Below are 57,671 nucleotides of genomic sequence, written 5' to 3'. Positions count from 1 at the left end.
TTGTTGTAATAACCTTGAGCCGCGTTGCTGAAATTCTTGGGCTTGTGTTGTTTGTCCCAGTCCTAACAATGCTTTCACAAGAGATTGGAGAACTTCTAAATGTAACTGAGGAAAACCTGCACTTGTGAGGGTTAATAGGGCTTGATTGTACTCGGTTACAGCTTTGCGCCAATAATTACGGGATGTAGAATATTTTTTACCTTGCTCATAATAAGTATTAGCGATCGCCAAATGTAATCTTCCCCAACCTTCTGGGTGGGTGTCTGGGCGAATATGTTTTAAACCTTCCTGATAACTAGCTAATTTACCTTCATAACCAGCTTGCTTTAAGGCAGAATTAATCGCAGCTATGGTAGTTAATAAATTTAGTGATGTTTCCGTCTCATTTAAATTACCAATAGCTGTCCCACGACCAATCCAAGCTTCCCAATAGTCCAGCTTGATTTGTAAAGCATTGTCATAACAAACGATCGCTTCTAAAAATCGTTCTAAATAAAATAGTGCTACAGCTTGGTTATACCAGGCGAGGTGAAAATCTGGCTTAATTTCTATCGCTTGCTTATAAGATGCGATCGCTTCTTCACGACGGCCTAAATTTTCTAAAGCTACACCCCGGTTATACCAAGCTAAGTAAAAATCTGCCTGAATTGATAAAGCTTGATCCCAAGAGGCGATCGCTGCCGACCATTGTTTTAAATTAAATAGAACTACACCCCGGTCAATCCACACCTCATGGAAGTCTGGTTGAATCTCTAAGGCTTTGTCGTAGGAATCGATTGCCGCTTCGTATTGTTCATCTACACCTAAAGCAATACCTCGGTAATACCAATTTTCTTGGTCTTCTGGTGATAAAAGCAGGGCTTCGTCGTAACTAGCAATAGCTTCCCCAATTTGCCCCAACTTCAATTCTGCCCAACCCTTACTAGACCAAGCCCCCGGCATATCAGGCTGAATACTAATCGCTTGTTTGAGTGAGGCCACTGCTTCTTCATACAGTCCTAACTGACCCAAAGTCCCGCCCCGATTATACCAAGCCTTGTAGTAATCCGGTTTAATTTCAATAGCTTGGTCATAGGAGGCGATCGCTTCCACAAACCGTTCTAAATGGAATAATGTTAAACCGCGATTAAACCAGTATTCATAGGAATTGGGGTTTAATTGGATGGCTTGCTCATAGGTAGCGATCGCCCCTAACAAATCACCAGTCTTAGCTAACTGCAACCCTTGATAAAATAATTCTTGTGCCTTGACAAAAGCATTGGAGTATTCATTGATAATAGCTGACGGTTGGTTGGCCTGTCCTATCAAATTAGCCGCCAATTGCTGGACTAAATTAGTACTTTGATCCAACCGCACCATTAACTCATCCAAAGTGTAAGCAACATTGGGGTCTAAATTGACTAAAGACTGATCCCAATCACTTTGGGTGGATACTATGGCTGCTGAGTTTTGTTCTCGATAATCTAATACCAATTCACTTAAGTTACTGATGACATCTTCTTGTGCCGGCATTAGTAAAGCTGGTGCTGTAAATTCAGCTTGCTGATATTCCCAACTTAGTTCTTGTAAGTTCTCTACTGTGGTGACATCAACTACATCAGTTGGAGCTATTGGCTCTTGCCAGCCAAGTTCTGGTGGATTTTCGATGATGTTGTCATCCATTAATTTAGTGGGAGATATGTGATATTCCCAACTCAGTTCCTGCAAATTTTCGATTGTATCCTCATTAACTGAGCCAGTGGGGACTGCGTTATATTCCCAACTCAGTTCTTGCAAGCTTGTGATTGTATCTTCATCAAGTGTCTGGTGAGTAGCTGTTTCTGGTTCAGTGGACTCCCATAATAAATCTCCGAGATCGCGGATTAATTCCTGTCCCGGCGAATCTGGGAGATGATCGCTAGTTTGGTGAACTGTAGTTGATGATACTTCTGTCTCCTCATTCACTTCATTTATTTCTATAAATTCCCTATCTAGTAAACGGATGCCAATATCATAAGAAAGCTCTCCTACCTTGCCAATCCCCAGTTCACCCAAAGTCACCATTTGTCTACCTAAATGATGATTTGGTGCAGGTGACATCAGTAATTTTTCCCCAAACACCAGCAGCCAATCTATCCAGCGCTCAACACTAATGCGGTCTTCCATCCGGTGCAAATACTTCATTGCCCACTGCTGCCCCCGCCCTTGATTCACACCTTGCAGCAACTGATTAAACAACAGTTCTAAATCCGCATTAGTTAGCTCAGGTGGTTCTTCTGCCACCTGTTCCTTGACACCCTTGAAATAATCAGTTTGTGGATCATCAACAGGGTGCTTGTCAAAAGTTTTAAGCCACTGAAATAGCCGAGTGAGCATTTGCCATACTCTTAAATTTTATTTACCCTAGATTGTAGCGATCGCTGTGTTGAACAACTCATGATAATTCATGATTTACGTGAAATCCACTAAAATTAATAGAGTTTTTCATATTTATGTGTAGTAAACTTGCTGTAAGAACCTATGCCAACGCCTAGCCTCTTTCTACAAAAGGCTTATAGCCTCACATCTGCATCCCCGAAGCGTTGCTGATATTAAAACATCTTGTTACTACTGACAAATAACTTAACTAGATCAATAAAAGTACAGCTATTAAAATAGCACTGAGAACGAAAGCTAATATCAGGGCATATTCCAATCTACGACTGAAAAATCCCACAGCAGCGATAACAATAATTGCTAAACCGAAAATAGCAAAGTACTGTTCTTTTTGTAGACCCCTGGCAATCAGAGGGTCTTTATCTGGTGGCGGCGTTTCCTGAATCGTTTGAGGTGCGAGTTCTGACGCTGGTACTTCCTGTAGCAATAAATTCATAAGATTATTCCTCAGACGATTTATAGCTTTTGACTGTTGATATACTGGAAAGCCTTTCTTTGTAAGGGTTTCATCTTAGCTTGATGTCCTGATCGATCTGGCTACGGCTATACGTCAATAAATATTTTTTAGCCCGCCACCAGTAATAGAGAAGGAAACAACAAACTATAAGTCAATGCGCGCTAAAAAAGCATAACTACTAATAAGGGCTGTTAACTGTTAACTGTTAACTGTTAACTGTCAACAGCCCTCACGATAGATTGTGCAACTTAAAAACAGAATAGCTTGGCTCGGTTATATACAGTAATTATTCTGTAGTCTGTTGACTGGCAGCATAATATTGATTCATTAGTGCTTCTACAATAACCTGGGGATCATCTGTTTCAATCGCTAGCTGTTCTGCAATCTGTTGGCGTAAGTTTTCATCCTCTTGCAGCATCTCAAATAACTGTTCAAGAGTAACCGTTTGATATTCTCCTTCTGGGTTTTCCTCGGTTGCAGAAATGCTTTCCTCTGGGTATAATACATCAGTACTATCACTATCTGGGCCATCATATTCCCAAATCGGTTCGCCTTGATTGCGGCTTAACACCTGCATCCCTATATCGTAGGCGACATCTCCCAGTTCCCCCACGCCCAATTCTCCTAGTTGGACTAATCGAGATGCTAATTCATTATTTGGTGAGGAGGATGCTAGTAATTTTTCGCCAAAACGCCTTAACCACTCTACCCATTGTGCAGTTGTCACACGATGCTCAATATTTTGCAGCCACTTTACAGCCCAAGCCTCTCCCCGCGCCTGATGCACTCCTTCGAGAAGTTCGGTGAACAGAAATTCTAAATCTGTGTCACTGAGGGGTGGAGCCGGTGCTTTTGTTACGTTAGGACTAGTTTTTACCGCAGTCTGTTTCCTACCCCCGCCAAACAAGCCTTGAAAAAAGCTTTTAAGCCATTGGACTAGCCGCCTGAGCATTTGCTGTACCATTTACTATTGTGTCCCCTAAGATTGTAGCCGCCTAAAGCGGGCGCAAAGCGCACTGTTGCCTTAGCCAAGTAAATATATGTAAGTGAATTTCACAGTCTCTTCTAGGGTATGTCACAGCTCACAATATGAGTGGCAAAGTTTAAAATGGTTTAACTTCATTCAAGATTCAAAATGGTCAGACTCTTTAGGGGCAAAAATTCTCATGATTGGGTGTAAGTAAATTTAAAGCACAACAACTTAGCAAATCAACCCTAGAAGGTATTGACTTTTTTCACCCATGTCTTACGTACCCCTGCACCACAAGTATCGTCCAAAGAATTTTGCTGAACTGGTGGGGCAAGAGGCGATCGCTACCACGCTCACAAATGCTATCCGTACGGCTAAAATAGCCCCGGCCTATTTATTTACTGGCCCCAGAGGTACAGGTAAAACTTCCAGCGCCCGGATTCTGGCTAAATCCCTCAACTGTCTCAACAGTGACAAGCCCACAGCCGAACCCTGTGGCGTTTGTGATGTTTGTCAGGGAATCACCAAAGGCTACTCCCTCGACGTAATCGAAATTGATGCCGCCAGTAACACTGGTGTAGATAACATCCGCGAATTAATTGAAAAAGCCCAATTCGCCCCCGTGCAGTGTCGGTATAAAGTTTATGTAATCGATGAATGTCATATGCTCAGTAGTGCGGCATTCAATGCGCTACTGAAAACATTAGAAGAACCACCTAAGCACGTAGTTTTTGTTTTAGCGACAACCGACCCCCAACGAGTGTTACCCACGATTATTTCTCGTTGTCAAAGATTTGATTTTCGGCGCATTCAACTAGAGGCGATGGTGAAGCACTTAAGTGCGATCGCCTCAAAAGAAAATATTAATATTTCCCTAGAAGCAGTTACCTTAGTAGCTCAGTTATCCCAAGGTGGATTACGAGATGCGGAAAGTTTACTCGACCAATTAGCCTTATTACCCAACGAAGTCACACCAGAGCAAGTATGGGATTTAGTCGGCTCAGTCAGCGAACAAGATTTGTTAGCTTTATTGGCAGCGATCGCCCAAGATAACCCAGAATTCGTATTAGACTCTACCAGACAAATCTTAGATCGTGGTCGAGAACCCTTAACCATCCTGCAAAACCTAGCCGCCTTCTACCGCGATTTACTCATAGCCAAAACCGCACCCAATCGTCATAATTTAGTTGCTTGTACTCAGCAGACGTGGAAAGCACTAGTTGAATCCGCCCAATCTTTGCCCATAAGTACCATCTTGCTAGGGCAGAAACATTTACAAGAAGCAGAACTACAAATTAAACACACCACTCAACCACGTTTATGGTTGGAGGTGACATTACTAGGATTATTACCCAGCGCTAATATTCAACCCGCAGCAATAGCCCTCGCATCAACCAACCATCGCCTATCACCAACACCACAGCAAGTTGCCCCAAAAGCACCCCCACAAAACCCATCTCCACAACCCCCTCCTCCACCCCCACCAGCCTCCACCCACCAAGAAACCCCGGACACATCCCCATCTATCCCATCCCCCACCCTGGAGGAAGTTCAAGTTACATCTTCCCCTGCTCCCCAGTCCCCAATCCCCAGTCTCTCAGAAGATAACTTTGCTCAAATTTGGCAGCAGGTACTCAATAATATTCAACAAATCCCCAGACGCGCCTTACTGGGTCAAATGTGTTACCTCATCGATTTTGCAGGTGCTGTGGCTCGTATTGGTGTCAAAGCTGCGTGGTATGACAAAGTTAAGTCAGACTTACCTATGATTACGGTGGCTTTCCAACAGACTTTTAATCGTGAAATTCAGGTAACTTTAGAAAGAGGCAACCCATCAAACGCTACTACAGTCAGGAAAGTAGCACCAGCCAACGGTAATGGTAACAGCAACGGTAACGGTCATAACGGTACTGCCACCGTACAACAGCCACCCTCCCCAACTTACAATAACCAAAAGCCAACTACACCTCCCCCACAACCTACCGCAATCGCCCCAACTCCAAAAACTACACCAATAGCCCCAAGTACGGGAGGAGCAAAAACACCACCCCCAAAAGAGAACCAAGCACCTCTACCTGAGTGGGAAACCGATGAAGTGGCGATCGCTGCCCAACGTCTGGCAAAATTCTTTGATGGGCAAATCATCCGATTTACCGATGATGGCGAAGGATTATCAGAAATGGCTACATCTGAATGGGTAGAGGAATCAGATTTAGACGATGAATAAGGCAGGGGGAATAGTTAATGTACAGACTTTGTATACAACGTCTCTAGGACTTACGTTCCGGTGCATTGGGATTGTTATGCTCGACCTTGATCTGCAACAATTACCCTCTGGGAGCATACATTATGACTAAAACACCTAGTAACACAATTCCACCACCCAACAAGTCAAATTTATCAGGTCTAATACGATCAACTAACCAGCCCCACAGGACAGATAACGCAACAAAAACACCGCCGTATGCTGCATAAGCACGCCCGAAATGAGTAGGTTGTAGAGTTGGAACCGCGCCATATAGACCAAGTATCACAACCCCAATCAAAGCTAACCAGATACTCTTTCCTTCCCGAAGTGTCAGCCAAACTAAATAACCACCCCCAATCTCACAAAGCCCTGCTAAGACGAAAAATAGCATTGACTGAATCACTGTTGTTTCTCTTAATAATCAGCCTTAATATTCTCCCCTGATTGATGTGCTTCTTCATCAAAACAGAGGTGCGATTCGTTCAGCCAGAACTGGGGAACTCCTTGGGAAATGAAAAAAAATGCAAAATCCAAACTAATTTTTGAATTTTGCATTTTGAATTTTGAATTTCTCGTAGGGACTATTCCCCACTTCCTGTATGGACGGTTTTTACCCACTTCAAGCGCTTGGGTCGGAATGACATCCGCGCCGTGGTGCTGCTCATGACTACTAACCAGTGCAGCATATATAAAGTGCCGCGCATTGTTTGTAGTAACAAGACAAAGGGGGTATGAACTTGAAACTTTTGTTCTTGTCGTATGCGCCGTAAACCAGCAAACATTCCGACGACGGACATAGTTACAGACAAGCCTGTTACCGGGCCTAGCATTGGCGGACGATGGCGGACAACAGCCATTAATAAATCGGGAATTGCTGCTGTCGGTAGGATATACATCGTCAGCATGAACATCAACATATCCCAAGTTTTCCGCGTACCCATGCGGTTTTTGAGAATCAAATCCCAATAGTCCAAATAGCGCTGATAGCCGCCTTCCGCCCAGCGATTGCGCTGATGCCAAAGAGCGATCGCCGTTGTTACGCCTTCTTCCTGTACGGCTGGATAGAATAAGCATTCAATATCCCATTTGTCAAGATGCAGGCGGAAAGTCAGATCCAAATCATCAGTGATTGTTTCTTCATTCCAACCGCCACAGCTGTCCAAGGCTTGGCGGCGCACAAATTGACCGTTCCCCCGCAGTTCACCGATTCCTCCCAGGGCTGTACGCTGTTGCTGGAACCAAATATCCAGCGACATTTCCGCCATTTGTCCCTTTGTCCAAAAATTTTCTTTGGCGTTGGCGATCGCTTTTCGCACCTGCACCGCCCCCACCTTTTCCCGTTGAAACAAAGGTACTACATGGAGTAGCATATCTGACGCTACTTGAGCATCAGCATCAAACACGGCGATGATTTCACCCTGAGTTAATGGTAAAACCTGATTTAATGCCCCTGATTTACCACCAGTAGCTTGGGCTGAACGTCTGAGGACTTTTAGTTTGTCGTACTCTTTTGCCAGTTCTGCTAAGATATGGGGCGTTTTATCGCTACTATTATCATCAATTATCCAAACTTCGTATTGCCCGTTGGGATATTCCAGATTACAAAGATTTTTCGCTAATTTAGCAATGACAGCTTCCTCATTTTTCGCCGCTACCAATATAGATACAAAAGGTAAACTACCTTGCATCTCTTTTTGATAGTGGCGGGGTCGAGCAAAAACTACTCCTAAAGCATGAATACCTAAAACGGTAGTCAACCCTAGTATAAAAATAGAACCCCAGGAAACCAAATGTAGAGCGATCGTGCCACTCCAGACGATTGTTAAAACTAGAGCAGCTTTCCCTCTACGTCCTTGAAACCGGGATGGTAGAGACAAATCCCGTGTTTCCACTACTGATTCCTCTGTTGTTGATAGGTCAGACAACAAGGAATTGAGTGGATCAAGCTCTTTGTAGGAATCGTTGTCGGGCCAGGAATTCGCTGGCATAAGTTACTTGATCCAAAAAAAGCTAATGCTGCCCTATTTTAACCGAGATTTTAATATTTCTTAGCAGTAACTTCTGTTATCACTATCATTCTTGGGTTGGTAGTTGGTCAGTATATCCTTATCCCCGGCTTGTGCCTTTTCCATAACCATAAGATAACGATAGACTGGGAAAATCACACACCTTATCTACCTAAGCCGTAATGGTTTCCACCTTTCCCAATCCCGCATCTGTTGACTTATCCCGTGTGCGGCTAGCAATCCGTTCATTGCAACCCCAGTTGGTTGAATGGCGACGACGACTGCATCAAAAACCAGAGCTAGCTTTTCAAGAAAAAATCACGGCTGCGTTTGTCTCAAGTAAGTTACAAGCATGGGGAATTGAGCATCAAACAAGTATTGCTCAAACTGGAATAGTGGCTACCATTAAAGGCGAAAAACCCAGTGCTAAAGTCTTGGCAATTCGGGCAGATATGGATGCTTTGCCAATCCAAGAACTCAACGAAGTACCTTATTGCTCACAGCATAATGGTGTGATGCACGCCTGTGGACATGACGGACATACAGCGATCGCCCTGGGAACAGCTTATTATTTACAACAGCATCGTCAAGATTTTGCTGGGACTGTAAAAGTCATCTTCCAGCCGGCAGAGGAGGGGCCAGGGGGAGCAAAACCCATGATTGAGGCTGGGGTGCTGAAAAACCCCGATGTTGATGCCATTATCGGGTTGCACCTATGGAATAACTTACCTTTGGGAACAGTAGGTGTCCGCAGTGGGGCATTGATGGCGGCGGTAGAATTATTCGACTGCAAGATTTTCGGCAAAGGTGGACATGGTGCAATACCCCATCAAACGGTAGATTCTGTAGTAGTTGCTGCCCAAATTGTCACTGCTTTACAAACCATTGTCTCGCGCAATGTCAACCCCATCGATTCCGCCGTGGTCACAGTAGGCGCACTCCATGCAGGGACAACCCATAACGTCATTGCTGATACAGCCACCATGAAAGGAACTGTCAGGTATTTTAACCCTGCTTTCCAAGGCTTTTTTCCACAAAGAATCGAGCAAGTTATTGCTGGTATCTGTCAAAGTCATGGCGCAAAATATGACTTTAAATATACTGGATTATATCCCCCAGTCATTAATGATCAGGCGATCGCCCAATTAGTGCGTTCTGTAGCAGAAGAAGTGATCGAAACTCCTATTGGTATCGTGCCAGAATGTCAAACTATGGGCGGCGAAGATATGTCTTTTTTCCTACAAGAAGTTCCTGGTTGTTATTTCTTCCTTGGTTCTGCTAACCCAGACAAAGATTTAGCCTATCCCCATCATCACCCCCGCTTCGATTTTGACGAAACCGCCTTAGCAATGGGTGTAGAGATATTTGTCCGGTGTGTGGAGAAATTTTTTAATGAATAAAAATAAGCAACAAGCCGGAGTTTCAACTCGCTTGCTGCTCATCATCAAAAATTATTCTTTTATAGCGGTAGCCAGATAGATTAGGACATCAAGCTAAAAGCTAAGATAAAACCCTCACAACACAAGGTTTTCAAACCTGTCAACCGTCAACCGTCAACCGTCAACAGCTATAACTCTGTCAAACTTATTTGTTTTTGCGCCGGGAACGTACCTTGAACATACCAAATGCGCCCAAAGCCATAATCGCAGTTTTGGCTGAAGGTTCTGGTACTCGTCTTGTTGTGAAATTATCCTTACCAAAATCCACAACAATCATTACATCGTTATAATCTTTGTCCCCACCATTAAATAAATCTTCAAAACCCATCATTAAATAATCATCGACTTTCCAAGCCATTATGTGTTGTAAGCCATCTGGGTTGAGCGATGAATTTGCACCATAAATATGCCCATCGGGGTTATTATACCCATCTCCCTTGAGCAAAAAGTTGAGTTGTGTACCACCTCTGATTGTACCCAAGTCTACAAAGTCACCAATATCTAGAACACCATCGGAATTACCTGAGGCACATCTATTTCGCGTACTTAGACAAGAAACGTCTTCAAAAATCATTCCACTGCTGTACTGATTACCCTTAACAGCTTCATAAGCCAATTGGTTTCTGTAGCCAGCACCTTCGTTGATAAACCAAACTCGCACATTGTGAGTATTTTTTAAATACAACTCTGAAAAGTCTAGTTTTTGGGCTTGAATTTGTTCTGCGGGAATTTCTACGCCTTCTCGTTGTACTAATGCTTGAAACTGGGGAAGCAAAGACTGAAAATTTTGGTCTTGTGATCTATCTTGAAGGGTGTTTCTTTTTAATGTACTCCAATCATTAGCTTTTTTAGCCGCTTCCTGTGCTTGTTGGGAAATCGTAGCAGCATTATCAGCTTCTGACTTAGCCTGATCTCTCAAGGCTTGAGCATCTCTAACCATGTTGTTAGCGTTCTCGATGGTTAATCCAGTTTCTTCTCTGACTTGATTTCTAGTTTGTTCAGCCGTGTTGCGTCTCTCACTCGCGTTGTTGAAATTGGTAGTTGCTGTATTAAAAGTATTATTTGCTGTATTGAAGTTATTAGTAGCTGTATTCAACTCATTTCCAGTTCTACTAAAGTTGCTGTTAGCTGCGTTGAAGTCATTTGTAGCTGTACTGAATCTAGTATTAGCTTGAGTAAGTTCAGTGTTGGCTGTACTCAAGTTGTTGGTTGCGGTGTTAAATGCAGTATTGGCTATATTAAAGCTAGTAGTTGCGTTGTTAAATGCAGTATTAGCTATATTAAAGCTAGTAGTTGCGTTGTTAAATGCAGTATTAGCTGTATTAAAGCTAGCAGTTGCGTTGTTGAATGCAGTATTAGCTGTATTAAAGCTAGTAGTTGCATTGTTAAATGCAGTATTAGCTGTATTAAAGCTAGCAGTTGCGTTGTTGAATGCAGTATTGGCTGCACTTAATCTATTATTAGCTTCATTTAGAGCGTTAATAGCATTTTGAATGGCTGTTTGTGAATTTCCTCTTCGAGCTTGAGTTAGATTTCTAGTAGCAGTATCAACATCTGTTTGAGCATTATTGCGATTAGTAGTTGCGGTATTTAATGCGGTTTGAGCATTATTGCGATTAGTAGTTGCGGTATTTAATGTGATTTGAGCATTATTGCGATTAGTAGTTGCGGTATTTAGTGCGTTTTGAGCATTATTGCGATTATTAGTTGCGGTATTTAGTGCGTTTTGAGCATTATTACGATTATTAGTTGCGGTATTTAGTGCGTTTTGAGCATTATTACGATTATTGGTTGCGGTGTTTAATGCTGTTTGAGCATTATTGCGATTATTGGTTGCGGTATTTAATGCTGTTTGAGCATTATTGCGATTATTGGTTGCGGTATTTAATGCTGTTTGAGCATTATTGCGATTATTGGTTGCGGTATTTAATGCTGTTTGAGCATTATTGCGATTATTGGTTGCGGTATTTAGTGCATTTTGAGCTGTTTGGAAAATTGCGTCTACCTGGTTAAAATCTTGTTCGGCTCTATTAAGGCGACTATTCGCGTCGCTTTTTGCTCTGTTTGTGGATCGTATAATACCACTGAAATCATCCTCTGCTTTTTTGAGTGCATCAGCAGTCTCTTTAGCTTTTATTATAGCTTCAGAAGCCTCTTTAATAGCTATTTGAGTGGGTTTTGCTGCGGCAGAAGTTGTGGTTTGAGTGGTAGCGGTTGCTGGTTGTATCGAGGCAAATGTACCAGTTAACGCAGCAGTGGTAATTAATCCTAGAACAGCCTTTTGAGTTACAAGATTCATGATTTATCAGCCTAAGGTACAGATATTTTTGTTAGGTGAACAAAATAATTAATCTCTGAGGTTAGAAGTATTATTAGGTTCAAAAATGTTTAACTCAATCAAGTTGTAACTTAAGCCCTGTCTGGTTAGCTAGGTTTTGCAGATAGTTTTGTTGACTCTTTAATAATCTAGTCTTTGATTGGCAAAATATCTTTGATTTAGCAGATAGTGGTAATTTTTAGACGCAATAAAAACCAAAAATCTCGTAATAACACACAGTATTATGTGAGATTCATAGAACTATTTATATATTGGTAAGTGTTTCTAAGAGCAAATTAGGCTGGGTAAGAATTAAGCTGTTTAATTGCTGGACGTAGTTCTACTATGAGATTCATACTTAATTGTTGAAATGTACGTAGGGGTTCACTGCGTTTTTACGCTTTTCACAGCAGTTACGCAAGTGGAACTGGGTATTGCCCACCCTACAGATATTTAGATTTTTTCTGATGGTTAAATCTGATTACTATATCAATCCCTAGAGAAGAATATTTATGAGGGATGAATAAATGATATGTTTACTGACGCAGAGTAGGCTATATCTCAGTTTATTCTTTACTAATTCTTGGTATTTATGCCTTGAATGATGATTTTCTATAAAAATTAATATTACTTGTGAGATTTTATTAAAGAATTTTTGGTGGTACGCTATACATATACAGTATCTTCGTATTATATCTAGTTCAATCAATAGTCACTATAGAGAAAATTACTGAATAAATATAATTAAATTGACCCGCAATTTATTATATTTATTCAGCAACTGATTGTAGTTGATTGAATTAGGTGCTAGAAAAAGTCTACTCTTTGTTAAACGGCCTGAATCCACTCTTTCACATCATATTCAGTCCAAATATTATGTTGCCAGTAGGGGTCATTTTCAATTAACTGGCGTACTGTGGCTTCATCTTCCGCCTCGTAAATACCAAAGACTTTTGTCACATCTTTGGTTGGGCCAATAGTAATCAGCACACCAGCTTCTTTTTGTTTTGCGAGTCCGTCCAAGTGTGCTTGACGGTAAGGCGTGCGTTTTTCGAGAACGTCTTCGCAGTAGGTTCCCCAAACAATGTATTTTGGCATAGTGATTCAATTCAAAATTCACAATTAATCATAAGTGATGAGTTGACGCATCACTCATCACTTATGTTTAGTTAACTGCGGAGGTTTACACCGAATTTCTCTACCAAAGCTTCCCGGACTTTGTTGTGTACTGGTTCAACCTCGTTATCTGTGAGGGTACGATCGCTTGCCCGGTAGACTATTCTAAATGCTAAACTCCGTTGACCTTGGGGTACGTTCTCACCGCGATATTCATCAAACAGTTCTACCGACTCCAGTAAACCTTTACCGGCCTTGTTAATGGCTTTTTCGATTTCCGAGACGGAGATTTTTACAGGTGCAAAAAAGGCAATATCGCGATCGCTTGCGGGATATGTGGAGTAAGGTTTGAATGTAGGTACAAGAATTTCATCTTTATCTAAAGCATCCAACAACACATCCAAATCTAGTTGGAACACGTAGACTGATTCTGGTAAGTCTTTGTCACGCCGTAGTTGGGGGTGGAGTTGTCCAAAAATACCTAATCTATTACCACCAATCCATAATGAGGCGGTGCGTCCTGGGTGTAAACGTTCGTCACGACAATCAGGCTGATATTCTACCAGGATGCCGAGTTGCTGAAATACGCTTTCTAGAATGCCCTTGGCTTCAAACCAAGTCAGAGGTTGGTCTTTACTACCTTTTGACCATTTGCCCAGGCTTGTATCTCCTCCTATGATGCCAGCGATCGCATCTTTTTCTTGTAACCCATCTTCTTCTTGCCAGAAAATCCGCCCAATTTCAAAACCGTTCAGGGAACCATTCCCTTGTTCTAGGTTGTATTGGAAAGCGTCAATTAAGCCAGCGAGTAAATCAGTTCGCAAGGCTGAATATTCAACAAATAAGGGATTACTCAAGACTATTTGCCTATCTTCCCCTGGTTTCACTAAGGAGTAATGAATTAATTCTGTTAAACCTTCCGCCCGCAGCGCAGCGCGTAACTTGCGTACCAGTTCTTGATCTACAGGTAAATAACCAGCTTCTGCTTTGTCTGGTAAGGTATCACAGAAATTATCATAACCGTAGAGACGGGCAACTTCCTCAATTAAATCAATCTCCCGTTCTAAATCGCGGTAACGATAGGAGGGGACAGAAACATTCCAAATCCCTTCTCCGGCTGGGGTTAACTGACATCCCAATGCAGTCAAGGTACGTTCTACATCTTTGGCTTCCAGTTCTCCAGTTTCTCCCACGTTGATGGGGCCGAGTACTTCATTCACCCGGTCTAAACGTAGTGCGATCGAACGACTCCAAGTAGTAGGATCGGGACGAGTATCAGCAATTTCCTGATGGATAATCACACCACCAGCCAATTCATTAATCAAAGATAAAGCACGGCGATTAGCTATTTCTAACTCTGCCCGATTTACGCCCCGCTCGTATCTACCAGAAGCTTCGCTGCGTAACCCCACACTACGAGAAGAACGACGAATCGCCACAGAATCAAATAATGCTGCTTCTAAAATTAGGCTTTGTGTACCCTCGTGGACTTCGGTTTCTTCACCACCCATAACTCCCGCTAAAGCCACTGGTTGATCATTAGCTGTAATTAATAAATTTTGTGTTGTCAGATTGCGAGTTTGCCCATCCAGGGTTTTTAGTGTTTCCCCCTGATTGGCAAAGCGCACACCAATAGTTAAGTTATCAGCATTGGCAACAGCCTTTAATCGCTCTTGGTCAAAGGCGTGTAATGGTTGTCCCCATTCCAACAACACATAATTAGTAATATCTACTACATTACTAATCGGTCGTACCCCAGCCGAACGCAAACGCTGTTGTAACCATTCAGGGGATGAAGCAATTTTTACCTGTTCAATGACTGTGCCAATATAAGCGGGACAAGCTTGGGTATCGGCAATCTTTAAACCTAACTTCCCCACACTCTCAGATACAGATACTTCCCCAGGTTTCGGGATGCTCAATTTTGCATCAGTCAACGCAGCCACTTCTCGCGCTATACCCACCATACTTAAGGCATCTGCACGATTAGCCGTAGCGGTGACATCTAAAATCACATCATCCAAACCCAACAATGGACGCACGTCACTACCCAAGGGTAAGTTTTCTTGGGGGAAAATATAAATACCGTCTACCTCACTGGGTAAACCGAGTTCTTTCAAAGAACAAATCATCCCTTGGGAGGGAACACCACGCAATTTTGCGGGTTTAATTTTCAAATCAATGTTAGGTAAATAAGCGCCTACAGTTGCCACAGGCACATAAATATCGGCTCGGACATTAGGTGCGCCACAGACAATATTTAAAGTTTCCGATGCACCGACATCTACTTGGCAAACGCTCAACTTATCAGCGTTGGGGTGGGGTTGACGCTCAAGCACTCTCCCCACAACAACGCCATTTGCCCAAGTGCGGCGGTCTTCAATATCTTCGACTTCAAACCCAGCCATTGTGAGAATATGGGCTAATTCTTCTGGGCTAAGTTTTATCTCTACTAGTTCCCGCAGCCAGTTCAAAGAAATACGCATTGGAGTGTGCTTGTTTGAGGAATCGTCTTTTGCTCTAATTTTAGGTTGCCTAATTGTGAACGAGTCACATCTCTAGGCATACCTGAACAATCCTACTACGTCCCTTAACTTTGGAGAAACAGAGGGGAGTCAGAAGATATAAGGGACAGCTAGCAGATAGCAGGTATGGGTTTGCCAAAAATTACCTCAAGCCAACATCCTTGACAGGCGAACATCCAATTACCTTTTTCTGGAAATTTTACCCAATACAAAATCGGTGCAGTCAAACTACACCGATTGCATATCGTAACTCTATTTGCACCAGACATTTACCTCACGCCAATGCTGAAGCTTGGGGTTTAGCAAAAATCATTCTCCCGGCTGAGGTTTGCAACGCACTAGTAACTACTACCCGCAGTTCACCACCTACATAACCTCTACCTTCTTCCACAACAACCATTGTGCCATCGTCTAAGTAGCCAATTCCTTGAGTCGGTTCTTTACCTTCCTTGAGAATTTTTAGGTCAAGGTTGTCCCCAGGTAAATAGCTAGGACGGACTGCATTTACTAGGTCGTTCACATTTAACACCGGCACTTTCTGCACGCTGGCGACTTTGGATAAGTTGTAATCGTTGGTGAGTAGTGTGCCGTTGATTTCTTGTGCAAACTTAACTAATTTGGCATCAACTGTTGCAATATCTTCGTAATCTGATGGATTAATCAGAATGCGGTCTGGGTAGGCTTCCTTAATACGATTGAGAATTTCGAGTCCGCGTCTTCCTCTCACTCGCTTTTGGTCTTTGCTGGCATCCGCTACTTGTTGTAGTTCCAGCAAGACAAACTGTGGCACGATAATTTGCCCTTCCAGAAATCCGGTTTCTAGCAGTGCCTCAATCCGACCGTCGATAATACAACTAGTGTCTAAAACTTTAGTATTGGCGGGTTTTAATGTCCCTTCCGCCACCATTGTTTCCACTGTGTTGGGGTTAATGAATCTCAATAAGCCGCGTCCGTGGGTATCAGCTAAATTCATCCCCGTGACGGAGAGAATAATACTACCAACCACCGCCACCAGTGGTTTAATAAAACTAAAATCCGTGGGAATAGGTAGCAAAAATAGCGGAGCCAGCATTAAGTTTGCTAGCAATAATCCAATCACTAAGCCAATGGCACGCGTTAAAATTACTTCCAGTGGCAATTCGCGGACTTGGGCTTCTAAGCGACGATAGGTCGTTTGGAAACTCAAACCGACAGCGCCACCGATGATGGCGGCAAAGACGGCAACAGTTAAGCGTAAAGCTTCGAGGTTCGTGACCCGATCTAACGCACCATTAGGCAGTAGTTCGGTGCTGTAGAACCCTATTCCTGCTGCTGCCAGGATGAATGAAAAAATAATAATGGCATCAAGCATGATTTTGCTGTTTTCCTGCGACTGTTTTACCCGATAAAGTCAAGTATTTTTAATTTCATCGGTAAGAGAGACTAATTATATTGACTTAGACTAGGGTTTTTATGCAGGCAATATCTGCAAACATTATAACCAAAGTCACTTCGCTTAAGATTTGTCATAGTTACGCCAAAAAACGATAGAAACCTGTAAATAAACTATTTATTTTCATTATTTCTAATTTTCTGTTAATTAAGTTTATTCTTGTTCACAAATATGCAAAAAGTTAATGTTCTTAGCGTTGCTAGTTCTGCTTATGTACATATTCCCTTTTGCAGAAGGCGGTGCTTTTATTGTGACTTCCCGATATTTGTTGTCGGCGATCGCCAACGTGGTGAAACATCTGTTACCATCTCCGGGTATGTCGATGTTCTCTGTGAAGAAATTGCCATTACGCCAGCCTTTGGGCAACCCCTCAAGACCGTATTTTTCGGCGGTGGTACGCCTTCGCTGTTATCTACAGCACAATTAGCACAAATACTATTAACGCTAGATAAGCGGTTTGGGATTGCGCCTGACGCAGAAATATCTATGGAAATTGATCCAGGCACATTTGATCTAGCACATATCCAAGGCTATCGTAGTGTTGGTGTAAATCGGGTCAGTTTAGGTGTACAAGCGTTTCAAGAAGAATTGTTAAAAGTAGCTGGGCGATCGCACTCGCTTAAAGATATTTTTACAGCTATAGACTTGATTCACCAAGTCGAGATTCCCGAATTTAGCATAGACTTAATTTCTGGCTTGCCGCATCAGTCTTTAGATCAATGGCAAGATTCCCTAGAAACAGCCGTTAACATCGCACCCACCCACATATCTATCTATGATTTGACAATTGAGCCAGGAACAGCTTTTGGTCGTTATTACAAACCTGGGGATAATCCCTTACCTACTGATGAAACCACGGTGAAAATGTATCAGATGGGTCAGAGGATTTTGACTGATGGCGGTTATGAACATTACGAAATTTCCAACTACGCCCAGCCAGGACACCAGTGTAGACATAACCGCGTGTATTGGGAAAACCGTCCTTATTACGGCTTTGGTATGGGTGCGGCCAGCTATGTAGAAGGTAAACGCTTTACCCGTCCCCGGAAAACAAAGGAGTATTATCAATGGGTGCAAGAGTTGATTGCTAATCACGGTGTGATTGATTGGGAAATTACACCAAAAGCAGACGTATTGTTAGAAACATTGATGTTGGGGTTACGCTTGGCTGATGGTGTGAGTTTAGCAGCACTGACAGAGGAATTTGGCAAGGAGAAAATACAAGAACTGCATCAATGTCTGCAACCCTATTTTACTCAAGGTTGGGTACAAGTTGTGGGTGACAGGTTGCGGTTAAGTGATCCCGATGGTTTTTTATTTTCCAATGTGGTGTTAGCCGATTTGTTTAGTCAGTTGGGGTAACAGTAGGAACACTCAAGAGGGGTAAGATCGCGCTATAAAAAGAATAATGAAGAGTAAAAAGCGACGGAACCCCCTGCGCCAATCACTGGCAGTTTTCCGTTATAGTGGCAGGGCAATATATTTGGTGTGGACTACTAGCCACACTATGACTATCATTCTGGCTACTTTAACTTTAGTGGCTGGTTTGTTACCTGCGGCGATCGCCTATATTGGTAAGTTAATTGTGGATGCGGTGGTTTTGTCATCCCAAGCCAACGCCAATCTTTCTCAACCATTATTATATGTGGGTTTAGAGGCGATCGCTGTAGCTTTACTGGCAGGTAGTCAAAGAGGGTTGACTATTTGTCAATCATTACTGCGGGTGTTACTTGGTCAGCGAGTCAATGTCCTCATCTTAGAGAAAGCCTTGACCCTTGACCTCACTCATTTTGAAAATTCAGAGTTCTATGACAAAATCACCAACGCTCGAAGAGAAGCATCCATTCGCCCCCTTTCTTTAGTTAACCGCACCTTTGGTTTAGTGCAGAATGCCCTTTCTCTAGTTACATATGGCATTTTGCTCGTGAATTTCTCTCTTTGGGCTGTAGTTGCCCTAATTTTGGCAGCAATGCCCGCATTCATCGCCGAAACTAGATTTGCTGGGGAAGCCTTTCGTTTATTTAGTTGGCGTGCGCCAGAAACCCGCCAGCAGCATTATCTGGAAAATTTACTAGCTAGAGAAGACTTTGTCACTGAAGTTAAACTCTACCAGTTAGGCGAGATGCTATTGGGAAGATACCGTAACGTATTCAATCAACTCTATAGCGAAGACCGAGATTTAACAGTACGCCGGGGAGTGTGGGGATATCTCCTGAGTTTGGTGAGTACGACGGCTTTTTACATCGCCTACGCTTGGATTGTCATAGAAGCGGTTTTAGGTAAGATTTCCTTGGGAGATATGACAATGTATCTCACTGTTTTCCGTCAAGGACAGTCTACTTTTGCCAATGCTCTCACCTCCATTGGTGGAATGTATGAGGATAACTTATATCTTTCTAACCTTTACGACTTTTTAGAAGAGAAAGTCACCCAACCTTGGGGTAATGTAACTCAAGGAATCAATCCTGAAGATGGGATTCGTTTTCAGAATGTATCTTTTACCTATCCTGGTAGTTCTCAGCCTGCATTAACTAATATTTCTCTGCATTTAAAACCTGGGGAAAAATTAGCTATTGTCGGTGAAAATGGTTCTGGCAAAACGACTTTAATCAAACTACTCACACGACTTTACACACCAGATTCTGGAAGAATTTTATTAGATGGTGTGGACTTACAAAAATGGGATGTGGATATATTGCGCCGTCGGATTGGGGTAATTTTCCAAAATTTCGTCCGCTATCAATTTACTGTGGGTGAGAATATTGGTGTGGGGGATGTGGAAAATCTGGACGATAACAGGCGTTGGCAAGTAGCTGCTCAAAAAGGTATGGCGCAACAGTTTATTGAGACATTACCCCAAAGCTTTCAGACACAGCTTGGACGCTGGTTCAAGGGAGGACAAGAATTATCTGGCGGACAATGGCAGAAAATCGCTCTAGCTCGTGCATTTATGCGGACTCAGGCGGATATTTTAGTTTTAGATGAACCCACATCGGCAATTGATGCACAAGCTGAGTTTGAGATTTTCAATCATTTTCGTACTGTGACTCAAAATCAAATGGTATTCTTGATTTCCCACCGTTTTTCGACTGTGAGGATGGCTGACAAAATTTTGGTGATTGAAAATGGGGAAGTGGTAGAGCAGGGGACTCATGAGGAGTTGCTGGCGGATGGCGGACATTATGCCAGGCTGTTTCTGTTGCAGGCGGCGGGTTATCAGTAGAGAGAGATAATCCTTTTAAACGCAGAGGTACGCTGAGGGGAGCGCGGAGGTACGCTGAGGGAGATAGACTTTACTCTGCATACCTCTGCGCCTACCTCAGCGCCACTTTGCGTTGAAAAAGTTAATAATTTATGTAAAGTGGTACTGAAGTATGAAACTGATTTCCGAACCGTCGATTCCTGTAAAAATTCAAAAGATGAAAGAGAGGGTGCGGTGGAAGCACCCTAGTATTGTGCAACGGGGAATTGACCAAACGAGTATGGTAATAGACGATGGCCGGGATGATAACCCGGAATTTTCGTTTATGGTGATTGGGGATAGTGGTACAAAGTCTCATTACGGACATCATCCCCAAAGACAAGTTGCAGAACTAATGCTATCTCACAAGGATGAATGCCGTTTTGTGCTGCACACGGGCGATGTAATTTATGTGGTGGGTTCCCATGAGTATTACCCAGCAAACTTTATCGAACCTTACCGGGAGTTTTTAGTGGGTGGTGAGCATCCCCAAAACATTGCTTACGATCGCATGACTTTTAATCTACCGTTTTTACCTGTTCTGGGCAATCATGATTATTATGATGTGCCTTTGATGTATCGCTTGTTGACTGGTAGTACTTTACAGTTGCGGCGGATGCTACGGTATAAGGATTTTGAAATTGGTTGGCACGGTTCTAACCAAGGGGATGCTTACTCACGAGCCTTTATTGATTATCTAGCAACCATTACACCAGAAGACTTACATCGTCATTTAGATTTACACTACACCGCCAAAACTGATACTAATCGCTGTCTACGTTATGTACCGGGAAATTTCACCCGTGTACCTAACCGTTATTACAGTTTTCGTTATGGTGGGATAGATTTTTTTGCCCTTGATTCTAATACTTGGAATACACCGTCACCTCTACCCACAACCCAAGCCGGAGACATTTACCGCCGGGAATTGCAAAAGCGTCGCCAAGAAATAGACCAAGAAGAACTACAAATTTTAGCAGAGTGCGATCGTCTCAATCCAGATCAACCAGATGATGCGGAACAACTCGACGACCTCAGCGCCAAGTTAGACCAAATCAATGAAATCAAACTCGACATCGAGAAGCAACTCGCATCTCACGACACAGTAAATATCGATTTTGAACAACTGGAATGGTTACGAAATCGCTTAATCGAATCTTGGAATACCAAGGAAGTCCGGGGAAGAATCTTATTTTTCCACCATCCACCATACGTTACAGAAGCAACCAAGTGGAATCAAGCCCAAACTTTGGCGGTGCGTCATCGTCTGCGCTGGGTATTCGACCAAGTGGCGGAAACTCTCGGCGCTTTGGTGAAAGAACGCCCCATAGTTGATTTAATATTTAACGGTCATGCCCACTGTTTAGAATATCTCCGCACAACTGATACAGGCTATGCAGACTCAAACCTCAATTGTATTATCTCTGGTGGTAGTGGTCGCCGTCCCCGTCGTCAGCGACCAGAGGGGACAGAGTTAATGGAGATTTTTAGCGATGTTCCTGGTCATTCTTTGCGGAAAGTTGCAGACTCGCGGTTGTATGTGGGACGGAGTGAACAAAACCTCCAAAAGTGCCTTTCCTACTCTGGTGTACGAATTGATGTTCAAGATGGTAATCCGCCTAAATTTATTGTCAGACCCTTGGTCGCAGAACGGGTTGATGGACTGTGGAATCAGCGTGAGTTGGAGTCTTTTGTGATTTAACAAGAACTATGATGATTTATAGAATTTGGCATTTAATTGTAATTATTTGGTTGATTGGAGGATGTTGGCTACTGGATGGTACAGGCGTAGCAATAGCGAGTCCCACAACTTCCAGTGTTTATGAACAAAGGTCTATCCACAGCCCAGATGGTATTGGTAAATACTACATGGGGCGAGAAATTGCCAAATTCATGGGACACACAGGCGCAGGTTGGCTGGAAAGACCAAGCCGTGAAGCGGAAGAACAGCCTAGTAAATTAATTAATGCCTTAAATTTAAAACCTGATGATGTTGTCGCAGACATTGGTGCTGGTACTGGCTATATTAGTTTGCAAATTGCCCCTTTACTAACAACTGGTAAGGTTTTTGCTGTGGATATTCAGCCAGAAATGTTGGAAATTCTGGAGTTTTTCAAACAAGAGAAAAATATCGCCAATATTGAGCCTATTTTGGCAACTGCCAATAATCCAAATCTTCCACCAGCAAGTGTAGACTTAGCACTGATGGTGGATGCTTACCATGAGTTTGAATATCCCCAGGAAGTGATGCAAGGAATAGTCAAAGCCCTGAAACCAGGCGGTAAAGTTGTACTGGTGGAGTATCGAGGCGAAAATCCATTTATCATGATTAAGCGTCTGCATAAGATGACGCAAAAGCAAGTCCGTCAAGAAATGGCTGCTGTTGGATTAACGTGGCGAGAAACTAATAATTTCTTACCACAGCAACACCTAATGATATTTGAAAAAGCGCTCAAAAACTCATGATTAGGCTGGGCTGAAGAGCTATGAGATACGATCGCTGGTACAGGCTCACACTCATATAAAATATCACTATCATCCTACAATCAGTACATGACTAGGTTTCCCTACGACCAATTCGCCAAAGATTATCTTAAAGAATTATTACAGCCATTGGGAGATGTAGAAACAAGTCGCAAAGTACCTACAGAAATACGAGAGATTGATGTTTACTTTGCACCTTCACCCCCATCAAGCAATAGTACAATACAAATAGGGCTGTTAGGAAAAATCGCCTCTGAGCCTGCACTAATTGAACCATTCAGAAATGCAGCTACAATTGCAGAAATTCGTAGTTGTATGAACAAGTTATTTGACATCTTTGCTGAAATTAAGCGTCAGGCTAAAGGTGAAAAAAAACCGCACTTCCGAATCAGAATTACCGCGCCTATGGATTTTGTCACCCACCGCCTCTGAATCTATACTAGACGGCTTTAGAACTAGCATAGATGAGGAAAAATGGGGTAAGGGTATACATTTTTTAGGTGAATATTTGCGAACGGCTATTGTGGCTATTCATCAATTACCTTGTACAGAAGATACATTGTGGTTGAGAATTTTAGGAAAAGGAAAAGTTCAAAAACAAGCAATAGAGGAATTAGAAGCGCTTCCCTACACAAACCCCATACGCTCCAAAGCAATTGATTTATTATTGAGTTTAAAGACCACCTTAGAAGTAAGTCAAAATCTAGACGAAGAGGATAGAGATTTAATTATGCGCTTATCACCTATTTATGAGCAAAAATTAGCAGAAGCGAAACAACAAGGTATTCAAGAAGGTATTCAAGAAGGTCTTCAGGAAGGTCTTCAGGAAGGTCTTCAGGAAGGAATCCAAGCTGAACGTCGTCAAGTTATAGAGAATGTATTGCAAGTTCGATTTGGCTCTTTAGATGCAGAATTAAGCGCAGTTATTGAACCTCTATTGAAATTAACTCCTGAACAATTCACTCCTATATTACTGCAATTATCGAGGGAAGAATTATTAAATAGGTTCCTCAATTCCTAATGTTAGGAAACACCAAAAAATGAATCAATTCAAAATTCAAAATACCCTACGGGAAAGCTTCTCTACGAGACGCTACCGCGAACGCCAACAGAATTAAAGACGGTCAGTAGGGTACGTCAGTAGGAATAATTTTTTGGGATAGCTAGGTTTTTTCACACTGACGCACCCAACCTAATTGGATGCTTTTTTATCTATAAGCCCCTATTGACTATTTTTAATTACCTCCAATAATTCCCTTGGTTGGTGAATTAAAAAATCTGGATTTTGTTTAGCTAATATTTCAGGTGAATTAAAACCCCAAGTCACGGCGATTACTTTAATGTTAGCTTTCTTTGAGGCTTCAATATCTCTAGTTTCATCACCAACATAAATTACGGTTTGGGGTTTGAATTGTTTTTGTCTCAGAACATTATTAATTATAGTTGTTTTACCAAAAATTGTGACTCCTGAGTAAATAAAGTCAAACAAACTGTCTAGTTCATTAATGCTCAAGAAATTTGTCACATTTTCTCTAGAATTGGACGTAATTATTCCTAGTTTATAATCATTTTCTTTCAGTTCTAATAAAGCTTCTTTAATACCAGGAATAGGTTTTAATTCATGAATTTTATTTTTTAACTCTGACTTAACTTTTTTAACCAAAAACGGTATTTTTATCAGAGAAACTCCTGAATACTTGATAATTTCTCTAGATGAAAAATTCCTAAGGAGAGTCAATTGCTCTGGGGTAATTTGTAGATAACCGAACTCTACCGCCAAGCGGTTGGCAATACTTACAAGAGCATCTACGGTATCCGCAATCGTGCCATCAAAATCAAAAATGATTACTTTCTGGGTCATTATTTCGCTTAGATGCGTCTAGATTAGCACGGGCATTCCGTCTTAACATTTCTGGCTTAATTCTCCTTAACGCTGATGCCGGAAATCGTTTATCCCACTCCTCGTCTGAGATTTGCGCTAATTCTATCAGCTTAGGAGCAATATTGTCTGGGTATGGTTGAAAATCTACCACATCTGTTGTTTGTGCAAAACGTTGATTCCAAGGACAAACATCTTGGCAAATATCACAACCAGCTACCCAGCCTTGCATTCGAGATGCGATCGCCTCCGGTAATTCTTCTGCCCGATTCTCGATGGTATGATAAGCGATGCACCGATTAGCATCCACCACAAACGGCTGAGTAATCGCCCCTGTAGGACAAGCATCTAAACAACGAGTACAGCTACCACAATGTTCTGTATGAGGACTATCCTTTTCTAGTTCTAGATTCGTCACTACTTCACCCAAGAATACCCAAGAGCCATACTCTCTAGTAATTACATTCCCATTTTTCGCTATCCAGCCAATCCCTGCTCGTTGCGCCCATACTTTATCTTGGACTGGGCCGGTATCTGCATAGTAACGAGCTTGAATACCTGGGTCTAATGATTGTAACCAAGTGGTTAGTGCTTTGAGTTTTCTGTGCATCACCTTGTGATAATCTCTTCCCCAACCATAGCGAGAGATTTTGGCGTATTCTGCACTATCGGGACGTTGGTGTGGGGTGTAGTAATTAAGAGCGACGCACACAAGCGATCGCGCTTCTGGCATGATCAAGCTTATATCACTACGCTTCGGGTTATTCATCCACTCCATATCAGCGTGATAACCAAGCTTGATCCATGCTTGCAGCCTCTCTGCTTCTATATTTTTACTTTCATTGACAGCAGCAATGCCAACCTTGTGGAAGCCTATCTCTTTAGCCTTTTCTTTTACCACACTGCTGCTAACGATGGAACAGTAGTTCATTTGTATAACCAAATTTTGCCAAAATGGCAGCCTTCTGATTATACATAACTTAGTCAAGACTTAGGTTCAATATTTCCTACTCAATCCATTTGTAAATTTTATTTGCCGATTATTAAGAAATAATGCAACATAGATGCAAGAGGACAAGCAACCCAGAGTGATGCAACCCTCCCACTGATTCGCAAAGTATATAAACCCATCGACTGTGGTGCAATCATGACATTCACTTCTGATTCCGCTTCAACCCGTTTTTCCCAAGCTTTCGGTATCCAAACTGGTGATGCTGTTGCTTCTACCATTACTGTATTTCAAGCTCTCAGCATAGACGACCAGTTGGCAGTACTATGGTACGCTTACACCGAAATGGGACGTTCTATTACACCAGCCGCTACAGGCGCAGCTCGTTTACAATTAGCTGAAGGTTTGTTAAATCAAATCAAGCAGATGTCTCATGCAGAACAGTTACAAGTAATGCGTGACTTAGCTGCTAAAAATAATACTCAATTTTCTCGCTCTTACGGTATCCTCAGCAATAATACCAAGTTGGCTTTCTGGTATGAATTATCAGAATTAATGGTTAAAGGCTTCGTTGTACCCGTACCAACAGACTATAAAATCTCTCGTGATGGCTCTCAAGTATTAGAAGCACTGAAGGTATTAGACTTTGGTCAACAAATCACCGTTCTCCGCAAAGTAGTGGCTGATATGGGTGTTGACCCCTTAGCTGATTAACCATCTACCAATATCTTTCCAACCTCAATGTCATACCAGATTTAGTTCCTAGATATTTATTTAGGAACTAAATCTTACTTAAGTCAGAGTTTCTGTTATGGGTAATACATCCCAATAGCAGCTTTTTTTATATCTACTTTTACATTTAAATTCAGGTTTGTAGTCAAGAAATTAGTTTTGACCACAACCTTAAACTTTAGAGTTTACATACGGGAAATTTTATGCAAGCTGCTGAGTCTCTCCCTAATATCCAGACAAAAAGTATTGCAGGAATCACACAACCAACAATCTTACAATACTTTACTACCCTCAACGCTGGAGAATTTGCAGCCACCGCCGCGTTATTTGCTACTGATGGAGTAATGTATCCACCCTTTGAATCTGGTATTGTGGGGCCAGATGCGATCGCTGCCTACTTACAACAAGAAGCCCAAGGTATCAAAGCTGACCCTAAGCAGGGAATAGCTGAAACCTCAGAAGACGGACACACTCAAGTACAAGTTTCAGGTAAAGCCCAAACTTCTTGGTGTGGTGTAAATGTCTTATGGTTATTTACTCTTAACCCAGAAAAACAGATCATCCACACTCAAATTAAACTCTTAGCTTCTCCCCAAGAGTTACTGGCTTTGCGTCGTGAGCAATAGTCTTGATTAATTATTCTAACTTTGGGTTACGGTTGCTGCTTGTAGGGAACGTAGCAGCATTCTTCTTCCCAATTCAACATCTGATGGCGCACATTGCCAATCGGGGTGTGCTGTCATCAATAAGCTATCCAAAGTCTCTTGATCAAACAAATGCCAAACAGGAGCATTGTTGATTGTAGCTTCTATAGCGTAGCAGTTACTCCCAACACAGTGAAGGGTGCAAGCACTGGCAATTCTCACCAAAGTCATTGTATCCCCTGGTTGCAAAGCGCGAAACTCCCGGATAGCTTGTCTCAGTTCACTCATCGTAGAAACCATTAACCCAGGCAAAGCTACGGTGAGATTTTTATCTCCATTTACCATAACCCAGTAATGCCGACTGGGGTCTATTCCCTCTAACCAAGGTGATTCATCATCAAGGCGATAGCGTGGTGATAAACAAAACAAAGCTTCCATTGGTATTGGTGAGTTACGACTTTGGTTTTACTTAAAAAGGATTTCCCACTACTCTGCATAACACTAAGAATGCAAACGTGGCTCTATGCTTCAAATATCTAATAAGTTCTACCTATAAATCAAATAAATTTAGCAAAAGTTATTAACTTACTTAATATCCTGTAATAATTGGGAGGCTAGGAGATAGAACAAAGCGATCGCCTATCATAAAACTAATAAGCGATCGCTTCATATTAGCTGAACTAACTAATCTTCCTGAGACACAGTATCATCAGCAGGTTTATTAGCTGGTTTATCATCTGACCAAGGATCATCTCCTTCAGAATAGCGAGAAACCATGACTAACTCAGACTCTTGTGAGTGGTTATGTCCCCATTCATCTAAAACATCTTTGATTAAGACTTCTTGCACCCAAATTTTGGCAACAACAGTCAGGGGTAATGCTAAGAATAATCCTAAAAAGCCGAAGAAGGTAACAAAAAATAGCTGGGAAATTAAGGTCACAGCTGGAAGTAATGAGACTTGTTGCGCCATGACTATCGGCGTGATGAAGTTGCTCTCAGCTTGTTGGATAATGAAGTAAAGAATCAAGACAGCAACAACTTTCCACGGACTATCTAAAAGTGCGATCGCCATTGCTGGGACGACACTTAAGGTAGGGCCTAGATTGGGAATCAGATTCAAAAATCCGGCTAAAACGCCTAAAGCTAAGGCGGCTTTTACACCTAAGATTGACAAGCCAACTACACTCATCAGTCCGACTACACCCATCGCAATCACCGCACCTGTAACCCACCCCTCCAAAGAAACTTCGCATTTATCTAAAATTCCATCTACCCGGCGGCGATAAAAGGAAGGGAACAGCCGCACAAATACTTTGCGGTAAGCGATGGGGTCAGCTAGCAACATTCCGGTTAAAACTAACACCAGTAAGACTTTGAGAACTACTTCCAGTGAGCCGGAAACAATGGCAAAAGAACTCCCCAAGACCCTATTAATAAAGGGTTGTGCTTGTTGAATCAGACTATTCAGATCGGGAATGTAAGGGACTAACTGGGCTGGGATGCGCGTTCTCAGTTCGTTAATCCAACCATTGAAGCGTTCAAATCCTTGGGGAACTCGATAGGTAAGTTCATTAAACTGCTGGGCAAAAGGCGGGACAATCAGCCAGAAAAAACCGACGACAACAGCGAAGAATATGGCCACAGCCAGCACCACAGCCAATCCTCGTTTCATCCCAGAACGTTGAAAGCGTTTGGCTAGCCGATTTAAAGTAGTGGCTAAGACAACTGCGGCAAACATGAGTAGAAGTACTTCCCTAATTTGCCACAATATATATAGAGAAAGAACTATAGCGATTAAGCCGATCCATTGACCAAGGTTCACAGGCTGACTCCCAGCTGTTGATGTGATGAAAATTACTCACAATCCCAGGCTGATTTTAGCAATTGAGCCTGGATGATTGAGTTAATTTTGTTTTTGTGTTTGGAATCGCCAGAAAAGAGCGATCGCCAAAATTATAGTCGGTGATAAAACTAAAATTAGAGCATTGGTTACCGTCGCCGGAATCGGCCAAATCGGCGCTAAATATTTAATTGAAACTGAGATCAAGGCAGATATTATAAGCAATTTGAGAACAAAACTTAGCTGATTTTCCATAAAGTACGGCAATACACATTTTCAGGCGGGTATCCACTAATTTAAGCGACACTATCAAATCTTTACAATAGACCTAAGAGTACACAAAAGTTTACCAATATTCGGGACTAGAAAATTGTACAGACGCGATTAATCGCGTCTCTAACAAATAATTTAAATTGAGGTTACATCAAAATGCCTGTTGAAACTGATAAAAAAAATTCCATTAAACCACCAAGGTTACGGCAATTTGGCGGCAGTTTCCTAATCCTGCTAACTTTGCTGTTATTGCTTAACTTTATTGTTCCCAGTTTTTCTGGCCCTCGCTTACCCCAGGTTCCTTATAGTGACTTTATCGCTCAAGTACAAGCTGGTAAAGTAGATAAGGCGATTGTAGGGAGCGATCGCATTCAATACTCCATCAAAACCCAAACCCCCGATGGTAAAGTCGTTGACCAAGTATTTGCTACCACACCAGTAGCTATTGATTTAGACTTACCGAAGATTCTCCGCGATAATAATGTCGAGTTTGCCGCACCACCACCAGACCAAAACGGCTGGATTGGAACGCTACTAAGTTGGGTAGCACCACCGTTAATTTTCTTTGGGATTTGGGCATTTTTAATTAACCGCCAAGGTGCTGGCCCGGCTGCATTGACAGTGGGGAAAAGTAAAGCCCGGATTTACTCAGAAGGTAGCACAGGGGTGAAATTTCTCGATGTGGCTGGGGTGGATGAAGCCAAGGCGGAATTAGAAGAAATTGTTGATTTCTTGAAAAATGCCACTAAGTACACAAATTTAGGTGCGAAAATTCCTAAAGGTGTGTTGTTAGTCGGCCCTCCTGGGACTGGTAAAACATTATTAGCAAAAGCGATCGCTGGTGAAGCTGGTGTACCCTTCTTTAGTATCTCTGGTTCAGAATTTATCGAGTTGTTTGTTGGTGTCGGTGCGGCGCGTGTGCGTGACTTATTTGAGCAAGCCAAAAAACAAGCTCCCTGTATCGTCTTTATCGATGAGTTAGACGCACTAGGTAAATCTCGCGGTGGTGCTGGTGGCTTTGTTGGTGGTAACGACGAACGCGAACAAACCCTCAACCAGTTGCTCACAGAAATGGATGGCTTTGATGCTAATACAGGTGTCATTATCATCGCTGCTACCAACCGTCCCGAAGTTCTAGACCCTGCTTTGCGCCGTCCTGGTCGCTTTGACCGCCAAGTCGTGGTCGATCGCCCTGATAAAATTGGTCGAGAAGCAATTCTCAAAGTCCACGCCAGAAATGTGAAATTAGCTGATGATGTCGATTTAGGTAACATCGCTATCAAAACACCTGGTTTTGCTGGTGCAGATTTAGCCAACCTCGTCAATGAAGCTGCACTGTTAGCTGCAAGACAAAATCGCCAAGCTGTCGTGATGGCAGATTTCAACGAAGCCATTGAAAGGTTAGTAGCTGGCTTAGAAAAACGTTCTCGTGTCTTGAATGAAACCGAGAAGAAGACCGTCGCCTATCACGAAGTTGGTCACGCCATTATCGGCGCATTAATGCCGGGCGCTGGTAGAGTTGAGAAAATCTCTGTTGTTCCTCGTGGTGTTGGCGCTTTGGGTTATACAATTCAAATGCCTGAAGAAGACCGCTTCTTGATGATTGAAGATGAAATTCGCGGGCGAATTGCAACTCTGTTGGGTGGACGTTCGGCGGAAGAAACAGTCTTTGGTAAAGTCTCCACCGGTGCAAGTGATGACATTCAAAAAGCCACAGACTTAGCAGAACGCTACGTTACTTTATATGGAATGAGTGACAAATTAGGGCCGGTAGCTTTTGAGAAGATTCAACAACAATTTCTCGAAGGTTATGGTAATCCTCGCCGTTCCATTAGTCCCAAAGTGGCTGAGGAAATTGACCGCGAAGTTAAGCAGATTGTAGATAATGCTCACCACATCGCCTTGAGTATCCTGCAAAATAACCGTGATTTGTTGGAAGAAACTGCACAGGAACTTCTGCAAACAGAAATTCTCGAAGGTGCTGCACTCAGGGAACGCCTCAGCCAAGCTCAAGCACCAGAAGAACTACAAGAATGGTTGCGGACAGGTAAGATATCGGAGGATAAACCCCTCATGCAAACACTTCTGGTCTAAAGGTTACACCTTTAGGGATTTCCAGATAAAAAATATCCAAATTGTAGGGTGCGTCAGTGCAAGAAAACCTAGCTGTACCAAGAAATTATTCATACTGACGCACCCTAATAACTTTTGTCCCCCACTGAATTCGTAGTAACGAATCTTAGTGGGGGACATTAAGCTTTTAACTTTCCTGTTGGTGACTGGTAATTGGTAATGGTTAATAGAAAAACCAATTACCAATTAGCTATTACCCATTACCAACCCAGACCAACCATATCATCAGAATTAGCAGAACTTGAAATTACACTCTTGTTGTGGGGTATTCAATTTCACTATTCTTGACCTCTTCTGCTGTTAATAACTCCCGAATTAGACGCACAGTAGCTTTCTGCACTAATTGATTAGCAACTTGCTGTCCCAAACGCTGCACGCCTGGATTGAAAGCCAACTGAGCAACTTGAGGTGCAAGCTGGGCTGGGTCAAAGCCACGAGTTTCTCGTAGAATATTTAAGATATTTTTGATATGTTCTAAGGTCTGTTGTTGCTCAACTGTCGCGGCTGGAGTTTCGTTAATGGCTGTGATACCGACTCTTTCTCTGAGGAGGTAGGTAAAGTTATGCAGCACATTTTTACTTAAAGCATTGATTCCGTTGAGAAATTCATCGACCAACTTATCTCGAATAAAAGAGCCACGCTCAGATGAGAGGAAATCTACACCTTGATTCACTACTAAGTTCAGGTCGTAGTCTTGGTTTTTCCGCGCATTACGTAATAAATTTTCTAACCGATTCCAACGAAATTTACCATCTTTAAAGAGCAAGTCTCGCAACGATATTCTTAATTCTGGTGCTGGGTCGGTTAACAAGCGTTTAGCGACGTAGGGATAAGCCTCACTCAATACCTTAAAGTTGGGATCTATATAGATAGCAATCCCTTCCAGTGTGACGAGGGAGCGAATGATTAAAGCGTAGTAGGGAGGTACGCGGAAAGGATACTCATACATCAATTCTGATAGTTCATCAGTGATGCTCTTAATGTTAAATTCGGCTACGCTAGCCCCTTGAGCATTGGCAAAAACTTTGCCAAATGCGGGAATAATTGGGGTGAGGTCTGTTTCTGGTGAAAGGAAATCTAATTTAACGTAGTCTTGTGCTAACCCTTCAAAGTCACGATTAACTACATGGACGATCGCCTCAATTAAACCATAACGTTGCGGTGGTTTAATCTCACTCATCATCCCAAAGTCTAGGTAAGCTAGTTTACCGTCTGGTGTGGCTAACAAGTTACCAGGGTGGGGGTCAGCGTGAAAGAATCCATGTTCTAAAAGTTGCCTTAAGGAACACTGCACACCAACTTCGATGAGATAACGAGCATCTATCCCTTGGGCGCTAATTTCTGCTGTTTGGGTGAGTTTTGTGCCGTTGATCCACTCCATCGTCAAAACACGACGGTTAGTATATTCCCAGTATATTCTCGGCACATATATGTCTTGTATATGACCGTATAGTTGGAAGAAGCGTTCAGCATTTTCACCTTCGTGGATATAATCCATCTCTTCAAAAATGCGATCGCCTAATTCATCCAAAATCCCAACTAAGTCACTGCGTACCCTCTTGACTTTCTTCTGTACCCAAGCCGCTAGCCCACGCAAGATATACAAGTCAATCGTAATTCGTTCTCGTAAATCTGGACGCTGGACTTTAACTGCTACTTCTTCCCCTGTTTTTAACTTACCTTTATAAACTTGTCCCAAAGAAGCAGCCGCAATTGGTTGAGATGAAAGTTCGGCGTAAACTTCTTCTGGTGGCTGTCCTAATTCTTCTTGAATGAATTGGTAGGCAATTTCGTTAGGAAAAGCAGGTAATTGGTCTTGTAATCTGGTGAGTTCTTCTAAATATACGGGGGGAACCAAATCCGGTCTAGTAGATAAGGCTTGACCAATTTTGATGTAAGCAGGCCCCAGTTGCGTTAATAATTCTTTTAACTGAATGGCTCGACGACGGTCATTTTTGACGACTACTCCCCGTTTAATATCCCACCACAACCCAAAGGCAAAGGAGAAAGTCGGCCCCAAAACAGCAAAAATCCGCCCCAAAACTTGCAGGGGTCGATGACGATAATGCTCTGCTACCGCTACAGGGTCATAAACTATCGTCTCAGGTTCGAGATTTTTAGTTACCAAGACCTGGGGTCTTTCAGAACTTACGGGTTCTGATGAGCGCACAACCAAGGCTTGTGTATCCTTTAGCTGTAGTTCGCCCTCAATCGGTCGGGAATTTGGGGGAAGTGTCTTCACAGTCATGAATAGAGCCACCGGTCGGATTGAACTTGTTAAGTATTGTAACAATATCTTTACAGGAAATTGCTAATTTAGTTTGGGAATTGAGAACTAGAGACTAGGAATATAATTTACCTTGTCTTTTTCTGCTCCTTTGCTCCCCATCCTGCCTTTTTTGTTACACTTGAATGTGCTTGCTAATTCAATGGTAGTAGGTATTGCTGGTTGCCGAAAGTGGGAAATATCCGGCATCTGCCCCTCTAGGAGAATATGGCTTGATGTTGCTTTGCCTGCGGATTGAAAATTTTGCCCTGATTGATCAACTGGAACTGGATTTCGGCGCGGGTCTAAATGTTTTAACAGGTGAAACCGGCGCAGGAAAATCAATTATTTTAGATGCAATCGATGCTGTGTTAGGTGGGAAAGTTTCTAGTAGGGTGATTCGGACTGGGACATCTAGGGCTATGGTGGAAGCCACTTTCACCACAAACCCCCCCTTAGCAGCTTGGTTGACAGAACAAGAAATAGATTTAATTGACGATAATTCTGTAGTTATTAGTCGAGAAATCACCGTTAGTACTAGTAATATCCGCAGCCGATCGCGGGTGAATGGTGTGTTAGTCAATCGCCAGATCATGGGCGGACTGCGCGATCGCTTGGTGGAAATTACAGCCCAAGGTCAAACAGTACAAGTAGGACAATCAGCCCAAGTCCGGGATTGGTTGGATATGTATGGCGGTGATACTTTAATCCAGCAGCGTCAGCATATCGGTACAGCTTTTAGTGCTTATCAGCAAGCCCATACAAATTTAGAAAAGCGCCGGACATCGGAACGGGAACGACTGCAACAACTGGACTTATTGACTTATCAAGTCCAAGAGTTATCAACAGCCAATCTCAGCGACCCCCAGGAATTGGAACAACTGCAACAAGAACGGGAACGCCTGAATCACGTCGTTGATTTACAACAGATGAGTTACAAGGTCTATCAAGCTTTGTATCAAACCGAAGATGAAACCCTAGCCGTCTCAGACCTACTTGGCGACAGCGAAGCCACCTTAAACGATATGGTGGAATATGACGGGCAGTTACAACCATTGTTAGATTTGGTTAGGGATGCTCAAACAGCCATCACAGAAGTAGCCAGACAAATTAATACTTATGGGGAAAGTTTGGAAGCAGACCCCCAGCGCCTAGAAGAAGTAGAAGAACGGATTCGAGAGTTAAAACAAATCTGCCGTAAGTATGGCCCCAGCTTAACAGAAGCGATCGCCTACAGCGAAAAAATTCAAGCGGAATTGGCAGTCCTCAACGATAGCGAACAGTCTATTGAAAGTTTAGAACAGCAAGAAAAAGTCTGTTTTGATAAACTAACTCAGTCCTGCCAAAAGTTAACTCAGTTACGCCAGAAAACAGGCGCTACCTTAGAATCTCGGTTGATAGCTGAACTTAAACCCTTGGCAATGGAAAAAGTAAAGTTTCAAGTAGAAATATTGCCAATCGTGCCAACATCTGCTGGTGCAGACAAAATTACCTTTATGTTTAGCCCCAACCCAGGGGAACCACTACAACCATTAACAGAAATTGCTTCTGGTGGGGAAATGAGCCGCTTTTTACTAGCCCTGAAAGCCTGTTTTAATCAAGCTGACGCGGCAGCAACCTTAGTATTTGATGAAATCGACGTTGGGGTTTCGGGGAGAGTAGCACAGGCGATCGCCGAAAAATTGCACCAATTAAGTCAACATCATCAAGTATTATGTGTCACTCACCAACCACTAGTAGCAGCGATGGCAGATAAGCATTTCCGCGTAGATAAGCAGACTGTCACCCAGGGTAAGGGTAAAAAATCCAACAATGGTAGTAGTGAACAGCGTACTGTGGTACGTGTAACAAACTTAGATGATTTGACTACCCGCCGGGAAGAATTAGCCCAGTTAGCTGGTGGGAAATCCGCCAGTGATGCGATCGCTTTTGCGGAAAGTTTATTAACGCAAGCCGCTAATCACCGTCAGGGACAGAGAAGTTGAAATTCCAATACTCCCTTAATTAGCCGCATCAAAAATTTGCTGTGCGGTTAAATTTAACTGGGGAAATACCCTACGGAAAGCTAAAGCTACAAAATTCAGAATTCAAAATAAATGTTTTAAACTCTTAGACCCTTACACCCCTACACCCTTACACCCGTTCTCAACAGAAAATCTGGGTGCGTAAGTCCTGAGTCAGCGACGCGACTATTGACCAGTTGGCTCTATTGTCACTCTGACGAAAAAATTACTGAAGTCCGGTTTGGTTCCATCACGATTGTGGCCAGGAGTAAAGCTTTCGTTTTTGAACAAATCACCAACAAGTTGCTCATATAAGCTTTTCTCAGATTGTAAACTTGCTGGCTCTATTTCGATCACGATCGCCTGCTGCACGTTACCATTTTTATCAATCACTAAACTAGCTAGTAACTGCGCCGGTTTGATGGGAGAATCGCCGGGAAGATAGCTGGAATCTACAGTTTTTGAACTGCTTCCTTGATATGCAGACAAGACTTCTGGTAAATCATTGACTAATTGGCGTGCTTCTGATTCTGCTAGAGGTACTAATGTGGCGATCGCTCCCCTGGCGGTAGAATTTGCATTATCCTCTGTCGGGGTGTTTGCAGGTTCTTCTGTTGGAGTTGGTGTATATTGCTCAGTGGGAATTTTTGCAGTTTCTCCTGTTGGGGTTGGTGAATTATCCCCAGATGGAGTATTTGCCGTTTCACTGTTAGGATTGGCTGAGTTATCCTCCGTCGGAATGTTTGTCGTTTCTCCAGAAGATGTTTCTGGGGTATCTTCTTCATCTCGCGGAGTTTTGTCTTCTACTGTTTCCGACTCTTGTACTTGTTCCGGTGTAACAGGTGGGATATCTGAAGGTAGCGGTTTTCCCTGTCCCAGTTCAATTTCTTCACGACGATTCCAAGGAAGCTCACCCACGGGAACTGTTGATGCAGGAGTAGGTTCTGGTTTTGTGGTTTGTGTGGGTATAGGTTCTGGTTCTGTGGTTTGTGTGGGTGTAGGTTCTGGTTCTGTAGTTGGTGTGGGAGTGGGTTCTGGTTCTGTAGTTGGTGTAGATTCCGATTGAGGAAAAACTTCCACCTGAGATTGAGCAACATTATTATTTTCCGACTGGGACTGCTCGCCAGAATTGACGATCTCAGCATCCTGATTTGTGGAAGTTTGTGGTAATTTTGCCGTGGTAGTGTTTGGTACAGATTGTTGAGGTTGTAGCGAGACGGGTTTATCTGTAGAGGTAGTCTGAGGCGTAACTTCTATCAAATCTATAGGAACAACACTTTGATCTGGCTGTGGAAACCACAACCCCACCGCACTAGATGAACGTATCAACCAAAAAGCTAATAAGTGAAGTGAAGCTGAACCTATAGCTACAGCAAACCATAAACCAGGTGGATCATTATGTCTCCGCCAGACTTTAGCGGGAGTGGGAGTTTTATCCGCTACCGATGTTGTCATATTTAGATATAAATATATGATTCGGAGCTATTGCTGGTGAATCTAGTGTGAATATTAACGGTTAACCATTAATTCTGATTTCACAGCAAAAGTCAGAACTGTTTCATCTATTCCTTTAAGTTTTAGCGGACTACCTTTAGTAATTTCTTCGTCTTGTAAATAATCTGCGACAGCAGCAGAAACCAAAATTGTACCGGGAACAGCAGCCGATTGCAATCGAGCGGCGATATTGACACTAGGCCCAATAGCAGTATAGTCCGCACGTTCGGCACTACCAAACATTCCTACAACAGCCGTCCCTTGATGAATACCACAGCGAAACTGTACACCACCATAATCATGGGTATCAAAGATCCCTTGATCCCGCCAACGTTGGTTTAATTGGGCCAATGAGCCGTGCATAGCTCTAGCCGTATTCACTGCTCGGCGCACCTGTTCATTAGGCGTAAGTTCTTCTGGCGCTCCATAGAGAGCTAAGATAGCATCCCCCATAAACTTATCTACAGTGCCACCATTATCAAACACAGCTTTAGTCATGAACTCTAAATACTCATTCAGTAATTCTGCCACTCGCCGGGATCTGAGAGTGTTGGCTAACTGTGTAAAACCAACGATGTCGCTAAACAACACCGTAATTAAACGCGGTTCTGGACGCAAATCTAAGCTCAAAGAACCAGCAGCCGCTTTTGACACCAAAGCAGGCGGTAAAAAGCGCTTAAGAACTGATTCTGTCAGGTAAGTATTTAACTCCAAAACTCGCTTTTCATTTTCCTTCAAAGCTAAAAGATTGCGAACCTCTGCTAGAAGTTCCCGGTCATTAAATGGTTTTGCTAAATAAGCATCCGCCCCATGTTCCGTGCTTTCGATGCGGGTTTCCTCATCCACTTTTGCGGTTAGCAAAATGATTGGCGTTCCTTTGACCTTTTCGTCGTTGCGAACCATCCGAATCATCTCTAACCCTGTTACCAAAGGCATCATCAAATCAGTAACAATTAGATTAGGAGTCAGTTCTTGGACTTTACTAAATCCTTCATAACCGTTACGAGCTGTATAGACTTGATAGCCACTACGGCGGAGAATATCGGATACGTAAGTTCGCAGATCCGGGTTGTCATCAACAACGAGGATTGAATGTGTGGAGTGCTGGGTGCTGTTTGCTGTTTGCTGAGGCTCAGTAATAGGTAAGGGATTAATAGTTTCTATATCTATATTTTCTAGTGCTGATTCTACTAGTTCTAAATCAGCTAGTTCTACACTGGCGCGACTAGTAGTAAGTTCAACAGGCGTATCTGATACTTGCTGTAGAGGTAAGTGAGCATTACCGATAACTAGCCATAGGGTAAAGGTTGTACCTTTGCCATAGACTGATTCGACAGTGACTCTGCCACCATGTAGTTCTACTAATTCTTTTACTAAGGCTAAACCTAAGCCGCTACCCTCATAGGAGCGATTTTCTGAACCTTCGGCTTGGCGGAAGCGCTCAAACAGATGGGGAATTTGCTCTTTAACAATGCCAATACCTGTATCTTGGACTTGCAAGATGCAGTGGTGTCCCTGGGATTGTAGCTTAACGCTGATTGTGCCACCTTCTGGTGTAAATTTCATGGCATTTGACAGGAGGTTATAAACCACCTTGTCGAATTTTTCCATGTCTATATAGACTGTGGGACATTCATCTAATTCGGTAGTTAGATGTAGTGCCTTTTTTTCGCAATAGGGGCGAAATGACTCAACAATTTGACTGACAAAATCCACTAAATCACAAGGACGGAAACTAGGCTGCATTCTCCCTGCATCAAGGCGTTGTAAATCTAGTAGTTGGTTAACTAACCGCAACAACCGTCGGGAGTTACGCAAGGCGATCGCACTTTGGGCGTAAGATAAACCCTCGCCTGCTCCCACTGCCGATTCTAACGGCCCTTGAATGAGGGTGATAGGAGTACGAAATTCATGGGATATGTTTTGAAAAAATTCTGTTTTCTGTTTGTCTAATTGCAGCAAGCGCTCGGCTTGTTCGCGGGTCTTTTGGTATAAATGGGACTGTTGTACGGCGATCGCTGCTTGTGCGGCTACGGCTTTAGCCAGTTCAATATCAGCTGATAGCCACTGCCTAGCTCTCTTCCCTTCTCGTAGGGTAATACTGCCTATACATTTGCCATCTGCCAGCAAAGGGACAACCATGAGCGATCGCGCTGGCATTTTCAAATGTAAATCAAACCTTTTGGTTTCCCAATCCGAATGATTAATATCAGTAATTATTACAGGCTGATGGGTTTTTAATATTTCCTGTAAAATATGATTTTCTAAAATAGGTGCTTGGGACTCTGGTAATTCCTGAGTTATCAGACGGTGATTGTCCAACGAGTCTTCGCTATGTCGAGAACTATCATACAAGCCCACACACTTGACAAACTCATCCTCCTCCGTCCACAAAGACAACACACAACCGTCAACTTGTAAAGCTTGCCCCAATTTTTGGGTAATTGCCGCAAAAATATCTTCAGGATTCAGACTAGAGCGAATCGCTGTTGTAATGGTATTGATCAAGGACTCTCGTTTTGCCAGCGCCCGTACCTGTTCATAAGCATAGGCCTGGGACAAAGCCAAGGCAGCTTGATCCGCCACCATCAAAACTAACTGCACTTCTTCTTCTCCCCAGACCCGTGCTTGAGAGCATTGATGCAGTGCCAAAACTGCCATCAGTTCTTGTTGGCAAATCAGTGGCACAACTAAACTAGAACGGATATCAGCCGCAGCAAACGCATCAGTTCTGTGCTGTAGCTCTGGGCTATCTCCATGAATGCGCTCATCACCTGCCACATCATGAATTATCTGCACTTCGCGGGTTTCCCAGACAGTATCAGCCAGAATAGTCAAAGGGGCAGAATCATGTATAGTTTTTTCTACTGGGCTTGGAGAATCTTTCTGGTAAACAAATCCTTCATCTACTAATTGTCCCTCTTGAAAGGAACGTAATAGACAGACATCCACCTCTAACATATGACCAACTGTATCGACAATTGCTTGCAAAATCTGTCGATAATCTAAGGCACTGCGAATTGTATTGGTGACAGTGTTCAGCAGTGATTCTTGACGCAGCGTGCGGGTTAGTTCACGAGTGCGGGCTTTGAGAACATTGTGAGTATCCAAGGCTTGGCGAACTACGGCTTTGAGTTCTTCAGCTTCCCAAGGTTTAGTGACATATTTGAATACCTTACCAGCATTAATTGCTTCTACCAAGTCTTCTACGTCAGTGTAACCAGTTAATATAATCCGAATAATATCTGGATATTGTGTAGCTGTTAGGCTCAAAAATTCTGTACCACTCATGATCGGCATTCGCTGATCGGAGATGATCACCGCGATCTCCCCCTCTTGCGCCAGCAGATCCAGTGCCGCAGGGCCAGATATAGCTCTTAGCACCTTGTAGTCACGATAAAAGGTGCGGTAAAGCAAGTCAAGGTTGTCTGGCTCATCATCAACAACCAAAATTTTGGGCTTACTGTTTACTGGGGATTTCATGCACCGCTTTCCTGCTGTAACGGCAGTCGGATAAAGGTTAATCTCATTGGGAAGGATTGGTTCACAGTAATTTGCCTCAATGGCTTTTTAGGGCTGCCATTTGCGCTAGTGCAGTGCAATTGGTCTCGTTATCAATTTTTGCTTTACAGATTTGATGCTTATTAGTCAAATCTTCCCTCACCTCCAACACAAACATTTCAGTCTTACTGTATACATTCTTCAAGTCTGGTGCAAAAACCAGATGAAGCTACATATTAAGTTTGCCCGTTGCAACACTTGTGCTAACACATTTAAGTAAATTTTATTTATAGCAGTTATCTTAGAGTAAGAGGACGCGAATTAGGGGCTAGGCTTTCTCCGTAAACTTTCGTATTCAAAGATATGCCGGAGCGCTCATACTGCCTAATTTTTGTCGAAATATCGAAGTTTTAGGTCGCCATCTGAACAGAATTAGGCTAAGAGTGCGAAAGCCTACGGAGATGGATGGCAAAACAGTTGACAACTGACCACTGACCATTGACTATTAAATCAATTTACAAGTTCAATTTTCCCAGTTGCTGTTTAGAATATTTGAGAAGATTTTATTTGGATAATATTAATATTCAACTAGCCTTGACATCCTGGTTTTTTGATCCATCCAGCCACAAGCCAGTCACAGCAGATACTGAGCCAAGTTCTCACCAAGTTCACATTCGTGCTGCTACACCTGCTGATTTGACTAGTATTGCCCGAATTATTGCGGAAAGTTTTCACTCTCAGAATGGTTTCTGGGGTTGGGCTTTTCCACTACTCCGTTTGGGTATTTATGAAGATTTCAAACATCGCCTGTTATCGCCTGCTCCCCATCACCTTTGTTTAGTTGCTGTGGAAACTACTAACAATGGAGTTGATCGGTTGCTGGGAACGGTAGAAGTTGGTGTACGTTTTAGTGATTATTGGACACAGACGGGTAAAAGTTTTCCTTACCTGTCTAATTTAGCTGTTCATCCTCAATACCGCAGGCATGGTGTGGCTTCACAATTACTTGTCAAATGTGAGCAAGTTTCTCAAGAATGGGGATTTCAAAACTTATACCTGCACGTTCTGGAAAATAACTATCAAGCGCGTCAGCTTTATTTTAAGTTAGGATATCAGGTACACAAAATTGATTCTCATTGGAGTAGTTTTTTATTTCGACGCTCTCAACACATTCTTCTGTACAAACACATCAACATAACTTCGACTGGTTAATTGGATTGTTTGTGAGAAACAGTAAGGTGATCTAAGGGTTTTTTCTATTCAGCGTAGATAATAATCTCTATAAGAGCCTTATACAATCGTAATTGAAGATTTATGATTTGGGGGGGTAGTTATCATGGAATTATTATTCTCTGAACAAATTTTTTGACCCATAAATTTTTATCCATCACCTTAACATTTTGGTTAAAACTTATGAATTTGTGAGCATCCACCACTCACTAATCAGACACTCAGAGATTTTTCAGTAAGATTAACTTCGTAAATCCGTATGCTATCCTTTACTCTTACCTCAGTGCTAGTCTCTACGAAAAATCGCTATGAATCCCTATGTGAGCTTGGTCTTAGGTGAAATTGTACTAACTTTTCTGTGGAAATAATGCTATTTCAGTTTTTTGATGGACTTTCTATTATTTCGACTAATAAATATAGTACAAATATGTCGTATTCACATAAAATGTTAATTTGCTACTATAGTATTACCAAATATAAATATTTTAAAAACTGAATATTTAAATAAACAGCAATGTCAGTAGAAATACCTTAAACAAATTCTTAAATCCTTACAATAACTTATCATTAAACATATTAGACTTTATCAAAACTTTAAATAAATTGCACATATTCTTAGAGACAATATCGATTAATTCACCTACAATATGATCAATTAATTAATGATTTGCATTAATATATTTGTATCTTAGTTAAATTGAACAACCAATTTATATTACTAAGAAGCAATAAAAACTGAAGTGGTTTTAACCGTAAATATCCACTTTAAGTTGTCCACGCAACTCAATTATTAAAAAGTTTGCAAAAACATGGATAGCGAAAAACTCCACCGCTATCAAATTACTATGGTATCAACTTACTACCCTGACACAAGTTGCCTTGACGATTTTGTCATGCTAGATGGGACTGAGCAATCGCATAGCTCGGACGTTCTGACACTTCTGCACAGTGGAGAAGTTTTTATCGTCAATAGTCGGAGACGGAACGGATTAATATTATTTAAGCGCTACCATGCGGAATTTGCAGGCCCAGGGGCGGCGATTGGTGGGGACTATGACTGTGATTGTCAAAGGGTCATACCTATAGGCAATCTTTCTTTGTTAAGCCCTGAATCTTATGAAGAACGCCAAAAAGCTTATTTAATTCGGCGACAATGGATTCGCTTAATTAAGCAAATTACAGAAGACCCAGTACCTCAGCAGCGAGTGCAGAAGATTCTGGATCAGTTTGAGCAATACTTTCCACCTACGACAGTAGCTGATTTACCCGATGTTGCTTTTGCTTTGTTAGTAGGTGTGCTACCACAAACGGCGGGAATGGTACGTCGTTGGGGTAGTGAAACGGAATAGATTGATCTTTGGTAATTGGTAATTTGTGTCTCTTCTAACCTATAAGCTCTGGCTTGATTAAGGCTGTTTGTATGTGATTAAGCGTGCGGATGTTTTCTTCAGGTGTACCAATGGTAATTCTCAATCCGCCGCTAATCTGGCGTACCAGAGTGCCAGAATTTTTGAGTTGTTGATGAAGATTTAGTAAAGTAGTGTCTGATGAATTGTCGCTATCTAATTTCAGACGCAAGAAAATGAAGTTGGCGGCACTTTCTGCAACGGCTAATGCGGGATGTTGAGAGAAAGCATGAATCAGCTTGGTGCGTTCATCTAGGGTTTGGGGAATTGATTCTAGTAAGATGTCTCGATTTTGTAAAGCAACTAAAGCCGATGCAATGGAGAAACTAGGTAGATTGTAAGGTAAGCGGACTTTTTCTAAAATAGCGATCGCTTCTGGATGAGCGACACAATAGCCAACGCGCATGGCTGCTAATCGGAAAGCTTTAGAAAATGTACGTAAAATTACCCAATTAGGACGCTGGGTTAGTTCACTAACTAGGGTAGTTTGGCTAAACTCGAAGTAAGCTTCGTCAATTACCACTAAAATTTGGTCGCTGAGACTTTTCAACCATCTCAACTCATTTGCAGTTAAAGGATTAGCTGTTGGGGAATTGGGATGAACGACAAACACCACCCGAATGGGAGGATTTTGGGTTTGTTCAATTGCAGATTGAGCTGCTGTTAAGTCGATGGTAAAATTCTCAGGATTCCTTGATACTGTCACGACAGGAATACCCAAAGTTTGTGCCAAAATCCCATACATAGAAAAAGTGGGATTAGCAACTAAAATAGAACCTTCGTCGCCTAAGCACGTAGCAATTAATAAAGAACGGATTAATTCATCGGAACCATTACCGACAGATATATTAGCGGCGGTAAACGACGATGATGGAAGATTAGCCGATTCGTTGACATATTCGGCGATCGCACCTTTAAGTTCCTGATGTCCGCCATCGGGATAACGATTGCTTTCAATTACCTGCTGAAAAGTCCAGGCGAGCTTTTGTTTTAACTCTAGTGGCAAATCATAGGGGCTTTCATTAGTATCCAACCGATCCAATTGCACTGGAACGGCTGCATCTGTATCGCTGCTGGGGTGGGGTTTATAGGCGGTGAATTGGGCTAGGTCTGAGCGAATAAAAGGAAGCATAAGTTTTAGTCATTAGTCATTGGTCATTAGTCATTGGTCATTAGTCATTAGTTAGTTATCTTGATTTATAACTATGGACTATGGACTATTGACTATAGACTATGGACTAAGTTCATATTTTACCGCTTTCGGGTAACTGACAAAATAGGGTAATTGCTTGCCATATTTCTTCCATGACATTACCTAAGGCGTGGTCACTGTCGAGTTCTATTAGTTCCACCCAGGGGCGGGAATGAGCAAAATCGCGGCTGGCTGTGATGGGGATGACTTCATCTTGTTTGCCATGCAAAATCAAGGTGGGGATGGGGCGTTGTATGTGGTCTTCTTGGTATTGAGCCGCATCTGTGACGAAATTGTAACTTAGGGGGAGCGACTTCCCTTCGCCATAATGGTAAACCGGATAATATCCGTTTTGTTGCCAACTTTGCACCGCTTCTTCACCCATTTTGGGCAACCAATGGGATAAAAAACCAAATGCTGGCGCTAATAAAATCAAGCGTTGCACTTGTAAATATAGCTGTCCTAAATGAGCAGCAGTTAAACCACCTAAACTGGAACCGATTAGGGTTATTGGTACAGAATCATCAGGGAAAGTCGCTTCTATTTGCTGAATCTGGCGCGTGATTGTTAGCTGGGAAAATTCACCCGCATTGAGATCAGGGATTGTGAGCTGTGTGTGAATTTGGGCAAAACGCTTACTAATGTCTTGTGCTTTAGCTGATAGGGGGCTAGAAGCAAAACCGTGGAGGTAGATGTATTGGGTCATTGGTCAATAGTCCATAGTCCATAGTCCATAGTCCATAGTCCATAGTCCATAGTCCATAGTCCATAGTTATTCTCCTCTGCTCCTCTGCTCCTCTGCTCCCCTGCTCCCTGCTTCCTACCTGCTTCATCGCATGGTGACAAATTCCTCGGCGGCGGAGGGATGAATACCAACGGTAGCATCGAAGTCTTTTTTGGTTGCTCCCATTTTGACAGCGATCGCTACACCTTGGATAATTTCGGCAGCATTTTCACCCACCATGTGAGCGCCTAAAACTTTATCGGTGTTTTTATCAACCACTAATTTCATCATTATGCGCTCTTGTTTGCCTGTGAAACTGTGATACATGGGGCGGAAGCGGGTGCGGTATATTGTGATGGCATCATCACCGAGTTTTGCCCGCGCTTCGGCTTCTGTTAGCCCGACAGTGGAGGCTTGTGGGTTGGAGAATACCGCAGTGGGTACTGTTTCGTGACTGAATTCTCGGTGGTTATTGCCAAATTCACTATCGGCGAAGGCGCGACCTTCACCAATGGCTACGGGAGTAAGGTTTAAGCGGTCTGTGACATCACCAACAGCATAGATGTTGGGTTGACTGGTTTGGCTGTATTCATTGACGGCAATGGCGTTCATGGTGCTGTATCCAGGCCCCTCTATAGAACTGGCAACAACATCAACACCAGCATTTTCCAAACCTAAACCATCTACGTTGGGAACCCGCCCTGTGGCTACTAAAAATACATCGGCAATAATTGGTTCTTGGTCTCCAGATAGATTTATTTTCAAACCGTCTGGGACTTGTTCAACTGCTGTGACTACGGTATTTTGGATAATCCGAATACCGTGATTTGTCATGCCATCTTGAATTTCGGTACGGATGTCTTCATCAAAACCTTTGAGAATTTTGTCGCCTCTGGTAATTTGGGTGACTTCTGAACCCAAACCGCGCATGATTCCGGCAAATTCTGTCCCGATGTAACCAGAACCAATGATAGCGATGTGTTTTGGTTGGGTTTTTAGGTGAAAGATTTCGTTGGAGGTGATCCCATATTCCATTCCTGGTAAATCTGGCTTGATAGGACGACCACCAACGGCAATTAAAATTTTATCGGCGGTATATTTGCGATCGCCTACTTCTACTGTGTGAGTATCTACCAAAGTAGCACGACCAGATATCAGTTCTACCCCAGCTTTTTCTAAAAAGCTGATGTGCAGTTGGGATAGTCGCCGCACTTCCTTATCTATAGATGTGATGAAATGTTCCCAATTTAATTCTGCCTTACCTACTTGCCAACCATAGCCTGCTGCATCCTCAAATAAAGCGGGAAAGTGAGAACCATAAACCATGAGTTTTTTAGGTACACAACCGCGAATTACACAGGTTCCACCCACTAAATCATTTTCGGCGATCGCTACTTTTGCCCCGTAGCTAGCGGCTCGTTTAGAAGCAGCCAAACCGCCAGAGCCAGCACCGATGACAAACAAATCATAATCAAAAGTCATAATAACCTAACATACTATTTGGTGATAATTTAATGTAACAGTTGTTATTAGTCAGTTGTCATTAGTCAACAGTCAACAGTCAACAATTCCTCTGCTATTACCTTTCATTTTGAACCAAATCCGCCACCGCCAGGGGTTTCTATGACAAAGACATCCCCCGGATTCATCTCTACTGTGGCGGTACTATCTAAAGTTTCTTGGGTTCCGTTGTGGCGTTCTATCCAGTTGCGTCCCACTTGTCCGGCTTCTCCACCATTTAAACCAAAGGGAGGAACTAACCGGTGTCCAGAAAGAATATTCGCTGTCATAGGTTCTAAGAAACGGATGCGGCGCACTACTCCATTACCGCCGGAGTATTTTCCTTTACCTCCACTGTGGGAACGCAGACTAAAGCTTTCCACGAGTACAGGGTAGCGGGTTTCTAATACTTCTGGGTCAGTGAGGAGGGAATTCGTCATGTGGGTATGAACTGCGTCTGTACCATCAAAGTTAGAACCTGCACCAGAACCACCGCAGATGGTTTCATAATATTGATAGCGATCGCTCCCAAAGGTAAAATTATTCATGGTTCCTTGAGAAGCAGCCATCACACCCAACGCACCATATAAAGCATCAACAATGGTTTGGGACGTTTCCACATTACCTGCTACTACTGCACTTGGGTAAGTTGGGTTTAACATACATCCTTCAGGAACGATAATTTCTAAAGGTTTGAGACACCCAGCATTGAGAGGAATGTTATCATCAACCAGCGTCCTAAAGACATATAATACTGCTGCTTGTGTGACAGCTTTGGGAGCATTAAAGTTACTATTTAATTGTTTAGATGTGCCAGTAAAATCAATTTCTGCACTACGATTTTTCCTATTTATAGTTACTTTAACTTGGATTTTAGTGCCGCCATCCATTTCATAAACAAATGTGCCATCTTTGAGAACATCAATTGCTCGTCTTACTGATTCTTCAGCATTATCTTGCACAAATTTCATATATGCTTGGACTGTTGCTAAACCATATTGAGTCACCATTTTATGAAGTTCTTTAACTCCCCTTTCATTGGCGGCGATTTGTGCTTTGAAATCAGCGATATTTTGGTCAGGATTACGAGCAGGATAAATATGATTAACTAGTAAGTTTCTTACTTGACTTTCCTGAAAATTTCCTGTTTCAACTAAGAGAAAATTATCAAAAAGAATACCTTCTTCTTCTACTGTAGTACTGTGGGGAGGCATGGAACCGGGAGTTATACCACCAATATCGGCTTGATGTCCGCGAGAAGCAACGAAAAATAAGGGAGTGGGGGTATTTTCTTTAGTTTCTGGGAATACGGGGGTAATGGCTGTGACATCTGGGAGGTGGGTTCCACCGTTATAGGGATTATTAGATAGATAGACATTCCCTGGTTTGATGGTGTCGCCTTTATCATTAATTAAACTGCGGACGCTTTCACTCATTGACCCCAAATGTACAGGAATATGAGGGGCATTAGCGACTAATAATCCAGAGGAATCGAAAATAGCGCAGGAGAAATCCAGTCTTTCTTTGATATTGACTGATGTGGCTGTATTTTGCAGAACAATACCCATTTGTTCGGCGATAAATTGATAGAGGTTTTTGAATATTTCTAACTTAACGGGGTCTGGTTGAGATGTTGTGTACATTTTTTGATTTTAAAAAATAGCAGTTTCCAAGAAAGTAACGAATGCTGATTAAGAAATACCAAGCTCTAGACTCTAATCTCTTTTTTAAACCCGTGTTAAAATCAAATGATTGCGTTTAGTTAATTTTGCCTGCCAATTAGGCTCAACGACAATCGTACTGATTTTTTCAATGATGATGGCAGGGCCGTTAATATTATCTTCTGGTTGTAAATCTTCTCGGCGGTAAACTGGTGTATCATACCATTTATCTGCTGTAAACATTTGGACTGTTTCCACAGATTTAGGTGCTATATCTATCGAACGAGTACGAGTAATTAATGGTTCGTCAGGAGTGTTGATTTTTTGAATCACTTCTACTGAGACAGATTCAAGTATTAAGCTTTTGGCTGACTGAATGAAACCATAACGAGATTTATGTTCTATCTCAAATTCTTGTTTCATTGTCGTCACATTTGCAGAAAAAGCAACTGTCAAAGTAGAGTTAGTTCCTGCGTATTTTAAATTTATTTTTTTTACTATTATCTCTTCATTAGTTGTTTGATTATTGCTAAATTCATTTTTGGCTTGAATTTCTAAAAACTCCATCAACGGCAATAATCGAGGGATTAATTCTTCAGTTAGAGTTTGTTCTACCCCTGCGACTCTGGTAGCACGGACATCAGCTAATCCCATACCATAAGCTGAGAGAACCCCAGCATAAGGATGAAGGAATATCTTTTTCATACCTAATGTATCAGCAATTAAACAAGCAACTTGTGCGCCTGCGCCACCAAAACAACAAAGAACATAATCACTGACATCATAACCGCGCTGCAAACTGATTTTTTTAATCGCATTTGCCATATTTTCTACTGCTATGGCAATAAATCCAGCTGCTACTTGTTCTGGTGTACGATGATTTCCTGTAATGGATGCAATATCTTGAGCTAGTTGAGTAAATTTCTGAATGACAATATCTTTATCTAAAGGTAAATTGCCATTATTTCCAAACACGGAAGGGAAATATTGCGGGTGAATTTTACCTAACATTACATTGGCATCTGTGACAGCCAAATTCCCGCCACGGCGATAACAAGCAGGCCCAGGATTTGAACCAGCTGATTCTGGCCCGACACGATAACTAGAACCATCAAAGAATAAAATTGAACCGCCACCAGCCGCAATAGTGTTAATTGCTAATACGGGAACTCGCATTCGTGCGCCAGCAATTTCCGAATCTAATTGACGTTCATACTCACCTTTAAAATGGGCAACATCTGTACTTGTACCCCCCATATCAAAGGTGATTACTAAATCAAAGCCTGCTCTTTTGCTAGTTTGAATTGCTCCCACAATACCGCCAGCCGGGCCACTTAAAATACTATCTTTTCCCTGAAATTTATCAGCATCAGTTAAACCGCCATCAGATTTCATAAACATTAATCTGATATGAGGTAACTGACTAGATACTTGGTTAACATATCGCCGTAAAATTGGAGTTAAATAAGCATCTACTACTGTTGTATCCCCTCGACTTACTAACTTCATTAAGGGACTGACTTGGTGGGAAATGGAGATTTGAGTAAAGCCAATTTCTTGAGCAATTTCGGCTACTTGTTGTTCGTGAGTGGGGTAGCGATCGCTGTGCATCAAAACAATGGCACAACTACGAATTCCTGTATGATAAACTGCTTGTAAATCTTCTTTTAATTGTACAATATTTACAGGTGTTAATTCCTTGCCTTGGGCATCATAGCGTTCCTCTACTTCCACTACCTGTTCATAAAGCATTGTCGGTAAAATAATTTGCCGAGCGAAAATATTGGGACGATTTTGATAGCCGATTCTTAACGCATCTTTAAATCCTTTGGTAATCAGTAGGACAACCCTATCTCCCTTTCTTTCCAACAGCGCATTTGTCGCTACTGTTGTTCCCATTTTAACTACTTCTATTGCTGCATCAGGAATGGGTTGATTATCCGCAAGCCCTAGAATATCTCGGATACCCTGGATAACTGCGTCTTGATATTGTTCAGGATTTTCCGAGAGTAATTTATATACTATTATCCATTCTTGATTAGGCAGAGGAACAATCAAAAAACGTTCGGTTGATTTTGATAATCTCTCTACTATCTCTGGATTATGGGTAACAGCAACAATATCTGTGAATGTACCACCCCGGTCAGCGAATACTTTTAACATTTCCCTATTTATGCGGATATGTGTATGATAACCATGAGGTGTATCAAAGTACATAATCCTAACTTAGGCAAGTTGCTTTTTTTGAGAATACAGGCGATCGCAGTGTAATGCCCAGGCTACACCAAATATACCACTTAGGGAACCAGCGATCGCAGCTGTCACCCCCCATCCCAACGGCCCTGTCCAGTTGGTAATTTCTTTGATAATTGCTGTGCTGGCTTTGCCAACTATATAAGCTGTTCCTATTGCACCAACGGTAACTAAACCTAAGTCTACCAGTATTTCTGACAGTGATTTGCTTGATAAGTCTTCTTCAAAATAAATCTTCCAAATGCTGGTGTACATGAGAATATCAGAAGCAGTTAAGATGAATTGCTTGGGTATTTCTCCACCAGGACTTGGTATGGCTGAAGTTGTAGCACCGCTAATAGAAGAAGTAGTGATAAATAAAACTGTCTCTATTCTCTTTTTATCTAATTTACCCATTTTTAGTAATACCTATTGATTAAAAATAGAATATACAGGATTCATACTTAATTTTTGAAATATTTGGACATAATAGCTGATATAAATAAAGTCCGCTTGCGCGGACTACGGACATTGGATAAGGTTAGGTTATTACCAAGATGGCCTACTATTTTCTAGAGGCTGATTTCATTCTTGACGAATTATTGATATAAATCAAGTATCTCTCACTAATTTTTTAGACATAATTATCATAATAAAAAAGTCCATTCTTTTGTGGTGAAGTTTTTGGTAATAGGTAATGGGTAATAGGGATGACATTTACCAATTATCCCTTACCTATTAACAGAAAATAGAATTTTATTTTCTATAATTTTAATTTGAAAATAAAACTGTGATTCACGAAAATAACCCTGGAATTTTTCACTTTTGGTGTTTTATTTTATCAATATTAAATATTCAGCATAATCATCTTCCTGCTTCCGATAGATTTTTTAAAACTTCAAGTGCATCATCACACCACTCTATCCAAGCTTGCTCATATTTAATTCCCGCTTTTAAGACTAAATTTTTCAATTTTTCATCCTTATTTAGTTCTTTCGGGTAAGGACATTTCCCCTTCTGAATCTCTCCATAAGTAAGTAATTTTTCTAAATGGATTCTGCGATGACGTGTGACATCTTCTATCAGCAGATTGACTGGTACTAGATCACCGGAAAAAATTTTGACTAACAAATCTTCTCTGACTACATCAGGTTCGCTGGGTTTGTGCATCCACTCAATCAGGTGCTGCTTTCCCTGTTCGGTGATTGAATACACTTTTTTATCCAGGCGACCTTCACGGGGAATCACCTCGGACACAATCAAACCAGCAGATTCCAGTTTACCCAGTTCTCTGTAGATTTGTTGCTGGGAAGCTTGCCAAAAATAACCTACGGACTCACTGAAGACTTTAGAAAGATCATAACCACTGTGGGGTGCATCAATTAAACAGGTCAGGATTGCTTGCGATAAACCCATAAAAAACTACTTGACAGATATTTTCTTAAGTGTACACTAGAACTTGTATACAACAAGTTGAGTACAAATTTGTGAGTATCAAATATTGTATACAGTAAATCTGCCAACATCTAGGCAATGACTTATGCAAAACCTCCATCCAGACCGATTCAGGAATCTCAGTTATCCTAATAGAAAGCTCATTTTCGGTATAGTTGCCATAGCGTTAGCAAGCGCAGCTAGTTCGCTGTATTTAGCCTCTGGCGTAGGCAATTCGGGGAAAGAAGTTACCCCATTGGTAATTGATCAGCGTCCTGCAATCAAGGCTATTACTGCTTTGGGGAGGATAGAACCGCAAGGTGAAGTTGTACAGGTGTCAGTTTCCCAGACTGCTGGTAGTAACCGCATAGCAGAATTGTTGGTAAAACAAGGCGATCGCATCAACAAGGGACAAATCATTGCTATCCTAGATAACCGCGATACTCGGCTAGCGGCTTTAAATAGAGCCAAACAACAAGTTGCAGTTGCACAATCGCAATTAGCACAGGTAAAAGCTGGAGCCAAACAGGGAGAAATTGCTGCTCAACAAGCCATAATTGCAGAATTAGCAGCAGAACTACGCCAAGAAGTTGCAGCCAGAGTGGCGACGGTGAGGCGCTTAGAAGCAGAAGTGAGAAATGCTCAGATTGAATATCAGCGCTATCAATCGTTGCAAGCAGATGGCGCGGTTTCTGCATCTATGAGAGATAGTAAAAAGCTAACTCTAGAAACCACCGAAGAAAGTTTACGGGAAGCCTTAGCCAATCGCAGCCAAACATCAGAAACTTTACAAGAAAGACTTAGACAAGCAAAAGCCACCTTAAACCGAATTGCAGAGGTACGTCCTACAGATGTACAAGCAGCGCAAGCAGAAGTAGAAAGTGCCAAAGCCGCAGTCCAAGAAGCCCAAGCTAATTTAGACTTGACTTATGTAAGGTCGCCTAAAGCTGGTCAAATCCTGAAAACCCATACCTTAGCTGGGGAAGTAGTCAGTGACAAAGGTATTGTGGAAATTGGACAGACTAATCAAATGTATGTAGTTGCAGAAGTGTATGAAGTTGATATCAACCGCGTCAAAGTTGGACAACGCGCAACTGTAACTCAACTCAACCTACCCGGAGAATTGACAGGAACCGTCGAGGATATTGGCTTATTAATCGCCAAAAAAGACGTACTCAACACCGATCCAGCAGCAGATATCGATGCACGAGTAGTGGAAGTAAAAATCCGCCTCAACCCCGAATCCAGTCAAAGAGTTACAGGTTTAACTAACTCTAAAGTCAAAGTAGCGATCGCCTTAAATTGAAAACCAACAACTAACTATGAAAAGAAAAATTCCTTTAGCATGGTTGCAATTATCGCGGGAAAAGGCACGGATGTTAGTAGCGATCGCCGGCATTGCTTTTGCAGATGTGCTGATGTTTTTACAACTTGGTATCCGCGAAGCTTTGTTTGATGGTGCTGTACAACTACACAACAGCTTGGAAGGTGAGATCGTGCTGGTGAGTAGTCGTTACAAATCCTTATTTTCACAGCAACGTTTTTCCCAACGCAGACTTTATCAAGCAATGGGTTTTACTGGCGTGCAATCAGTCAGTCCCATCTATGTCGATCCTCTTCCTTGGAAAAACCCTGATAATCAAGAAACTTGGAATATTTATGTTATTGCTTTTAATCCTGAAGAAAAAGTACTTAATTTAGCTGGTGTACAGGAGAATTTAACTAAATTAAGAGAACCTGATACTGTGTTGTTTGATCTAGGTTCTCGCAAAGAATTTGGTCAGATTGTTTCTAAATTTCAAACTAGTGACACTTTCACCACAGAAATTAATAATCGTCAAATTAAAACTGTCGGCTTATTTAAATTAGGAACTTCCTTTGGCATTAATGGTAATCTCATCACTAGTGATGTGAATTTTTTTCGCCTCTTTAATCAAAGACGGGAACCAGGATTAATTGATTTAGGCTTGATTAAGTTAGAACCAGGAGCAGATATAAATTGGGTATTAGCTAACTTAAAAGCTAATCTTCCTGATGATATAAATATTTTAACAAAACAAGAGTTTGCCAACCAAGAAAGAAGCTATTGGAACAGTAGCACACCCGTAGGCTTTACATTTACGTTAGGTGCAATAATTGGCTTCATGGTAGGTGCAGTTATTGTTTATCAAATTCTCTATAGTGATGTTTCTGATCACTTACCAGAATATGCAACCTTAAAAGCTATAGGTTTCAAAAATCGCTACTTACTCATAATTGTTTTTCAAGAAGCTTTGATTTTAGCCGCTATTGGCTTTATTCCTGGTCTTGCCATTTCCCAAGGCTTATATATGATTACGCGCCAAGCAACACTCCTCCCCATCATGATGACACTAGAAAGGGCAGTGTTTATATTTATGATCACAACTTTGATGTGTTCAATTTCTGCCTCACTAGCCATCAGGAAATTACAAGCTGCTGACCCGGCTGATATTTTCTAAACATTAATATAGTTAATAATAAATTATTATGTTACCTGCCATTTTTATCTCTCATCTCAATCATTATTATGGTGAAGGCTCACTCAAAAAGCAGATACTTTTTGATATCAATTTAACAATTCAACCAGGGGAAATTGTCATCATGACTGGCCCCTCTGGTTCGGGTAAAACTACTCTACTTACACTCATTGGTAGTTTGCGTTCTGTACAATCAGGGAGCCTGGAAATATTAGGTAAAGAACTATCTGGTGCTACTAAAAATGAAATGGTAGAAGTGCGGCGTAATATTGGTTATATATTTCAAGCACATAACCTTCTAGGGTTTCTCACAGCCCAACAGAATGTACAAATGCCATTTGAAATGAACCAGAGTATTTCCTTTCGTGCAGCAACCACAAAAGCGGCAGAAATGCTCACAACTGTAGGTTTAGGAGAAAAACTCAATTATTATCCAGATGATCTCTCAGGTGGACAAAAACAAAGAGTAGCGATCGCTCGTGCTTTAGTACATCACCCTAAACTAGTACTAGCCGATGAACCAACAGCTGCTTTAGATAGTAAATCTGGGCGAGATGTCGTCAATTTAATGCAAAAATTAGCCAAAGAACAGGGTTGCACAATCTTGCTAGTCACTCATGATAATCGCATTTTAGATATTGCCGATCGCATTATTCACATGGAGGACGGTTATTTACGTCAAAATTAACGATCAAAAAACTATATAACTGAATATGTAATTTAAAAGCACCATTGCTTATTGGAATAGTGACCAATTACCCATCACCAATCACTTAACATCGTCTTAAACCCTACTTGATGATTTATTGATAAGTTTCTCTTACTTAGTTTAGACAAACTCAAGTAGCTTAACAATATCTCAAAATCTTAGTAGGGGTGAATATGGAATTAATAAATCCCAACTTCCTCGCAACCCATTGCAAACGCAGGAATTTTTTACTGGGTGCAGGATTAATCACAGGGTTAGTAGTAGCCAGTCAATGGCATCCTGTGATGGCGCAAACAAGATTTTCCGGCTATCCATTTAGTCTAGGCGTTGCCTCTGGAGATCCCTTACCTGATAGCGTGGTCTTATGGACAAGACTAGCACCAGATCCAGTAAATGGGGGTGGTATGTCACGGGTGAATGTTCCTGTGCAGTGGCAAATCGCACGGGATGAAAATATGACACAGGTTGTACAAAAAGGAACAGTTTTAGCAACACCGGAACTAGCTCACTCAGTACACGTCGATGTGCGTGGGCTAGAGCCTGATCGTTGGTACTGGTATCAATTCAAAGTAGGTAATGAAGTTAGCCCCAAAGGACGCACACGTACAGCCGCAGCCCCTCATAGCTCTATCCAAAAATTTAATTTTGCCTTTGCTTCTTGCCAAGATTGGCAGAATGGCTTTTACACAGCCTACAAACACATGGCTGAAGAAGACCTTGACTTAGTGGTGCATCTGGGTGACTACATCTATGAGTATGGGCCTCGCTCTGGTGCGCCACGTCAGCATATAGGCCCAGAAATCCTTACCCTTAGTGATTACCGTAACCGCTATGCTTTGTATAGAACCGATGTAAATTTACAAGCAGCTCATGCTAACTTTCCTTGGACTTTTACTTGGGACGACCATGAAGTAGATAACAACTATGCTAACTTCATTCCTGAAGATAACCAGAGTCGGCAAGCGTTTGAGCGCCGAAGAGCCAATGCTTACCAAGCTTACTATGAGCATATGCCATTGCGCCTATCTTCCTTGCCCAAGCAATCTAGTATGCTGCTATATCGACGATTAACTTTTGGGGATTTAGCCGAATTCAATGTCTTAGATACTCGCCAATACCGGACTGACCAACCTTGTAATGATGGACTCAAACCACGTTGTGACGCAGCTTTAGATTCAAAAGCGACTATGACAGGTGCAAGACAAGAAAATTGGTTACTCAGAGGACTAGACCAATCAAAAGCGCGTTGGAATGTAATTGCTCAACAAACAATGCTTGGTCAATTCGATTTCGATGCTCGCCCTGGAGTAGAGTTATTCAATATTGATCAATGGGATGGTTATGTGGCTGCTCGTAATCGGCTTTTAAAGTTTTTAGAACAACGCAAACCTTCCAACCCAGTTGTAATTACTGGAGATATCCATTCCAGTTGGGTACATGACTTAAAAACTGATTTCAGTAACCCACTTTCATTAACCGTTGGGACTGAGTTTGTCGGTACTTCTATTACTTCCGACTTTCCAACCAGTTTTATTGCCCCAGTGCAGAACGCACTCAGGGATAATCCTCATACCAAATTCTTTGATGCTGCTTATCGCGGTTATGTTCGTTGCCAACTAACTAGAGAACTTTGGCAAACTGATTATCGTGTGGTGTCCAGTATCCTTGAAGAGAATGCTTCTGTTAGCACCCTCGCTTCCTTTGTGGTAGAAAACGGGCAACCAGGCGCAAAAACAGCGTGACATATAGATTTTAGGGGAGGATTGAGCAATTGCTTTTTTCCTCTCTTTTTCTTTTAGCTATGATGTCTCTTTTTTGAGTTAATGCCTACTAATGTAATATAACTGCGATCGCTTTTCAAACTTTAAGCTACTGAGTTTTGATCAATTAATTTACCAATCAAAAATCTTGTAAAAATGCCATCATAGTTAAAGTAAAAGCATTCTGGAGACAAAACCACGGTTTACGCACGTCCTTTAGCACGGTTAATTGAGCAATTGCAACGCCTCCCTGGAGTTGGTCCCAAGACAGCCCAGCGCCTAGCCTTGCATATTTTGAAGCGACCGGAATCTGAAGTAGAAGCTTTAGCACAAGCTCTAGTTGAGGCGAAAAAGCAGATAGGCTTGTGTTCTGTCTGTTTCCACTTATCTTCTGAACCAGTTTGTGAAATCTGCCGCAATCCTAACCGTGAAAATAATACTATCTGCGTAGTAGCAGATTCCCGCGATGTGATTGCCTTAGAGAAGACCCGCGAATTCAAAGGTAAGTATCATGTCCTGGGTGGGGTGATTTCGCCAATGGATGGAATCGGCCCAGAACAGTTGACCATAACTCCTTTGTTGCGAAGGGTAAGTCAGCAGCAACCAAAAGAAGTGATTTTGGCAATTAGTCCTAGCGTCGAAGGGGAAACCACAACATTGTATGTTGGTCAACTATTGAAACCATTTACTAAAGTGACAAGAATTGCTTTTGGTTTGCCTGTAGGGGGAGATTTAGAATACGCTGATGAGATTACATTGGCAAGAGCTTTAGAAGGACGCAGAGAATTAGATTAACTATAGATAAAACAAAAAGGCGCTCTCATTACTAGAGAGCGCCTTTTTAGTTAAAAGTAGAACCTGGCACCGAGCGATTGTGGCATAGGGCAACCCCTAGACTATCGTAGCCATAGCAGCGTTTCACAACTGAGTTCGGGATGGAGTCAGAGTGGGACCACTGC

Annotated in this window: 42 protein-coding genes, 1 rRNA gene and 1 pseudogene (1 of these 44 running past the window's edge); 18 read left to right on the top strand and 26 right to left on the bottom strand. The window is 42.1% G+C overall.

Annotated elements, in window-relative coordinates; translation table 11 throughout:
* The 3 genes from H6G14_RS21460 to H6G14_RS21450 all read right to left on the bottom strand — a co-directional run.
* Positions 1-2,355: the 5' portion of a CHAT domain-containing protein gene (locus H6G14_RS21460; RefSeq protein ID WP_190569420.1), read on the bottom strand. The gene continues 1,464 nt to the left of window position 1, outside the view; only the first 2,355 of its 3,819 coding nucleotides appear in the window; its start codon is at positions 2,353-2,355; its stop codon lies beyond the left edge, outside the window.
* Between the two features lie 250 nt (positions 2,356-2,605).
* On the bottom strand, positions 2,606-2,851 hold the full coding sequence (locus H6G14_RS21455; protein ID WP_190569418.1) for a hypothetical protein: 246 nt from the start codon (positions 2,849-2,851) through the stop codon (positions 2,606-2,608).
* A 307-nt stretch (positions 2,852-3,158) separates the two neighbouring features.
* On the bottom strand, positions 3,159-3,836 hold the full coding sequence (locus H6G14_RS21450; protein ID WP_190569416.1) for a hypothetical protein: 678 nt from the start codon (positions 3,834-3,836) through the stop codon (positions 3,159-3,161).
* 277 nt (positions 3,837-4,113) lie between these two features.
* Between H6G14_RS21450 and H6G14_RS21445 the strand changes: the two genes are divergently transcribed.
* The gene (locus tag H6G14_RS21445) at positions 4,114-6,069 is read left to right on the top strand and encodes a DNA polymerase III subunit gamma/tau (RefSeq protein WP_190569413.1); all 1,956 of its coding nucleotides are present in this window, start codon (positions 4,114-4,116) and stop codon (positions 6,067-6,069) included.
* A 100-nt stretch (positions 6,070-6,169) separates the two neighbouring features.
* On the opposite strand, the gene H6G14_RS21440 is transcribed toward H6G14_RS21445, so the two are convergent.
* The 3 genes from H6G14_RS21440 to H6G14_RS21430 are packed head-to-tail and all read right to left on the bottom strand — an operon-like array spanning position 6,170 to position 8,078.
* On the bottom strand, positions 6,170-6,493 hold the full coding sequence (locus tag H6G14_RS21440) for a YnfA family protein (RefSeq protein ID WP_338421210.1): 324 nt from the start codon (positions 6,491-6,493) through the stop codon (positions 6,170-6,172).
* A gap of 11 nt (positions 6,494-6,504) precedes the next feature.
* Positions 6,505-6,645 carry a hypothetical protein gene (locus H6G14_RS21435; protein WP_190569411.1) on the bottom strand — a complete coding sequence of 47 codons (141 nt, stop codon included), beginning with the start codon at positions 6,643-6,645 and terminating at the stop codon, positions 6,505-6,507.
* Between the two features lie 26 nt (positions 6,646-6,671).
* A complete protein-coding gene (locus H6G14_RS21430; RefSeq protein ID WP_190569409.1) occupies positions 6,672-8,078 on the bottom strand; it encodes a glycosyltransferase family 2 protein in 1,407 nt (468 codons plus the stop codon).
* A gap of 200 nt (positions 8,079-8,278) precedes the next feature.
* Here H6G14_RS21430 and H6G14_RS21425 point away from each other — a divergent pair, with 200 nt between their 5' ends.
* Positions 8,279-9,496 carry a M20 family metallopeptidase gene (locus tag H6G14_RS21425; RefSeq protein WP_190569408.1) on the top strand — a complete coding sequence of 406 codons (1,218 nt, stop codon included), beginning with the start codon at positions 8,279-8,281 and terminating at the stop codon, positions 9,494-9,496.
* A gap of 184 nt (positions 9,497-9,680) precedes the next feature.
* Here H6G14_RS21425 and H6G14_RS21420 read toward each other — a convergent pair whose 3' ends face one another.
* The 4 genes from H6G14_RS21420 to H6G14_RS21405 form a co-directional block, all read right to left on the bottom strand.
* The gene (locus H6G14_RS21420) at positions 9,681-11,834 is read right to left on the bottom strand and encodes a DUF4114 domain-containing protein (RefSeq protein ID WP_190569406.1); all 2,154 of its coding nucleotides are present in this window, start codon (positions 11,832-11,834) and stop codon (positions 9,681-9,683) included.
* A gap of 846 nt (positions 11,835-12,680) precedes the next feature.
* The gene (locus H6G14_RS21415) at positions 12,681-12,950 is read right to left on the bottom strand and encodes a YciI family protein (protein WP_190569404.1); all 270 of its coding nucleotides are present in this window, start codon (positions 12,948-12,950) and stop codon (positions 12,681-12,683) included.
* A 71-nt stretch (positions 12,951-13,021) separates the two neighbouring features.
* Positions 13,022-15,454 (bottom strand): phenylalanine--tRNA ligase subunit beta, encoded by a 2,433-nt coding sequence (gene pheT / locus H6G14_RS21410; RefSeq protein WP_190569403.1) that lies wholly within the window; start codon positions 15,452-15,454, stop codon positions 13,022-13,024.
* A gap of 313 nt (positions 15,455-15,767) precedes the next feature.
* Entirely contained in the window at positions 15,768-16,844 is a 1,077-nt protein-coding gene (locus H6G14_RS21405) for a PIN/TRAM domain-containing protein (RefSeq protein ID WP_190569401.1), read from the bottom strand.
* Between the two features lie 252 nt (positions 16,845-17,096).
* On the opposite strand from H6G14_RS21405, the gene hemW reads away from it, so the two are divergent.
* From hemW to H6G14_RS21380, 5 genes and pseudogenes are all read left to right on the top strand, one after another.
* The gene (gene hemW / locus H6G14_RS21400; RefSeq protein WP_190569399.1) at positions 17,097-18,287 is read left to right on the top strand and encodes a radical SAM family heme chaperone HemW; all 1,191 of its coding nucleotides are present in this window, start codon (positions 17,097-17,099) and stop codon (positions 18,285-18,287) included.
* A 46-nt stretch (positions 18,288-18,333) separates the two neighbouring features.
* Positions 18,334-20,148 carry an ABC transporter ATP-binding protein gene (locus H6G14_RS21395; protein WP_190569397.1) on the top strand — a complete coding sequence of 605 codons (1,815 nt, stop codon included), beginning with the start codon at positions 18,334-18,336 and terminating at the stop codon, positions 20,146-20,148.
* Between the two features lie 151 nt (positions 20,149-20,299).
* Positions 20,300-21,868, top strand: coding sequence for a metallophosphoesterase family protein (locus H6G14_RS21390; RefSeq protein ID WP_190569396.1), 1,569 nt, complete (start codon positions 20,300-20,302; stop codon positions 21,866-21,868).
* Positions 21,869-21,876: 8 nt separating this feature from the next.
* A complete protein-coding gene (locus H6G14_RS21385; protein WP_190569394.1) occupies positions 21,877-22,632 on the top strand; it encodes a class I SAM-dependent methyltransferase in 756 nt (251 codons plus the stop codon).
* An 87-nt stretch (positions 22,633-22,719) separates the two neighbouring features.
* Positions 22,720-23,671, top strand: a pseudogene (locus H6G14_RS21380) (RpnC/YadD family protein).
* Positions 23,672-23,872: 201 nt separating this feature from the next.
* On the opposite strand, the gene H6G14_RS21375 reads toward H6G14_RS21380, so the two are convergent.
* Both H6G14_RS21375 and queG read right to left on the bottom strand, forming a co-directional pair.
* Entirely contained in the window at positions 23,873-24,511 is a 639-nt protein-coding gene (locus H6G14_RS21375; RefSeq protein ID WP_190569392.1) for an HAD-IA family hydrolase, read from the bottom strand.
* Entirely contained in the window at positions 24,486-25,460 is a 975-nt protein-coding gene (queG, locus tag H6G14_RS21370; protein WP_190569390.1) for a tRNA epoxyqueuosine(34) reductase QueG, read from the bottom strand. Before queG ends, H6G14_RS21375 begins: the two co-directional genes overlap by 26 nt.
* 216 nt (positions 25,461-25,676) lie before the next feature.
* On the opposite strand from queG, the gene H6G14_RS21365 reads away from it, so the two are divergent.
* Positions 25,677-26,192, top strand: coding sequence for an orange carotenoid protein N-terminal domain-containing protein (locus H6G14_RS21365; protein WP_190569388.1), 516 nt, complete (start codon positions 25,677-25,679; stop codon positions 26,190-26,192).
* Positions 26,193-26,413: 221 nt separating this feature from the next.
* A complete protein-coding gene (locus H6G14_RS21360; RefSeq protein WP_190569386.1) occupies positions 26,414-26,836 on the top strand; it encodes a ketosteroid isomerase family protein in 423 nt (140 codons plus the stop codon).
* A gap of 15 nt (positions 26,837-26,851) precedes the next feature.
* On the opposite strand, the gene H6G14_RS21355 is transcribed toward H6G14_RS21360, so the two are convergent.
* From H6G14_RS21355 to H6G14_RS21345, 3 genes are all read right to left on the bottom strand, one after another.
* Positions 26,852-27,292 (bottom strand): hypothetical protein, encoded by a 441-nt coding sequence (locus H6G14_RS21355; RefSeq protein WP_190569384.1) that lies wholly within the window; start codon positions 27,290-27,292, stop codon positions 26,852-26,854.
* A gap of 246 nt (positions 27,293-27,538) precedes the next feature.
* Positions 27,539-28,678 carry an AI-2E family transporter gene (locus H6G14_RS21350; RefSeq protein WP_190569382.1) on the bottom strand — a complete coding sequence of 380 codons (1,140 nt, stop codon included), beginning with the start codon at positions 28,676-28,678 and terminating at the stop codon, positions 27,539-27,541.
* An 81-nt stretch (positions 28,679-28,759) separates the two neighbouring features.
* Positions 28,760-28,903 (bottom strand): hypothetical protein, encoded by a 144-nt coding sequence (locus H6G14_RS21345; protein WP_338421209.1) that lies wholly within the window; start codon positions 28,901-28,903, stop codon positions 28,760-28,762.
* A 222-nt stretch (positions 28,904-29,125) separates the two neighbouring features.
* Here H6G14_RS21345 and ftsH point away from each other — a divergent pair, with 222 nt between their 5' ends.
* Positions 29,126-31,063, top strand: a complete 1,938-nt coding sequence (gene ftsH / locus H6G14_RS21340; RefSeq protein WP_190569378.1) for an ATP-dependent zinc metalloprotease FtsH — start codon at positions 29,126-29,128, stop codon at positions 31,061-31,063.
* A gap of 286 nt (positions 31,064-31,349) precedes the next feature.
* On the opposite strand, the gene H6G14_RS21335 is transcribed toward ftsH, so the two are convergent.
* On the bottom strand, positions 31,350-33,350 hold the full coding sequence (locus H6G14_RS21335) for an ABC1 kinase family protein (RefSeq protein ID WP_190569376.1): 2,001 nt from the start codon (positions 33,348-33,350) through the stop codon (positions 31,350-31,352).
* 254 nt (positions 33,351-33,604) lie between these two features.
* On the opposite strand from H6G14_RS21335, the gene recN reads away from it, so the two are divergent.
* A complete protein-coding gene (recN, locus tag H6G14_RS21330; protein WP_190569435.1) occupies positions 33,605-35,353 on the top strand; it encodes a DNA repair protein RecN in 1,749 nt (582 codons plus the stop codon).
* Positions 35,354-35,557: 204 nt separating this feature from the next.
* Here recN and H6G14_RS21325 read toward each other — a convergent pair whose 3' ends face one another.
* Entirely contained in the window at positions 35,558-36,826 is a 1,269-nt protein-coding gene (locus tag H6G14_RS21325) for a hypothetical protein (RefSeq protein ID WP_190569375.1), read from the bottom strand.
* A 54-nt stretch (positions 36,827-36,880) separates the two neighbouring features.
* Positions 36,881-40,348, bottom strand: a complete 3,468-nt coding sequence (locus H6G14_RS21320) for a response regulator (RefSeq protein ID WP_190569373.1) — start codon at positions 40,346-40,348, stop codon at positions 36,881-36,883.
* Between the two features lie 585 nt (positions 40,349-40,933).
* Here H6G14_RS21320 and H6G14_RS21315 point away from each other — a divergent pair.
* Positions 40,934-41,578 (top strand): GNAT family N-acetyltransferase, encoded by a 645-nt coding sequence (locus H6G14_RS21315; protein ID WP_242053502.1) that lies wholly within the window; start codon positions 40,934-40,936, stop codon positions 41,576-41,578.
* Positions 41,579-42,405: 827 nt separating this feature from the next.
* Positions 42,406-42,945 carry a hypothetical protein gene (locus H6G14_RS21310; protein WP_190569371.1) on the top strand — a complete coding sequence of 180 codons (540 nt, stop codon included), beginning with the start codon at positions 42,406-42,408 and terminating at the stop codon, positions 42,943-42,945.
* A 34-nt stretch (positions 42,946-42,979) separates the two neighbouring features.
* On the opposite strand, the gene H6G14_RS21305 is transcribed toward H6G14_RS21310, so the two are convergent.
* The 7 genes from H6G14_RS21305 to H6G14_RS21275 form a co-directional block, all read right to left on the bottom strand.
* A complete protein-coding gene (locus H6G14_RS21305) occupies positions 42,980-44,134 on the bottom strand; it encodes a histidinol-phosphate transaminase (protein ID WP_190569369.1) in 1,155 nt (384 codons plus the stop codon).
* Between the two features lie 112 nt (positions 44,135-44,246).
* The gene (locus H6G14_RS21300) at positions 44,247-44,900 is read right to left on the bottom strand and encodes a YqiA/YcfP family alpha/beta fold hydrolase (protein ID WP_190569368.1); all 654 of its coding nucleotides are present in this window, start codon (positions 44,898-44,900) and stop codon (positions 44,247-44,249) included.
* Positions 44,901-45,023: 123 nt separating this feature from the next.
* A complete protein-coding gene (gene gor / locus H6G14_RS21295; RefSeq protein WP_190569367.1) occupies positions 45,024-46,400 on the bottom strand; it encodes a glutathione-disulfide reductase in 1,377 nt (458 codons plus the stop codon).
* 104 nt (positions 46,401-46,504) lie between these two features.
* Entirely contained in the window at positions 46,505-48,061 is a 1,557-nt protein-coding gene (locus tag H6G14_RS21290; protein ID WP_190569365.1) for a hydantoinase B/oxoprolinase family protein, read from the bottom strand.
* Positions 48,062-48,145: 84 nt separating this feature from the next.
* Complete coding sequence (locus H6G14_RS21285; protein WP_190569431.1) at positions 48,146-50,242, bottom strand: hydantoinase/oxoprolinase family protein; 2,097 nt, start codon at positions 50,240-50,242, stop codon at positions 48,146-48,148.
* 63 nt (positions 50,243-50,305) lie between these two features.
* Positions 50,306-50,728, bottom strand: a complete 423-nt coding sequence (locus H6G14_RS21280; protein ID WP_190569363.1) for a hypothetical protein — start codon at positions 50,726-50,728, stop codon at positions 50,306-50,308.
* Positions 50,729-51,175: 447 nt separating this feature from the next.
* Complete coding sequence (locus tag H6G14_RS21275) at positions 51,176-51,727, bottom strand: PadR family transcriptional regulator (protein WP_190569361.1); 552 nt, start codon at positions 51,725-51,727, stop codon at positions 51,176-51,178.
* Between the two features lie 124 nt (positions 51,728-51,851).
* Between H6G14_RS21275 and H6G14_RS21270 the strand changes: the two genes are divergently transcribed.
* From H6G14_RS21270 to recR, 5 genes are all read left to right on the top strand, one after another.
* Positions 51,852-53,051, top strand: coding sequence for an ABC exporter membrane fusion protein (locus H6G14_RS21270; RefSeq protein WP_190569359.1), 1,200 nt, complete (start codon positions 51,852-51,854; stop codon positions 53,049-53,051).
* 16 nt (positions 53,052-53,067) lie between these two features.
* Positions 53,068-54,225: an ABC transporter permease DevC gene (devC, locus tag H6G14_RS21265; RefSeq protein WP_190569357.1), complete on the top strand. Its 1,158-nt coding sequence runs from the start codon at positions 53,068-53,070 to the stop codon at positions 54,223-54,225.
* Between the two features lie 28 nt (positions 54,226-54,253).
* Positions 54,254-54,931, top strand: a complete 678-nt coding sequence (locus H6G14_RS21260; protein ID WP_190569355.1) for a DevA family ABC transporter ATP-binding protein — start codon at positions 54,254-54,256, stop codon at positions 54,929-54,931.
* A gap of 194 nt (positions 54,932-55,125) precedes the next feature.
* Positions 55,126-56,694 carry an alkaline phosphatase D family protein gene (locus tag H6G14_RS21255; RefSeq protein ID WP_190569353.1) on the top strand — a complete coding sequence of 523 codons (1,569 nt, stop codon included), beginning with the start codon at positions 55,126-55,128 and terminating at the stop codon, positions 56,692-56,694.
* Between the two features lie 255 nt (positions 56,695-56,949).
* On the top strand, positions 56,950-57,507 hold the full coding sequence (recR, locus tag H6G14_RS21250; RefSeq protein ID WP_011319038.1) for a recombination mediator RecR: 558 nt from the start codon (positions 56,950-56,952) through the stop codon (positions 57,505-57,507).
* Positions 57,508-57,568: 61 nt separating this feature from the next.
* Here the strand turns inward: recR and rrf are convergent.
* A 5S ribosomal RNA gene (gene rrf / locus H6G14_RS34355) occupies positions 57,569-57,671 on the bottom strand; the annotation flags it as partial.

It is taken from the genome of Nostoc parmelioides FACHB-3921 (genome assembly GCF_014696625.1).
GTDB classification, from domain to species: domain Bacteria; phylum Cyanobacteriota; class Cyanobacteriia; order Cyanobacteriales; family Nostocaceae; genus Trichormus; species Trichormus parmelioides.
The sequence above is the reverse complement of the archived record's forward strand: the minus strand, read 5'-3'. Positions and strand labels throughout refer to the sequence as shown.

Bases quoted from the DNA above. Each gene is read 5' to 3' on its own strand.
- H6G14_RS21435 (WP_190569411.1), bottom strand. From the start codon at position 6,645: ATGCAAAATTCAAAAATTAGTTTGGATTTTGCATTTTTTTTCATTTCC.
- ftsH (WP_190569378.1), top strand. From the start codon at position 29,126: ATGCCTGTTGAAACTGATAAAAAAAATTCCATTAAACCACCAAGGTTA.
- H6G14_RS21450 (WP_190569416.1), bottom strand. From the start codon at position 3,836: ATGGTACAGCAAATGCTCAGGCGGCTAGTCCAATGGCTTAAAAGCTTT.
- H6G14_RS21425 (WP_190569408.1), top strand. From the start codon at position 8,279: ATGGTTTCCACCTTTCCCAATCCCGCATCTGTTGACTTATCCCGTGTG.
- H6G14_RS21375 (WP_190569392.1), bottom strand. From the start codon at position 24,511: ATGACCCAGAAAGTAATCATTTTTGATTTTGATGGCACGATTGCGGAT.
- H6G14_RS21260 (WP_190569355.1), top strand. From the start codon at position 54,254: ATGTTACCTGCCATTTTTATCTCTCATCTCAATCATTATTATGGTGAA.
- H6G14_RS21430 (WP_190569409.1), bottom strand. From the start codon at position 8,078: ATGCCAGCGAATTCCTGGCCCGACAACGATTCCTACAAAGAGCTTGAT.
- H6G14_RS21385 (WP_190569394.1), top strand. From the start codon at position 21,877: ATGATGATTTATAGAATTTGGCATTTAATTGTAATTATTTGGTTGATT.
- H6G14_RS21305 (WP_190569369.1), bottom strand. From the start codon at position 44,134: ATGCTTCCTTTTATTCGCTCAGACCTAGCCCAATTCACCGCCTATAAA.
- H6G14_RS21300 (WP_190569368.1), bottom strand. From the start codon at position 44,900: ATGACCCAATACATCTACCTCCACGGTTTTGCTTCTAGCCCCCTATCA.
- H6G14_RS21355 (WP_190569384.1), bottom strand. From the start codon at position 27,292: ATGGAAGCTTTGTTTTGTTTATCACCACGCTATCGCCTTGATGATGAA.
- H6G14_RS21445 (WP_190569413.1), top strand. From the start codon at position 4,114: ATGTCTTACGTACCCCTGCACCACAAGTATCGTCCAAAGAATTTTGCT.
- H6G14_RS21420 (WP_190569406.1), bottom strand. From the start codon at position 11,834: ATGAATCTTGTAACTCAAAAGGCTGTTCTAGGATTAATTACCACTGCT.
- H6G14_RS21275 (WP_190569361.1), bottom strand. From the start codon at position 51,727: ATGGGTTTATCGCAAGCAATCCTGACCTGTTTAATTGATGCACCCCAC.
- H6G14_RS21395 (WP_190569397.1), top strand. From the start codon at position 18,334: ATGAAGAGTAAAAAGCGACGGAACCCCCTGCGCCAATCACTGGCAGTT.
- H6G14_RS21285 (WP_190569431.1), bottom strand. From the start codon at position 50,242: ATGTTAAAAGTATTCGCTGACCGGGGTGGTACATTCACAGATATTGTT.
- H6G14_RS21365 (WP_190569388.1), top strand. From the start codon at position 25,677: ATGACATTCACTTCTGATTCCGCTTCAACCCGTTTTTCCCAAGCTTTC.
- H6G14_RS21280 (WP_190569363.1), bottom strand. From the start codon at position 50,728: ATGGGTAAATTAGATAAAAAGAGAATAGAGACAGTTTTATTTATCACT.
- H6G14_RS21405 (WP_190569401.1), bottom strand. From the start codon at position 16,844: ATGCTTGATGCCATTATTATTTTTTCATTCATCCTGGCAGCAGCAGGA.
- H6G14_RS21455 (WP_190569418.1), bottom strand. From the start codon at position 2,851: ATGAATTTATTGCTACAGGAAGTACCAGCGTCAGAACTCGCACCTCAA.
- pheT (WP_190569403.1), bottom strand. From the start codon at position 15,454: ATGCGTATTTCTTTGAACTGGCTGCGGGAACTAGTAGAGATAAAACTT.
- gor (WP_190569367.1), bottom strand. From the start codon at position 46,400: ATGACTTTTGATTATGATTTGTTTGTCATCGGTGCTGGCTCTGGCGGT.
- H6G14_RS21390 (WP_190569396.1), top strand. From the start codon at position 20,300: ATGAAACTGATTTCCGAACCGTCGATTCCTGTAAAAATTCAAAAGATG.
- H6G14_RS21290 (WP_190569365.1), bottom strand. From the start codon at position 48,061: ATGTACACAACATCTCAACCAGACCCCGTTAAGTTAGAAATATTCAAA.
- H6G14_RS21320 (WP_190569373.1), bottom strand. From the start codon at position 40,348: ATGAAATCCCCAGTAAACAGTAAGCCCAAAATTTTGGTTGTTGATGAT.
- H6G14_RS21415 (WP_190569404.1), bottom strand. From the start codon at position 12,950: ATGCCAAAATACATTGTTTGGGGAACCTACTGCGAAGACGTTCTCGAA.
- H6G14_RS21335 (WP_190569376.1), bottom strand. From the start codon at position 33,350: ATGACTGTGAAGACACTTCCCCCAAATTCCCGACCGATTGAGGGCGAA.
- queG (WP_190569390.1), bottom strand. From the start codon at position 25,460: ATGAACTACTGTTCCATCGTTAGCAGCAGTGTGGTAAAAGAAAAGGCT.
- hemW (WP_190569399.1), top strand. From the start codon at position 17,097: ATGCAAAAAGTTAATGTTCTTAGCGTTGCTAGTTCTGCTTATGTACAT.
- devC (WP_190569357.1), top strand. From the start codon at position 53,068: ATGAAAAGAAAAATTCCTTTAGCATGGTTGCAATTATCGCGGGAAAAG.
- H6G14_RS21255 (WP_190569353.1), top strand. From the start codon at position 55,126: ATGGAATTAATAAATCCCAACTTCCTCGCAACCCATTGCAAACGCAGG.
- H6G14_RS21325 (WP_190569375.1), bottom strand. From the start codon at position 36,826: ATGACAACATCGGTAGCGGATAAAACTCCCACTCCCGCTAAAGTCTGG.
- H6G14_RS21360 (WP_190569386.1), top strand. From the start codon at position 26,414: ATGCAAGCTGCTGAGTCTCTCCCTAATATCCAGACAAAAAGTATTGCA.
- H6G14_RS21270 (WP_190569359.1), top strand. From the start codon at position 51,852: ATGCAAAACCTCCATCCAGACCGATTCAGGAATCTCAGTTATCCTAAT.
- recN (WP_190569435.1), top strand. From the start codon at position 33,605: ATGTTGCTTTGCCTGCGGATTGAAAATTTTGCCCTGATTGATCAACTG.
- H6G14_RS21310 (WP_190569371.1), top strand. From the start codon at position 42,406: ATGGATAGCGAAAAACTCCACCGCTATCAAATTACTATGGTATCAACT.